This window comes from Kribbella sp. NPDC048928 (assembly GCF_043197975.1).
GTDB lineage: Bacteria > Actinomycetota > Actinomycetes > Propionibacteriales > Kribbellaceae > Kribbella.
In genome coordinates, this window is record NZ_JBICUC010000004.1 from 792553 (window position 1) to 850223 (window position 57671).

The window sequence follows — 57671 nt, forward strand, 5'->3', positions numbered from 1 at the left end:
GTGTCGAGTGCGGGCTCGGTGCGGACGGGAAGGTGACGTTCACATTCGACCGAGTGCCTGGCGCGAAGGCGTACCGGGCGTTCCGGAACGGCCAGGCGCTGCAGTGGATCAGTGACTGGGGTCAGCCGACACTGCAGGTCACCGATGCGAGCCCGTGCGACGGCGCGCACTACCAGGTGTACGCGATGTCGGCCGAGGACACGTCGGCGTCGTCGGTCGGTCAGATCAGTACGTCGTACCGGCTGGACTCCTCGAACCGGCTGGCGGCGTACCGGATGCCTGCGGGCACGACGCTGACCTACCGCGTGTCGGCGTACAACGACGTCGCGCAGACCGCACTCGGCTACAACGCGGGCACCGGGATCTGCGCCGTGGACGCGCGGATCATCCCGTGGGGTACGCGGCTGTACGTGCCGGGCTACGGGCACTGCTACGCCGCTGACATCGGCAGCTGGATCAAGGACGACATCGTGGACGTTTGGTTCCCGCCTGGCCCGGATGCGGACAACTGGGGCATCCAGCGACTCGCCCTCACCGTAGAGTGAGCGGGTGACCTGGGGGAAACGTGTAGCGATCAGTGCCCTGTTACTGACACTCGTAGCGTGCAGCGACACCAAGCCGCCGGCAGGAACTGCGTCGGCAGGTGTCGTGCCGCAGACGCGCGCCCCTGTGGTTCCGGCACGTACGACGCAGCCGCTCAGGCCGACGATGGCCCGCGTGCAGGTACGGCCTGGTACGTCGACCAACGCCAAGGCGATGCCCGTGCTCGACCATGGCCCGCGGGACAAGAAGCAGATCGCGTTGACGTTCGACGCGGATCTCACTGCGCTGATGCGGAAGCGGCTGGTCTCCGGGAAGGTCAAGTCGTACTACAACAAGCCGCTGATCGACGAGCTCCGGACACTGCACGTACCGGCCACCCTGTTCCTTACGGGCATGTGGATGGAGCAGTACCCCGAGGTGACGAAGGAGCTCGCCAAGGACCCGCTGTTCGAGCTGGGCACGCACACGTACGACCACCGCGGTTTCACCAAGCACTGCTACACCCTGGGGACAGTGCCTCGCGGCCAGATGCTGGCCGACGTACGGCGGGCCATCGTGCAGTTGGACCAGCTGGATCCGCATGCGACCAGGTGGTTCCGCTTCCCCGGTGGCTGTTACGACGCGACCGCACTGCACGAGCTGGCACCAGCAGGCGTCACGGCGGTCGGTCTGGACGTACCGGGCGCGGACGGGTTCGCCAAGGCGGCACAGCCGATCGTCAAGCAGGTCCTGGACCACGTACAGAACGGGTCGATCGTCGTACTGCACATGCACGGCGGCGACAACGCGCCGTACACCGCCCAGGCCGTCGGGCCGATCGTGCGCGAGCTCCGCGCCCGCGGTTACCAGCTCGTGACCGTGACGCAGCTCGTCAGTCGACGGTGACCGCGACGTACTTGACCTCCAAGTACTCGTCGATCCCCACCGAGCCGCCCTCACGCCCGAGGCCGGACTGCTTCACGCCGCCGAACGGTGCCGCCGGGTTGGACACGATGCCCTGGTTCAGCCCGATCATCCCGGCCTCGAGCCGCTCCGACACCCGCAGCGCGCGGCTCAGGTCGTTCGTGAACAGGTAGGACACCAGGCCGTACTCCGTGTCGTTGGCCAGCCGTACCGCCTCGTCCTCGGTCTCGAACGCGGTCAGCGGTGCGACCGGTCCGAAGATCTCCTCCTTCTGCAACCGCGCACTCTGCGGTACGTCGGCGAGCACGGTCGGCTGGAAGAAGTACCCGTTGCCGTCGGCAATCGCCCCGCCGGTGAGCGTACGCGCGCCCTGCGCGATCGCGTCCGCGACCAGATCGGCCACCTTGTCGCGCTGCTTGGCGTCGATCAGCGGCCCCACGTCGACGCCGTCCTCGGTGCCGCGGCCGACCTTCAGCGCGGCCATCCGCTCGGTCAGGCGGGACGCGAACTCGTCCATCACCGACGAGTGCACATAGATCCGGTTGGCGGCCGTACAGGCCTCGCCGCCGTTGCGCATCTTGGCCAGCATCGCGCCGTCGACCGCCTTGTCCAGGTCGGCGTCGGAGAAGACCAGCAGCGGCGCGTTGCCGCCGAGCTCCATGCTCGTCCGCAGCACCTGATCCGCGGCCTGCTCGAGCAGCTTGCGGCCGACGGGAGTGGATCCGGTGAAGGACAGCTTGCGGGCGCGGCCGTCCCGGATGAGCGGCTCCATGACGCCGCCGGCGTCCTGCGTGGTGACGACGTTCAGCACTCCGGCGGGGAGCCCGGCCTCGGCCATCAGCTCGGCGAGCTTGAGCATCGACAGCGGCGTCTGCGCAGCCGGCTTGATCACCATCGTGCAGCCGGCCGCGACCGCCGGGCCGATCTTGCGGGCACCCATCGCGGCCGGGAAGTTCCACGGGGTGATCAGCAGGCACGGCCCGACCGGCTGACGCATCACCAGGAACCGGCCGGCGCCGTTCGGCGCGATCTGGTAGCCGCCGTCGATCCGGACGGCCTCCTCGGCGAACCAGCGGAAGAACTCGGCCGCGTACGCGATCTCGCCCTTCGACTCGGCGACCGGCTTGCCCATCTCCAGCGTCATCAGCAGCGCGAGCTCGTCGGCCCGCTCGGTCATCAGCTCGTACGTACGGCGCAGGATCTCGCCACGCTCCCGCGGCGCCGTCGCGGCCCACTCCGCCTGCGCCGCGACGGCCGCATCCAGCGCGGCCAGGCCGTCCGCGGGACTCGCATCGGCCACGTCACACAGCGTCGTCCCGGTGGCCGGGTCCTCGACCGGGAGCGTCCTGCCGCCCGCGGCCGCGACCCACTTCCCGCCGATGAACAACTCGGTCGGACACGCCTCGACGACATCCTGCTCTCGGGACATAACCCTGCCTTTCACTGGTCGGCACTACCCAGATTAGGTCGCGCCCCGGAAGCGGCCGGACCGGGGACGTAGGACTAAACCGGCCCGATTCCGGGCAGAGATGCGTGTACTGGAGCATCGGGCACCCCCGGAGTGATAGTTGTCGACTCACGCACCGGTATCCGCCAGTCGGCGCGGCCATTGAACAGTATTTACGAACGCTCGCTCTCTATACTGTGCGAGTGGCAGGCAAGGGGTCGGACATGGGCAAGGGAACGGTCGGCGGCGGCGGTACGACGATGCTGCGGCGGATCAATGTCGCCTCGGTTCTGGATGCGGTCCGCAGGTCCGCGCCGGCACCGCTGCGCGTCGCTGAACTGGTCGAGCGCACCGGTCTGGCCAGGCCGACGGTCGCCCAGGCCGTTGACGAGCTGCTCGATGCCGGCTGGCTGCAGCAGCACGGGCCCGACTCCGCGGACCGCTCGCTCGGCCGCCCGGCGATCCGCGTCTCGCTGCGCGGACGCGCGGCGCCGGTGCTCGGGCTGGACGTCGGCCCGCACCGGGTGACCGTCGGCGTGTCCGACCTGGCCGGCCGCAAGCTGTCGCTGGTCCGCCGGTCGGGGCCGGGCTGGAGCGCCCAGGAGTTGCTCGGCGTGATCGGTGAGGTCATCAACGAGGCCCTGGCCGAGGCCGAGGTGCCGGCCGAGGACGTCGCTGCCGTGGTCGCCGCGAGCCCCGGCATCGTCGACGAGCACACCGGCCGGGTCCAGCTGGTCCCGAGCGTGCCGGGCTGGTCGGCGGTCGACCTGATCAAGCACGTGCGCGGTCTGCTCGACTGCCCGGTAATGCTGGACAACGACGCCAACCTGGCGGCCCTGGCGATCGCTGCCGCGCGCGGCGGCACCGGCACACTGCTGGCCGTCCAGTGGGGCGAGCGGCTCGGTGCGGGCATCGTCATCGACGGGCGGCTGCACCGCGGGACCGGAGCGGCCGGCGAGATCGGCTTCATCGCCACCGACACCGCCGACGTGATCAACCCTGAGGACAGCCGCGGCCCACTGGAGCGTGCGGTCGGCTCCGAGGCGATCGCGGCACTGGGACGCCAGGCGGCGCTGGACAACCCGAAGTCGCGGCTGGCCGAGCTGGGCGGCGAGCAGCTGGACACCGCAGACGTGTTCGCGGCCGCTGCGGAGCGTGACCCGGTCGCACAGGCCGTCGTACAGCAGGTGGCGCGGACGTTCGCCCGTGCGCTGGCTCCGTCCGTACTGGTGCTCGATCCGACTGCTGTTGTCATCGGTGGCGGTGTCGCGCGCGCCGGTGCCGTGCTACTCGACGCCATCTCGGATCAGCTGCGTCTACTCACCCTCAACCACCCGAAGCTCGAGCTCTCCGCACTAGCCGAGGACGCAGTGGTTACAGGCGCAATGCGCATGGCCCTGGACGAGGTGTGGCAACGCAAGCTCCCCACACCCGCCATGACGAGCACTACCTAGGTCCGGGCACCACCTTCGCACCAGGAGCACCACACCAGCAGGTGTAGGTGAGCTCGTAGAGCACCTGTCCCGCCAGGTCCAGCCGGCGGTCCAGACCCGTCACCATGCTCATCGGCAGCAACATGCGTCGATCACAGGCAGAGCAGGTGATGACGATCATCGCCTGCCCCAGCCGTACGTGCGGGTCGCGTAGAGGCGGTGGATCCGGCGCCAGTGGGCCCACAGGTCGTCCAGGAACCACTTGCACCGCAGGTCGATCGGAATGCGATCACTCATTGTGCACACCCACCACAGAGAACGACTGCCACGACTGTTTCAGTAGAAAGAGCGTACGACAGCCAGGGCCGTGCGCGGAAGGGAATTATGCGAGCGTTTGGGCGATCGCGTCTGGGCGGTCCAGGTGGACGAGGTGGGCTGAGTCCTTCAGGACCTCGACCGTCGCGCCTAGTACGTCGGCCAGCCTTTGCTGGCCGGCCAGCCAGCTCTTGGCGGTGAAGCGGGAGCTGCCGCCGGTTGCTACCAGGAGGGCTGTGGGGGCGATGGCGCCTACTGGGGTGGCTACTAGCTTGGCTACCTCGGCGGCTAGCTCCCAGCTGCCGGCCAGCTCGTCCCAGAACAGTAGCCACGACTCACGCCCGCCGTACCGCGCCTTGGCGGTTGCTCTCGACAACGGGTCGTGGTTGGCCGTACTGCCCAGCCGCACGATCAACTGCCGTACGCCAGGTCCGAGCAGCTGCGGTACGCCGATCCGCGCCAGGGCCTTCACCACCGAGCGCACTGCCCGGTCCCCACGCCGCCCCGGGTAGAACGGACGCCACCCGGTCTCCGACGTAAGGCTGCTGTCGACCAGTACCAGCCGGGTCACCTCATGCGGTCGGGTCAGCGCCCAACGCAGTACTGCGAGGCCACCGATCGAGTGACCGACCAGTGCGACCTCAGCATCGGGCGGTACGCCGGCGGCTGCGCGCAGGGCGTCCACGTCCGACGTGATCGGCGTACGCCACGGATCGATGACCCGGACGTCGAGGTCCGGCAGCAGCTCGACGACCCGGCCGAACTCCTCCGGAGTCTCAGCCAGGCCGGGTACCACGATCCAGGTCACTGTCATCGAGACAAAGCCTGCCTCAGACCTGGTAACAATGTCCCCAGCATTAAGCAAACGAGCAGCACCGAGACGCGCTGGAGGATGCCCGGTGCATCCAGGTCGTCACCCACGAGCACATCGTGTCCCGTCTGCAGCCCCAGCCACGTCTGTGTCGCAGCAACCGCAGCAGCCAGTACGGCAACCAGCCTGCTCCAGGCGCCGCCCCAGCCCGCCCTCCGGAGTACGAGCACCGCAAACACGCCCATAGCGATGCTGCCGAGACCTGCGACCGTCGAGGTCACTTCATGCAGTACCAGGTCCACACCTGTCTGTCCGTTCGCCTCAGCTGCCCGGCACGCAGCACTGGCTGACGGAGCACAGTCCATCGGCGACAACGAGTCGAACAGCGTTCCGAGCCCGAACGCCGCCGTACTGATCAGCAGCCCGGCCAGCTCGCGCCGCGCCCGCGCCGCCGGCCTCCCCAGCAGTACGGCGATCAGCAGCAACACGCCTGTCGCCAGGTCCATCGCCCGTGCCCAGAGACTCGTTGACTGGTCCAACGCACCCAGCTCGCTGAGGAACGAGTTGCCGACGTCCAGTGGGAAGCCGGCCGCCGCCTCCAGCAGCAGGCTGCAGTAGAGCACAGCGCCGGCCAGCATCAGGTTGCGGATCAGGCGGTACGGAACGGCGGCCATGCCGAACACCGTGCCATGTCAACCAAAGTATTGGCTGTGGCGTCAGCTGTACCGTCAAGGTAGTGCTAGGTCGACCGAAGTCTCAGCAAAGTAATGGGATGATCGGCGGGTGCCGTCGGAACAAACAGCAGTGATCCCGGCGTGGCAGCATCGTGCCGCGGTCTGGGTGGGCCGCGTTGTCGTGGTCGCCTCGGTGTGGTCGTTCATCGCGATTCCGCTGCATGTCGGTGCTCCGAGATTCGTCAAGCACGTCGACACCGCGTTCGACTTCGTCGGCATCCCGGCCGGGCACACGTTCTTCTCCGCCGTCTACCTCGCGGTCGTCGGCAGCGCGTTGCTGCGCGGCAAGCGCGCGGCCCTGCTCTGGGTGCTGTGGGTCTTCGAGGCGCTTTGGCTGCTCGCGCAGGTGGCGGGGATCGCCTTCACCAGCGTCCGGCTGGCGAATCCCACCGATACCGATCTGCTCCGCGACTTCGGTCCGGCGAGCGTTCAGGACCTGGAGTGGGGCATCGTCCAGGCCGTCGTGGTCGCCGCGATCGTCGTTCTGCTGTGGACGATCCGCGGCGCCTTCCCGGCCCGGCTCGCCCCTGGTAGCCGCCGGCTCGCGATCGCCGCGCTGGTCTCCGGCATGGTGATCTCGATCGCCGTCAGCATCACCCTCACCCAGTTGTTCCCGCGCACGCTCAGCGGCCAGCGGCAGAAGATCGGCTGGGCCGTGATCGCCGCGCTCGGCCAGTCCCGCAACAAGATGGGCGGTCACGAGGGCCACGGCTGGATCGGCCTCACCGTCGGCGCGATCTCGGCCGCCTCGCTGGTGGTCGCGTTCTGGATCTTCCTCCGCTCGGTGCAGCGCGTCCGGTACCTGACTCAGCCGGAGGAGCTCGAGGTACGCCGGTTGCTCCTGCTGCACGGCGAGCGCGACTCTCTCGGGTACTTCGCCACCCGCCGCGACAAGGCGGTCGTGTTCGCCCCGGGCAACGACGCCGCGATCGCGTACCGGGTGGTGAACGGCGTCAGCCTGGCCAGCGGCGATCCGCTCGGTGATCCGGTCGCGTGGCCGGCCGCGATCCAGCGCTGGCTGGCGGAAGCCCGCCGGTACGGGTGGTCGCCCGCGGTGCTGTCGGCGAGCGAGGAGGCGGCGCAGGCGTACGTCGACGCCGGGCTGCGCGCGCTGTCGATGGGCGACGAGGCGATCATCGACGTCGCTGACTTCACGCTCGAGGGCCGGACGATGCGGCCGGTACGCCAGGCGGTGACGCGGGTTCAGCGCGCCGGCTACCACGCCGAGGTGGTCCGGCACGGAGACCTGTCGCCACAGGCGATGGCGGAGTACACGAGGCTCGCGGAGAAGTGGCGGGGTGCGCGGACCGAGCGTGGTTTCTCGATGGCCCTGGGCCGGTTGGGTGATTCGGCCGACGCGCGGTGCGTGATGGTGATCGCGCGCGACGCCGACGGTCAGGTCCGCGGCCTGCTGTCGTTCGCTCCGTGGGGCGTACGGGGTGTCTCGCTGGACCTGATGCGGCGCGACCCCGAGTCCGTGAACGGGCTGATCGAGTTCATGGTGACGTCGCTGGTGGAGGCCTCCGGCGACCTCGGCGTGCACCGCATCTCGCTGAACTTCGCGGTGTTCCGGGAGATCTTCAGCGACGCCGAGCGGGTCGGCGCGGGACCGGTGCTGCGACTCACGAACGCCTTTCTCACCGCGGCCTCGCGGTTCTGGCAGTGGGAGAGTCTGTACCAGTCGAACGAGAAGTACCTGCCGCGCTGGTCGCCCCGCCTGATCTGCTACTCGCGTGGAGCATCGCTGGCACAGGTGCTGCTGGCGGTCGGTACCGCGGAGGGCTTCCTGCCGGCGCCGCGGCCGTGGACCCGCGTCGACAGCATCGGATCCGCGGAACGGCACGCGATCAAGGCCACGGACGGTCAGGCGTTCTCCACCGCCGTACGCGAACAGGAAACCGAGCTGCTGCGGCCGCCGCTGCCCGAGCGCAAGCTCACCGAGCAGGAACAGATCCGGCGTACGAAGCTGGCCCAACTCGTTGCTGCGGGCATCGATCCGTACCCGGTCAGCGTGCCGCGGACCGAGACGCTGGAGCGGGTCCGGGAGCTGTACCCGAACCTGCCGGCCGATCACCACACCGGCCACACCGTGTCCGTGACCGGCCGCGTCCTGCGGATGCGGGACCACGGCGGCCTCTCGTTCGCGCAGCTGCAGGACGGGCTCACGCAGCTGCAGGTGATGCTCACTGCCGAGTCGTGCGGCGACGTACCACTGGACCAGTGGCGGCGTCTCGTCGACATCGGCGACCACGTCAGCGTGACCGGCGAGATCGTCACCAGCCGCCGCGGTGAGCTGTCGCTCGCCGGCACCTCGTGGGCGATGGCCGCGAAGTGCCTGCATCCCTTGCCCGACAAGCGAAAGGGCTTCACCGACCCCGAGGCCCGCGTCCGGCAGCGGCACATCGACCTGGTGATGAACCCGGACTCGTTGCGGATGATGCAGCAGCGCAGCGCCGCCGTACGGGCGCTGCGCAACGGTTTCGAGACCCGCGGCTTCATCGAGGTGGAGACGCCGATGCTGCAGGCCGTACACGGTGGCGCGAACGCGCGGCCGTTCGTCACACACATCAACGCCTACGACACCGACCTGTTCCTGCGGATCGCGCCGGAGCTGTTCCTGAAGCGGCTCAGCGTCGGCGGGATGGGCAAGATCTACGAGCTGAACCGGAACTTCCGCAACGAGGGCGCGGACGCGACCCACAACCCGGAATTCACCTCGGTCGAGGCCTACCAGCCGTACGCCGACTACCACGTGATGCGCGAGCTCACCCGCGAGCTGCTGATCGAGGCGGCGACCGCGGTGTACGGCAAGCCCGTCGTCCGGCGGGACGGCGAGGAACTCGACATCTCCGGCGACTGGCCCGTGATCACCGTCCACGACGCGGTCGGCAACGCCGCCGGTACGGCGATCGACCCGGACACGCCCGCGGAGCGGCTCCGGGAGCTGTGCGCGGAGCACGGCGTCCACACGACGTTCGACATGTCTGCGGGCGAGCTGGTACTGGAGTTGTACGACGAGCTCGTGGAGCCGAACACCACGCTGCCGACGTTCTACACCGACTTCCCGCTCGAGACGTCGCCGCTGACCCGCACCCACCGCTCCGAACCACGGCTCGCCGAGCGCTGGGACCTGGTCGCGTTCGGTGCCGAGATCGGTACGGCCTACTCCGAGCTGGTCGACCCGGTCGAGCAGCGTCGACGGCTCACCGCGCAGTCGCTGAAGGCCGCCGCGGGCGATCCCGAGGCGATGTCGCTGGACGAGGACTTCCTGTCCGCCCTGGAGTACGCGATGCCGCCGTCGGGCGGTCTCGGGATCGGGGTGGACCGGGTGATGATGATGCTGACCGGGCAGAACATCCGGAGCACCCTGGCCTTCCCGTTCGTCCGCCCTGCACCACGGGACTAGGGCGTGGGGGGGGGGGGGCCCCCCCCCCCCCCCCCCCCCCCGCGGGGGGGGGGGGGGGGGCCGCCCCCCCCCCCCCCCCCCCCCCCGCCCCTGTTTCGTCCCGGCTTGGGCGACCGGACAGAATGGGTACGTGTCGGACCTTCCTCGTAAGGCGCTGAGCCGGACCGCGAAACTCGCCAGCCTGCCCCTCGGTGCCGCCGGCCGGGCCACGGTCGGCCTGGGCAAGCGCATCGGTGGCGCGCCCGCCGAGGCCGTGTTCGCCGAGTTCCAGCGGCGTACGGCGGACCAGCTGTTCGCCGTCCTGGGTGAGCTCAAGGGCGGCGCGATGAAGTTCGGGCAGATGCTCAGCCTGATGGAGTCGGCGATGCCCGAGGAGTTCGCGGCGCCGTACCGGGCGACCCTGACCAAGCTCCAGGACTCCGCTCCGCCGATGCCGATGTCGACGGTGGACACGATCCTGTCCCGGGAGCTCGGCAAGCGCTGGCGGGACAGGTTCGACGAGTTCGCCGACATCCCGGCCGCGGCCGCGTCGATCGGCCAGGTGCACCGCGGGCGGCTCAAGGACGGCCGCGAGGTCGCCGTCAAGCTCCAGTACCCGGGCGCCGCGGAGGCGCTGCGTGCGGACCTTCGCCAGCTCGGCCGGTTCGGGCGGACGATCGGCACACTGATCCCCGGCCTGGACGTGAAGCCGCTGGTGGCGGAGCTCCAGGAGCGGATCGGCGAGGAGCTCGACTACGACCGCGAGGCACAGGCGCAGCAGCAGTACGCCGACGCCTTCAAGGACCACCCGGAATTCGTCGTTCCGCGGGTCGTGAAGCACTCCCCCTCGGTGATCGTCTCGGAGTGGATCGAGGGCCGCCCGCTCTCGTCGTACATCGCCGACGGCAGCAGACAAGAGCGGGACGCGATCGGGCTGAAGTACGTGCGCTTCATGTTCAGCGGGCCGAAGTACGCAGGCCTGCTGCACTCGGACCCGCATCCGGGCAACTTCCGCGTGCTCGCGGACGGCCGGCTCGGCGTGGTCGACTTCGGTCTCTGCGCGCGGCTCCCGGACGGCCTGCCGCCGGCGATCGGGCGGCTGCTCCGGATCTCCCTGAACGGCGACGGGACGGCGGTTCGCGACGGGCTCAAGGCCGAGGGCTTCATCAAGCCGCGGATGGACATCGACCCGGAGCAGCTGATGGATTATCTGGCGCCGTTCGCGGAGCCGGCCCGGGAGGAGACCTTCCAGTTCAGCCGGGCCTGGATGCGGGCGCAGGCGAACCGGACCGGTGACTTCCGCTCGCCCAACGCCTCGCTGGCCCTGCGGCTGAACATGCCGCCGTCGTACCTGCTGATCCACCGGGTGTGGATCGGGGGTATGGCCGTACTGTCCCAACTCGAGGCGGAGGCGCCGTTCCGGGGTGTGCTCGAGGAGCTCCTGCCGGGCTTCACCGACGACTGAGCGCTATCGACGACCGAGAGGCGGCAGTGCGCGCAGCGTGACGGCCAGCAGGATCGCCATCCCGGCCAGCGCCACCGCAGTGACGCCGGCGGCAAGGTGCAGACCGGAGGTGAAGGCCTCGCGAGCCTGAGTCAGAACGTCACCGGAGGCGCCCTGGGCGATCGTCTCGCCGAGGGAGTTGCTGCCGGTCCGGCCTCGGTACACCGCGGTCACCACGCTGCCGAGTACGGCGATACCGAGCGAATAGCCGAACTCGTTCCCGGTCTGCGTCAATGCGCCCGCGGAACCGGCCTTCTCGGGCGGCACCGAGCCGATGACCAGGTTCGTACCCAACGTGACGAGCGCGCCCGGTCCGAAGGCCTGGAGCGCGAACGCGACCACCAGCACGGTCGTCGATGTCGTCTGACTGACGACGGCCATCCCCACAACCGTCAGAGCGACGCCGGCCGGGATCAGGACGGCCGGGCGGATCCGCTGCGCCAGCCGCGGCGCAAGCTGGAAGCTGATGGTCGAGGTGAGCATGCCCGGGACCAGCGCGAGCCCGGCCTCCAACGGGCTCATCCCCTTGACGAGCTGGAAGTACTGGGCGACGAACACCATGACGCCGCCGGACAGCATCGAGTACGCCGTCATGCTGCCGGGCGTGACGCTGAACGTCCGCCGGGCGAACAGCCGGACGTCGACCAGAGGGTCGCTCAGGTGCTGCTGCCGCCGTACGAAGATGCAGCCGAAGACGACGCCGACGGCGAGCGCACCGAGGGACTGAATGCCGGCGCCGTGCGCGGCCAGGTGCTTCAGGCCGTGGATCGCCGGCAGGATCGCCGCGAGCGAAAGCAGGACGCTCGGTACGTCGATCCGCCCGGCGTGCTCGTTGCGGTACTCGGGGAGCAGCACCGGCCCCACTGCCAGCAGCACGATCATCGCGGGGACACCGATCAGGAACGCCGAACCCCACCAGAAGTGGTTGAGCAGGATGCCGCCGACGATCGGGCCGACGATGGCGCCGACCGTGAAGCACCCGCCAAAGACACCCAGTGCCGTGGCCCGCTGCCGGGAATCGGGGAACAGGGTCGAGATCAGCGACAGTGTGCACGGCGTGATCGCGGCGCCGGCGATGCCCAGCACCGCACGGGCGCCGATCAGCATGCCGGGGTTCACCGAGTACGCCGCCACGATCGAGGCGACGCCGAACACGGCGGCGGCGATCAGCAGCAGCCGGCGGCGTCCGATGCGGTCGCCGAGGTTGCCCATCGTGATCATCAGGCCGGCCACCATGAAGCCGTACACGTCGAGGATCCAGAGCTGCTGGGCGCTGGTGGCCCCGAGTGCGTCCGTAACGGCCGGTACGGCCAGGAGCATCACGAACAGGTCCAGCGACACCAGCAGCGTCGCCAGGCACAGGACGCCGAGCGCAATCCACTGGCGCCGGCCGGTGGCCACAGCGTCCGCCTCGAGCGTGAGAGTCATGTTTCCGGTCCTTTCCGAGGAGTGTCTTCACCCAGGCGTCGAGTGGAGCCGCTCAGCATCGACATACCTAGGAGAGAAGTTCTTCCTCGAGAAGCGGAGACGGTGATGACGACGTTCGGAAACCTCCCTGAGGTCGTGTCGGCGGACGACTGGCTGGCGGCCCGTCGCGAGCTACTGAGGCTGGAGAAGGAGGTGACCAGGGCCAAGGACCGTCTGAACGCAGAGCGGCGGCGGCTGCCGATGGTTCGGATCACGAAGCCGTACACCTTCGAGGGCCCGGACGGGCCGGTCGGGCTGCTGGACCTGTTCGAGGGGCGGGACCAGCTCGTGATCCATCACTTCATGTACGGGCCGGACTGGGACGAGGCGTGCCCGAGCTGCTCGTCAGCCGCGGACGAGATCGGCAACCTGCGGCAGTTGCACGTCCGGAACACGACGCTGGCGGCGGTCTCACGGGCGCCGTACGGGAAGCTCGCCGCGTACCGCGAGCGGATGGGGTGGACGTTCCCGTGGTACTCGTCGTACCCCGGTGACTTCAACTACGACTTCCACGCCACTCTCGACGACCGGGTCGCGCCGGTCCTGTTGCACTTCCGTACGCAGGAGGAGCTGGCGACCGAGAAGGGGACGCCGTGGTCGAACGGTCCGTGGACCGCCGACCTGAACGGTGAGGAGATGCCGGGTATCAGTACGTTCCTGCGCGACGGCGACCAGGTGTTCCACACGTACTCGACCTTCGGCCGCGGGATCGAGGACTTCCACAACGGCTACCGGTACCTCGATCTCACCGTGCTCGGCCGGCAGGAGGCGTGGGAGGAACCGTCCGGACGCGCCGAACCGCTCGGGCTGCAGGTCGGCGGGCCGGCGATGCGGGTCCCGGACCGGTACTGACTCACCAGTAGACGGAGTCGAGCTTGCCCTCGATGTTGCGGACGTTCTCACGCGAGCAGCGGTCGCAATACACGAGCTTCCGGCCGTCTTCGAACGACGTCACCCAGGTCAGCGGCGCCTCCTCGGACTCAGCCCGCTGACCACACAACGCACAGGTAGCACTTGCCATGCCACTAGTCTGCACCGTGTGCGATGGACAGTTCACGGTGAGGGTGAGGTCTGGGGCAACCAGTGGATGAGCGTACGGCGGTTGGACGTCGAGCAACCTGACGGCAAGCGGTTCGACTATCACGCCGTGCGGCTGAAGGACATCGCGGCGGCGGTCGTCACCCGCGACGAGCACGTGCTGCTGATGTGGCGGCACCGGTTCCTGACCGACACCTGGGCGTGGGAGATCCCGATGGGGATCATCGAGCCCGGAGAGACTCCGGAGGCCGCGGCCGGGCGGGAGCTCCTGGAGGAGACCGGCTGGCGGGCGGACGGGCTGACCGAGCTCATCCGGTCGGAGCCGGCCGCCGGGATCATGGACTCCCGGCACTTCGTGTTCCGGGCGGCGAGCGCGACCCGGATCGGTGAACCGACCGAGCGGAACGAGTCGGACCGGATCGAGTGGGTCCCGATCGCCGACCTCCCGGGGATGATCGCCCGGCACGAGATCGTCAGCGGCCTGACGCTGATCGGGCTGCTGCAACTGCTCGTCCAAGGCTGAGGGGCGGCACCCCCTTTGGGTGCCGCCCCTCAGTAGTTCAGCTGGTCAGGCTGTGATTCTGGTGGATCAGACCAGGCGGGCGAGTGCGAGGCGCGCGCGTGCGCTGGCCCTCTCAGCTCGCCGGCCGGCCCGCTCGGCCTGCTTCTGCGCCTTCTCGATCTGGTGAGCGAGGCGGAAGCGCCGGTTCTGCTCTGCGGCCTTCAGTGAAGTACGACAATGAGCACGGGCGAGGTCTTCATGAAGTAAATGCATTTCGTTGCTCCTTGGCAAAGTCTGTGTGGTCATCGTTCGGACTCGTTTCGGATGGTTGGTAGTCGTTCAGGCAGCGGTAACGGTGTCGCTCTTGCGCGGGCGTCCGCGTGGCCGCTTGCGCGGAACCACCACACCCTGGACGAACAGCTGGCCGCCCCACACGCCCCACGGCTCGGAACGCTCGAGCGCTCCGGCCAGGCACTCGGCCTGCAGTGGGCAGGTCGTGCAGAGAGACTTCGCGTACTCGACGTCCGCCGGCGATTCGGCGAAGAAGAGTTCTGGCGCGTAGGACCGACAGGGCAGGTCCTGCGACGTTGCCACCTCGGTGAAGACATCGAGGAAGCTCACGCTCATTCCGGTCACCTCCCAGTGACTTTGGTGCTGATCTCTTGTCGTCGGTGAGGATTACCGGTTGGTAATCCCCAAATCTGTGGACAAACAAAAGGGCCGCGGGACCCTTGGTGGGTTCCGCGGCCTTGGAGGTGCCGGCTCTGACTCTCGTCAGACCGGTGGACTCCATGCTCGAGAACCCGAACCGCCGTACTTCGCATCGCCGACGGCTCCGCCCTTGAACTGGGCAGCGCCGGAAGCCAGCAGCACAACGGTCGCGACGTGCAGACGCGGCGAGGCACCCGGGATCTGGGCGCACGGCAGCGCTACAGCGTCGCTGAACGGCATCTTGACCGTGTTGGTAATCATTTCCAGGGCACCTCCTCTCGTTGTGGCGAACCGGGCGGTTAGCTCGATCGCTATGGTGTTTGAAGTTTTCGGCCAGGCTTCGACCGCAGAAAGAACAGTACGCCGCCGGAGTCGGGGCCTGCAAACTATTTATCGCCAGTTTGCGAAGTTGGCCGGAAGTTGCCGCTCCGACGGCCGGATCTCACGGTCGAACAGCGCTTCCGGCACGCTCCGGGGCGCAGTCCGCACGCTCCGGGATCGTTGCCTCTGTCATCTAACTGCCACGTCTGCCGGGAGCAGAACACGGCCTGTTCTCCCAGGATGCGACAGCACTCCGTGCCTCGGCAACAGCTTTGTCAGCGGGTGCAGAGATTCAGGATGTGTTCGCCGTACTTGGTGATCTTGGTGTGGCCGATGCCCGGGATCTGCCGCAGCGCCTGCGCGTCGGCGGGCCGGGTCTCGGCGATCGCGGTGAGCGTGGCGTCGGTGAGGATGACGAACGCGGGCATCTTCTCGGACTCCGCCTGCTCGGTCCGCCACTCGAGCAGCGCGTCGTACAGCTTCTGGTCGATCGTGGACGGGCAGTCCTCGCAGCGCCCGAGCTTGCGCGCACCGGGGTCGAGCAGGCCCTTGCCGCAGACCCGGCACTTCGGGATCGGCCGGCCGGAACGCTCGGAGCGCGCCGGCCGCTCGGGCCGCTCCCAGCCGACGGACGTCGACGGGGACCACTCGGACCGGGCCGTACGGACGCCGATCGGGTCCAGGAACCGCGTCGGCCCGCGGGTCCCCCGGCCGCCCGGCGAGCGGGACGTCGCCCAGCTGACGAACAGCTGCTGCTTCGCCCGCGTCACGCCTACATAGAACAGTCGCCGCTCCTCCTCCACCTGCGACGGCGTCTGGGCGTAGCTGATCGGCAGAATCCCCTCGTGCGCCCCGACGATGAAGACGCACTCCCATTCCAGGCCCTTCGCCGCGTGCAGGGTGGCGAGCGTGACGCCTTCGGCGAGCGGTGCGTGCTGGATCGTCGCACGCCGGTCCAGCTCCGCCATCAGCTCGGGCAGCCGCGCCGACGGATGCGCCGCCGCGAAGTCCGACGTCATCGTCACCAGCGCGCTCAGCGACTCCCACCGGTCCCGCACCGCGCCGGTCCCGGTCGGTGGCTCGGTCGTCCAGCCGGCGCCGGACAGCACTCCGGTCACCGTCGACAGCAGGTCGTCAGACGCCTCGCCGGCCTTCACCTGACCACGCAGCAGTACGGCGGCCTGACGGATCTCGGCCCGCTCGAAGAACCGCTCCGCACCCTTCAGTACGGTCGGGATCTTCCGCTCGGCGAGCGCCTGCTCGAAGTTCTCCGACTGGGCGTTGGTCCGGAACAGTACGGCGATGTCCCGCAGCGCCACGCCCTCGTCCTGCAGCCGGACGACGGCTCGTGCGACTGCGTCCGCCTCCGCGACCTCGTCGGAGTACTCGCGGTAGACCGGGACCGGGCCGGCCTCCTTCTGGGATCGCAGTGTCACTCGCCCCGGCAACCCGGTCGGGCCGGCCGCGTCGAGGATCTTGTTCGCCACGTCGACGATCTGGGGCGTCGAGCGGTAGTCGCGGACGAGCTTGATCAGGGTTGCGGACGGATGCCGGGCGGCGAAGCGCACCAGGTTCTCCGGCTCGGCGCCGGCCCACGAGTAGATGGTCTGCGCCGGGTCCCCAACCACACACACGTCCTCGCGGCCGCCCAGCCACAGGTCGAGCAGGCTCTGCTGCAGCGGCGAGACGTCCTGGTACTCGTCGACGACGAACGTCCGGTACTGCCGCCGGATCTCCGCGGCGACCCGCTCGTCCTCGGCGAGCAGCGCGACGGCGCAGAGCAGCACGTCCTCCAGGTCGATCCGGCCACGCTCCAGCTTCACGTCCTCGTACGCAGCGAAGATCCGGGCGATCGTCGGCGGGTCGAAGGCGGCCAGCGCACGACCGGAGCGCGGCGCCAGCTTCGCGTAGTCGTCCGGCCGGACGTTCGTCACCTTGGCCCACTCGACCTCACCGGCGAGGTCGCGCAGCGCCGGGGTGTCGACGCGGATCCGGCAGCGCGAGGCGGCCTCGGTCAGCAGTGGGAACTTCCGGTCCACGATCGGCGGCAGCTCCCCGCCGTACACCTTGGGCCAGAAGAAGCGCGCCTGCCGGAGCGCCGCGGAGTGGAACGTCCGGGCCTGCACGCCCTGGACGCCGAGCTGGGCGAGCCGCCCGCGCATCTCGCCGGCTGCCCGCTGCGTGAACGTCACCGCGAGCACCCGGACCGGGTCGAACGTCCCGGTGCGCACGCCGTACGCGATCCGATGGGTGATCGCGCGGGTCTTCCCGGTGCCCGCGCCGGCCATCACCACGACCGGGCCGTGCATGGCGGTCGCGACCGCCCGCTGCTCCGGGTCGAGCGCCTCCAGGAGGTCGTCGGCGGAGGCAGATCGTGTGAAGTCGCTCACGGGCTGGGACATGCGGGAACAGCACCACCTACTGCATGGTTCGGATACGTCGAAGGCAACCCTAGACGGGACGCCCGACAAAACCCCTCCCAGCTCCAACAAGGAGTCCGCCGATGTCGGCTTTCACCATGTACTCGACCCCGTGGTGCGGTTACTGCCACCGCCTGAAGGGCCAGCTCAAGCGCGCAGGCATCGAGTTCACCGAGGTCGACATCGAGCAGGTCCCGGAGGCCGCCAAGATCGTCGAGAAGGTCAACAACGGCAACCAGACGGTGCCGACGGTGGTCTTCCCGGACGGCACCGCGATGACCAACCCGTCGCTCGCCCAGGTCGCGGAGAAGCTCGCCGCGTAGGGCGTGTCTGGTAGCTCCGCGCCGTAGCGAGGAGGTGCTCGGTGCGGCGAGGTGCCGTGCCGAGTGCCCCGCAGTAGGCGGGGAGTTGCCAGACACGCCCTGCACTGACCGACTCAGGTCATATCGCCTGAGTTATGGACTTTACGGTCATGGCCGTTATACCTTGCGCTGAACTACGTCGCAGGGAGTCCGCCCATGTTCTCGCGCCGTCACATTCGCTGTGCCTTGATTACGGCCCTCGCCGCATTCGGTCTGCTCGCGCCCGGGGGTCTGCCCGCCACCGCCGCCCCGCCGGGCGACCTGCCTGATCCGTTCCCCTCGGAGAACTGGCCGCTCGGCCCGGCGGCCAGACCGCTGGCGCCGCAGCCCGAGGTCATCAAGGACCTCGGGTCGCCGATCAGCTCGCTGACGGTGATGGAGGGCGCGATCGGCCACACGCCGGACGGCCGCGACGTCGTGTACGCGGTCCCTGCCGGCGAGAACGCCCGGCTCAACGTCGTAGACCTGCATTCGCGCGAACTGCTCCGCACGGTCGCGCTGCCGGGAGCAGCCGGCGGCTGGGCGATCGTCGTGGTGCCGAACGGCGACGTCTACCTCGGTACGTACGCCAACGCGCACCTCTACCGCTACAGCCCGGCCACCGGTGAGGTGACCGACCTCGGCCAGCCGATCCCGGGTGAGTCCCAGATCTACGGCCTCACCGCCGACCAGGACGGCAACGTGTACGCCGGGACGTACCCGACCGCCCATGCGTTCAAGTACGACGCCACCACCGGGCAGGTCACCGACTACGGCTCGCTGGACCCCGTGCAGCAGTACGCGCGCTCCACGGTCTACGACCCCGACCACAACAAGCTGTTCGTCGGCGTCTCCACTCCGAACGCCAGGCTGCTGCGCATCGACGTGGCCACTAAGGCAGTCGAGGACATCACTCCCCCGGGTACGACAGCCAAGGACTTCATCGACCTGGACTACGCCGGCGGGAAGGTCTTCGCCAACGCGAGCAGCAGACTGGTCGTGGTGGATGCGGTGACCGGTGAACAGGTCAAGTACACCGACGCGACCACGGGCCAGCAGGTGATGGACTACCCGATCGCGGCCCGCGGTGTCTCCGCAGCCGGGCCAGGTGGCGTCTACTTCACCAACAACACCCTGGCGCTCACGCACTACGACCTGGACACCAACACCGTCGGTCCGGTCACACCGCCGCGGACACTAACCCGTGGAGCCTCCATCGGCTACGGCTGGGTGACAGAGAACGGCGTACCGGTGCTCTACGGCCTGGCCGGGAACTACTCCGGTGGGACGTTCCGCTACAACCCGGCCGACGGGACCCTCGCGCAGTGGAGCTCACCGTTCCAGTACGTGCCGTCGCCCCTCATGAACGAGCTGGCCGACCCCATCACGGGCAACGTGTTCGTCAACGTCTATCTGAACGGCTCGACGTCCTTCTACAACCCAGCGACCGGTAAGTCCACGGTGACCACTCGCCAGGGACAGGTGGAGGACTGGGCCTGGGACGGCAACGGCAAGATGTACGTCGGCATCTACCCGTACGGACGACTCTCGCTCTGGGATCCGACACAGCCGGCCGGGGACGCCAACCCGAAGGAGCTGTTCAGCCTCGTCGACAGCGACCACCAGAACAGGCCGGTCGCAGTCGTCCCTGACGGCGACAACGTGTATGTCGGGACCACACCGGCGTACGGGGAGTACGGCGGCGCGCTCACGGTGTACGACGTACCGACGGGCAACCACACCGTCTACCGGAACCTCGTGACCGACCAGACGATCGCCTCGATCGTCCCGAGCGGTAAGGACGTCTGGGTCGGCTCCAGCATCGAGGGTGGTCAAGGCACCGACCCCAAGGCCACAGAGGCGCACCTGGCGAAGGTGGACCCCGCAACGGGTGAGGTCCTCACAGACGTCGTACCCGTGCCAGGTGCGGCCAGCATCAACGAGCTCAAGACCGGTCCGGACGGCAACATCTGGGGTCTGGCCGACGGCATCGTGTTCGCCGTCGACCCGTCGACCGGTGCCGTGCAGCGGCTGCTGCCCGTGTTCAGCGGAGCCACCGGTTCGCAGGACGGTGCACTCTCCTGGCGCGACGGCTACCTCTACGGCGTGACAGGTGGGCGGCTGTTCGAGCTGGACATCCTGAGCGGCCGCGCGACGATCCTGCGCGACCGTGGTCTCAACCGGCTCACCGAGACGCCAGACGGCACGTACTACACGCTGCTCCGGCCGGACGGCTACATCAACCCGACCAACCTGGCGTCGTACACACCGCCCGCGGATGCCTGTCCGCAGTCGGACGTCCGGCCGACAGTGTGGACCGGCAACATCGACAGCCACGTGCAGAACCGCTTCCTGACGTACGGCTGCACGCTGACCGACGTACTGCCGAGCGCGAGATCCAGCTGGCCCAGCCACAGTGCGTACGTCGCTGCTGTCGGCCTGAAGGTCCGCGCGCTCGAAGCGGACGGCTCGATCGAACGCTGGGAGGGCACCCTGATCCTGGTCGCGGCAGCCCGCTCGAACGTCGGCCGGTGATCACCAGCTTCCGCTGAGGCTCTCGCCGTACCAGCCTTCGATGAGACGGCGGGAGATCGAGATCGCACCCGGGAGGGCCATCGTGCCGGCTTCGACCAGCACGCGGAGGTCCTCCCGGGTGAACCATTTCGCCTCGGCGATCTCGTCCTGGTCCACCTCGATGTCGAAACTGGTCGCCTTCGCGTAGAACCCGAGCATCAGGCTGGCGGGCAACGGCCACGGCTGGCTGCCCGCGTACGCGATCTCCTGGCCGACGACGATCCCGGTCTCCTCGAGCACCTCACGCCGTACGGTGGCCTCGAGCGACTCACCGGGCTCCACGAACCCCGCGAGCGTGGAGTAACGCCCCTCGGGCCAGGCGGCGTTCCGGCCGAGCAGTGCGCGGTCCTGGTCGTCGGTGACCAGCACGATGATCGCCGGGTCGCTGCGCGGGAAGTGGCTCCGGCCGCACACCGGGCAGTGCCGGACGTGACCGGCCTCCACGACCTCGGTGTGCGCGCCGCAGTTGGCGCAGTGCGTGTGGACGGCGTGCCAGTGGGACAGTCCGATGAGGTGGACGGCGATCCCCGCCTCACGGTCGCCCAGCACGGCGCCCAGCTCGCGGAGCCCGCCGTACGACTCGTCGGGCTCGCCGTCGACCAGTACGCCGAACACCGCGCGCCCCTCGGCGGTCATACCGGCCCCAGACTCCCGGTCGATGCCCAGGAAGATCCGGATCCCCTCTGGCGCCTCGGACGGCGGCACGAACCGCAGGGCGGTCCGGTCGTCGACCACCTGGATCTGGTCGCCGGCTACGACCACCACCTGGGTGTCCGGCGCGGCCCAGGCCTTCTCCAGCCAGTCGTCGTCACGGCGGCGGTCGGCGGCGCGGTCCAGTACGGACTGGGAGAAGGCTAGCGAACCGAGATCAATGGAGTAGGCCACATGCCTCAACATATCCCGCACCCGTGAGAGCATCCCCGCATGAGTATTCACATCGCCGCCGAGAAGGGGCAGATCGCACCGCGGGTGCTGTTCCCCGGAGACCCGCTGCGGGCCAAGTGGATCGCGGAGACCTACCTGTCGGACGTGACCTGCTACACCGAGATCCGCAACATGTTCGGGTTCACCGGCACCTACAAGGGTGAGCGCATCTCGGTCCAGGGCTCCGGCATGGGCCAGCCGTCCGCCTCCATCTACGCGAACGAGCTGTTCGCGGAGTACGACGTCCAGACGCTGATCCGGGTCGGTACCTGTGGCGCGCTGACCGAGGCGGTCCGGGTCCGCGACGTGATCGTGGCGATGTCCGCGAGCACCGACTCGCAGATGAACCGGCTGCGCTTCCACGGCATCGACTACGCACCGACCGCGGACTACCAGCTGCTCCGCGCGGCCGTGGATGCGGCCGAGGCCGCCGGGCTGAACGTGCACGTCGGCCAAGTGTTCTCCGGCGACCTGTTCTACAACGACCGCCCGGACCTGGTGTCGCGGACCGCGGAGTACGGCGTGCTCGGCATCGAGATGGAGGCCTCGGCGCTCTACACACTGGCGGCGAAGTTCGGGCGCCGCGCGCTCGGCATCATGACCGTGTCGGACCACCTGATCACCAAGGAGGAGACGTCCGCGGAGGAGCGCCAGACGACGTTCTCCGAGATGATCACGATCGCCCTCGACGCGGCGATCGAGGTGCCGGTCTGAGCCCCCGGTACGGCGCAGCCGCGGTGGCCTGCGCCGCGTTGCTGGTCAGTACGACGGCCTGCTCCGGTAAGTCGGACGACGGGGCTGCCGAGCCGGCCACGTCAACGAGCAGCAGTGCATCCACCAGTACGTCAGCCACACCCACGGCGAGCAGCAGCAGCACGCCGCAGTCAAGTCCGGCCGAGACCCTGCCTGACCTGACGGCGGCACAGGTCGTTGCGGCCTTCACTGCGCAGCAGTACCGGTGCAGTACCGACGAGGCGTACCAGACCTGCAGCAAGGGCTCCACGTCCGTGCAGGTGCTGATCGGTACGCACCCGCGCCCGGCTGTGCTGTCGCTGCAGGCGTCTGGCGCACCCGCTGAGGCCGCGACTGCGCTGAGCGAGTTCGTACCGCAGGCGCTGGAGGTGGCCCATGTGAACCCGCGCGCCACGATCGCCGACTGGCTGAAACAGCAGCAGGGCAAGGCCGGGACGACCACGGCCGGCAACTGGGCAGTGGAGTTCTCGACCGAGTCCGGCACCGAGCGGCCCGGCGCGATCCTCACTCTGACCGACAAGCTCTGCAAGGCGAACTGCGGAGCCGAGTAGACACGCCCTACGCCGTGACCAGTCTGGGGAGCACCTGCAGGAGGCGGTCGGTCAGCAGTGCGGGTGTCTTCTCCGGGTCCGCGGCGTAGCCCATCACGGCCTGCTCGAACAGGCCGTCGATCAGCGCGTACGCCGTCGGTGAGTCGACCGTCGGCTTCGTCGCGGTGAGCTCGGCGTACCGGGAGAGGATCCGCCAGATCATCTCCTCGAGCAGCTTGTCGATCGCCTCGACGTCCGGCCGCAGCTTCTGTTCGAACATGCTCTGGGCGCGCAGGTCGTACCAGAGCCGGTGCATCGGGGTCTCCTCGACGAGCGTCTGGGTCATCTTGCCCAGGAACCCGGTCGCGAGCTGCTCGGGCGAGTGCGCGGTCTCGACCACTTCGTCGTAGCGCCGGGCGCACATCGTCTTGTAGTGCCGCACGCAGTAGCTGATCAGGTCGATCTTGTCGCGGAAGTAATAGTGCACGACGCCGTGTGTGAACTCGGAGTTGTTCGCGATCTCGCGCAGGCTGGTGCGCGCGTACCCCAACTCGCCGAGGGTCTTCAGCGCGGACTCCGCCAGCGCGACCCGGCGACGCTCGACCTTGTCGGGCCCGGAGACGCGCGCGGGCCGTTCCTCGGCGGTCGACGCCACGGCGATCACCCACTCTCCGGCTCGAGCCTTGATCGGGTCGTTGCGTCAGAGTACCCCGCTCGAGGCACCCCGCTCCGGGCCAGGCGCGTCCTGGAGCGGGATGCTCGCTTGACAAGTGTCAAACAAAGTCTTGACGCGTGTCAAAGAAATCTGCACAGTGTGAACACCCGTGCGAGCAAAGGAGCTGCAGAATGGGTTCACTCGATCTCTCCGGCCGCAAGGCCCTGGTCACCGGTGGCGCGCAAGGGCTCGGTGAGGGCATGGCGAGAGCCCTCGCGGCGGCCGGCGCCAAAGTGGTGATCAGCGACATCCAGAAGGACGCCGGCGAGGCTACCGCCGACGCGCTCGACCAGGAGTACGGCGGCGGTCACGGCTTCGTCGCGCACGACATCACCGACGACGGCGACTGGGAGAACGCGGTGGTCGCCGCCAACGACATCCTCGGCGGCCTGGACATCCTGGTGAACAACGCCGGGGTGGAGATCACCAGCCTGCTCACCGAGGTCACGGCGGACCAGATCCGCAAGATGCTCGAGGTCAACGTGCTCGGCACCACGCTCGGCGTCAAGTGGGGCCTGCGCACGATGCGTCCGGAGGGCCTGGCCGGTCAGGGCGGCACGATCATCAACGTCGCGTCGGTCGCGGCCACGATCGCCTTCCCGGGCATCGCGGTGTACTCCGCGACCAAGTCCGCGGTCGACCGGCTCACCCGGGTCGCCGCGATGGAGTCCGGCAAGCTCGGGTACGGCGTCCGCGTCAACTGCATCTACCCCGGTCTCGTGCCGACCGCGATGGGTGCCGGCCTGGCGAACGACGTCGCGCAGCTCGGGCTGTTCGAGTCGCCGGAGGCTGCGGTCGCCGCGGTGGTCGGTCTGACTCCGGCCGGAAGGCTCGGCGAGGTTGCGGACATGGCCGACGCGGTCGTCTTCCTGGCGTCGGACGAAGCCCGCTTCATCACCGGCATCGGCCTGCCCGTCGACGGCGGAATGGGGATGTGATGGGGACCAAACCGGTTGTTGTGTACGGCGCCTCCGGCTACACCGGTCGGCTGGTCTGCGAGTACTTGCGCCACTACCACCTGCCGTTCGTCGCGGCCGGGCGTAGTGAGGAGAAGCTCAAGGCGTCGATGGACTCCAACGTCCCCGGCATCGAGACAGCGGACTACGACATCGCTGCTGTCGACCATGACGTCGCTGCGCTCACGGAACTGTTCTCGGGCGCGTCCGTGGTCCTCAACACGGTCGGCCCGTTCAGTGAGCTCGGCCCTGCCGCGGTAGAAGCCGCTCTGGCAGCAGGTGCGCACTACACGGACACGTCCGGCGAGCAGGACTGGCTGATCACCTGCGACGAGAAGTACGGCGCGCAGTTCGCAGCGGCCGGCCTGCTGCTCGCACCCGGTGTTGCGCAGATGTACACCACTGGCGAGATCGCTGCGCAGCTCTGCCTGGAAGAGCCCGGTCTGGACACGCTGGACATCGCAGTGTTCTGGGGTGGTAGTCCAACGATCGCCTCGACCCGCACGATCCTGGTGAACGCTGCGATGTCGAAGGCGCACTACCTCGAGCAGAACGGGTACGTGGAGTTCCCGGAGCAGGGGCTCGTACCACTCGTCGTACCGGGGCAGCACGAGCTGGCGCTGTCGCTGCCCTGGGGTGGTACGTCGCACCCGGTGTGGTTCAAACGGGATCCACGGGTCGCGAACTGCAAGGCACAGGGTGGTGTGTTCAACGCGGCGCTGATGAACGGCGTACCGCAGATCGTTGCGGCCGCATTGGAAGCCACGAAGGACATGGCTCCCGACGAGCGCAACGTGGCGCTCACCGAGACGGCCCGTCAGGTGATGAGCCAGATGCCGCCACGGGAGAACCCGCGCGTCAACAAGTCGCTGGACTCGGTGCACGCGTCCGGGCCGCTCGGCCGGGCGCACTGTGTCATCCACGGCAACAGCAACTACCAGCAGACCGGTCTGCTCCAGGCGTACGCGGCGTACTCGCTGCTGCAGACGCCACCGAAGCGGGTCGGTTTCGCCAGCGGCTGCCAGGCGTTCGGGCACCGCGAGCTGCTCGGCGTACTGCGGAGCTTCGGGCTGGTGTCCGAACCGCAGCTCACGGTGCAGCGGTAGGAGCTCGCCGTGCGACTGGTCGACTACCTGGACAAGGGCGCATCGCTAGCGCCGGACGCCGCCTGTCTCACCACGGACGGCGAGACGCTGACGTACGCCGAGGTACAGCAGCTCTCGTACGTCATCGCGGGTGCACTGGCGGCGACCGGCGTCCGGCCTGGTGGGAAGGTCGCGATCCTGTCCGCGAACGACCCGGTGGCGTTCAGTTGCGTGTTCGGGATCAGCCGGGCCGGTGCGGTCTGGTGCCCGATCAACCCGCGCAACGAGGCCGCTGAGAACCGGGAACTGCTCGACCAGTTCGACTGCGAGGTACTGATCTACCAGGCAGCATTCGCGCCGCTGGTAGACGGCATACGGGACTCACTGCCGAAGGTGCACACGTTCGTGTGCCTCGACGGGGAGCCCAGCTCCGGCCCAGACCCCCACCCCAGTGGCCGGAGCACTGTCGGCTGGGACGCGTTCAGCGGGGGCGCGTCTCAGCCGGCACCCGATCTGACGGCACCCGACGACCTGGCGATGATCGTCGGCACGGGTGGGACGACGGGACGTCCGAAAGGGGTGATGCTTGCCAACAGCAACCTCGAGACGATGACCGCGCTGACGCTGATGGGCTACCCGTTCGGCGAGCGGCCGGTCTATCTGGCGCTGGCGCCGCTGACGCACGCCGCGGGCGTGCTGTGCTTCCCAGTGCTGGCGTCCGGCGGCGAGATCGTGATCATGCGCGCTCCCGACGTCCACGCCTTCCTGGAACTGATACCGCGACACGGGGTGACGCACACGTTCTTGCCGCCGACGCTGATCTACATGGCGCTGGCGGCACCGGAGCTCGACTCCACGGACCTGTCGTCGTTGCGGTGTTTCTGGTACGGCGCCGCGCCGATGTCGGTCGCCCGGCTGGAGGAGGCGCTGCGGCGGATCGGGCCGGTGATGGCCCAGCTCTTCGGGCAGACCGAGGCGCCGATGATGATCTCGATGCTCCCGCCGGCCGCGCATTTCGATGCCTCCGGCAACCTTGCCAGGGGACGGCTGTCATCCGCGGGACGGCCGTCCCCGCTGGTCACGGTGGCGATCATGGGCGCCGACGGCAAGCTGCTGCCGCACGGCGAACGCGGTGAGATCGTGGTCCGCGGATCGCTGGTGATGAAGGGCTACTACCGGGACCCGGACGCGACGGCGGCCGCGTCGGCGTACGGCTGGCACCACACCGGCGACATCGGGTACCTGGACGACGACAACTACCTGTACATCGTCGACCGGGCGAAGGACATGATCATCACCGGCGGTTTCAACGTGTACTCCACCGAGGTCGAGCAGGCGCTGATGGCGCACGCCGACGTCCGGGACTGTGCGGTGATCGGGCTGCCCGACGAGAAGTGGGGCGAGCGGGTGGTTGCCGTCGTCCAGCTTCAGGAGGGCAGTACGGTCGAGCCGGACGAGCTGATCGCGTTCGCGAAGACGCGGATCGGCAGGGTGAAGGCGCCGAAGCAAGTACTCGTCTGGCCCGACCTGCCACGTTCCAAGGTCGGCAAGGTGGTGAAACCGGACATCAAGGCGCGATTAGCTCGATGATGCTGCCGCCGAGGACGCCACCACGATCGATGCGGTGATCGCGGCCTGCATCTCGCTGACCGCCTTCTTGACCGCGTCGGCGGCCCAGTCCGAGTCGGCGATCTCCTTTGCGCGCCGCTTCAGCGCCCGCTTGTCCACCGCATCCGTGATCACCTTCGGTACCACGTTCAGCGCGCTCAGCAGCGCGATCAGCGCAGCGGTCAACTGGTCCGGCATCAGCCCTTGGTTCAGCACACCCTCCAGCTTGGTGCGCACCTCCAGCTCGTGCCGGGCGTCCTTGGCCGGCCAGCGGGTCACGGGGAACAGGCCGAGCACCTTGCCCTGGTCCGCCTCCAGCACGCCGCGCTCCGCAAGCCGCGCCAGCAGCTGGTCGCGCAACCGCTTCGACAGCGCGCCGATCTGGTTCTTCGGCTTCTTGCCCGGCTTGCCGACCACGTATGCGAGCCGCTCGTCCAGAATCGGATCCCCGGTCGGCGTCCCGTCCAGCACCTGCAGACGACCCTTCCCGTCGGTCGTGATGTCGAGCTTCCCGGCGAGCGTCAACTCGATCAGCACCGCACCGGCGAGCGCATAGTCCAGCCCCGGCGACCCGGCGATCGGCTTGCCGGTCGCGTCGTCGTACAGGAGCAACAGCAGGTCCTCGGCGATCAACATGACTCCAACCTAGGCAACCCCCGCCGCCGGGCACATCCGCCGCGCGGCCTATCTCACAGGTCCACCCCGATGCGGATCGAGTAAGGTAAGCCTTAGCTAACTCCGCCCGCCTGAAAGCAGATCCGCCATGACCAGAGCACTGCCCGAGCCGACGTACCGGCGATTCGTCCCCGGCCTCGGCACCCTCAGCCTCCGGCCTTTCGACCTCGGTACGGATGTCAGCACCCTGCACAGCTGGGTCACCCAGCCGTACGCGCAGTACTGGGGTCTCCTGGACTCGACGCTCGCCGACGTGCTCACCGAGTACCAGCGGATCGCGTCGACGGCGCATCACCGCGCGTTCCTCGGTGAGCACGACGGGCGGCCGGCATTTCTGATGGAACGGTACGAGCCGGCAGGCGACGTGGTCGGGCAGGTGTACGACGTGACGCCGGGCGATGTCGGGATGCACGTCCTGGTCGGGCCGCCGGTCGCGCCGCTGCCCGGGTTCACGGGTGCGGTGTTCGAGACGATCATGGACAGCCTGTTCGCCGATCCGCTGGTGGACCGGGTCGTGGTCGAGCCTGACGTACGGAACCTCAAGATCCAGGCGCTCAACGCGCGGATGGGATTCCGCAAGCACAGCATCGTGACACTGCCGGACAAGCAGGCGTGGCTGAGTTTCTGCACTCGCGATCAGTACGCCGACGCGCTGCGGATGAACGAGGCAGGCTGATGGAGACCTGGGCAGTGGTCAACGAGGCGCTGGTTCGCAAGGCGCTGGCGGAGTTCACCCATGAGCGCATTCTCGATCCTGTTGCCGATGGCAATGAGTACTCTGTCGGGCGGTATCGCTTCACGGCGCGGCAGTATCCCTTGAATCATTGGGACATCTCATCGGTGGTACGGGACGATGGCCGTCCGGTCGACGCGTTGGACTTCATCACCGAGTTCCACGAGCAGCTCGGGATCGGGCGCGAGATGCTGCCCGTCTACCTGGAGGAGATCAGCAGCACACTGGCGTCGGCGGCGTACAAGCTGTCGAAACCGGACCTGACCGCGGCGGAGCTGGTCGACGCGGACTTCCAGACGATCGAGGCCGCGATGACCGAGGGGCATCCGTGTTTCGTCGCGAACAACGGACGGCTCGGGTTCGGGCTCACGGACTATCTGGCCTATGCGCCGGAGACCGGTGCGGGCGTGCAGCTGACCTGGATCGCGACGCGGCGGGACCGGACGGCCGTGTCGTGCAGTTCGTCGCTGACCTTCGATGCGTTGCAGCGGTCGGAGCTGGGCGAGGACGTGCTGGAGCGGTTCGCTGCGCTGGCCGATCCGGGTGAATACGTATACATGCCTGTACATCCGTGGCAGTGGGACAACAAGACCTCGGTCACCTTTGCGGCGGACATCGCGCAGCGGCACATCGTGCACCTCGGGTCGACGGACGACATCTACCAGCCACAGCAGTCGATCCGGACGTTCTTCAACCGTTCCGCGCCGGCCAGGTGTTACGTGAAGACGGCGTTGTCGGTGCTGAACATGGGGTTCATGCGGGGGCTGTCGCCGTCGTACATGGCCGCGACTCCGGCGATCAACGACTGGGTGCATTCGGTCGTCGCGAACGACGTTGTCCTCAAGCGGTACGGGTTCACCGTCCTCCGGGAGATCGCTGCAGTCGGCTATCACAACCGGTACTACGAGAACGCGACGGACAAGACATCGCCGTACCGAAAGATGCTGTCCGCACTCTGGCGCGAAAGCCCGGTGCCGGCCCTCGAACCGGGCGAGCGGCTCGCGACGATGGCGTCCCTGCTGCACGTCGACCGGCACGGCGCCTCGCTGGCGGCTGCCCTGGTCCGCGCATCCGGGCTGGCGCCGGCAGACTGGGTCCGTGCGTACGTCGACGCCTACCTGATCCCGTTGCTGCACAGCTTCTACGCGTACGAGCTGGTCTTCATGCCGCACGGCGAGAACCTCATCCTCGTACTCCGCGACGCGATCCCGATCCGGGTCATCATGAAGGACATCGCGGAGGAGATCGCCGTACTGAGCCCGTCGACGCCCGTACCGGTCGAGGCGGAGCGGGTGCGGGCCGACGTACCGGACGACGAGAAACTGCTGTCGATCTTCACGGACGTCTTCGACTGCATCTTCCGGTTCCTCGCCCCGCTGCTGGATCGGGAGGAACTGCTGAGCGTCGACGACTTCTGGTCGGTGGTGGCGTCGTCGATCCGCGACTACCAGTCCGCGACTCCAGAACTGGCGGAGGCGTTCGCGAAGTACGACGTCTTCGCCCCGTCCTTCGCACTCTCCTGCCTGAACCGCCTCCAACTCCGCAACAACCGGCAAATGGTCGACCTCACCGACGTATCCGGCTCTCTCCAATACGCCGGCACCCTGGAAAACCCGCTCGCCCCGCACCCCAGAGGCGGAACCGGGGGCTTAAGACAGGAAATGGGGTCCCCGGACAGGAAATAACAGATCCACACCCACCACTTCCTGTCCAACGCCCCCACTCCCAGCCCACTAGCCGGTGGCACACGGCCAGCCATGCAGGTGGGTGCCGCACGGCGGCCGGTGGCGCACGGCGGCCGTGGTGGGTGGCTTGGTCCGCGGGAGGGATGGGCTGTGGATAACTTCGGCGGGGGTTGGGGCGGTTAGGGCACGCTGGTGGGGTGTCGATTGCTGAGGCTGCGCAGGATGGGCGGCGGTACGAGATTGTTGATGGCCGGCTGCTGATCACAGGTCCCCAGCCGCCTGCTCATCATGCGGCGGTGATCGCGCTGATGGTGCAACTGAAGCACGCCTGCCCACCAGACCTGATGGTTGCCGTCGGCTCCGTCCCGTTCCGCCCGACCCCGAGCACCACCCTCCGCCCCGACCTCCTCGTCTGCCGCCGCACCGCCCCCGTCACCGAACCACCCCTGCTGGCAGTCGAGGTGCTCTCCCCCACCACCCGCACCACGGACGTTGTCCTCAAACGCGCCCTGTACGAGCAACACCACGTCCCGCACTACTGGCTCCTCGACCCCACCACGCAAGAGCTCACCATCCTCGACCTCACCCCCACCGGCTACACCTGCCAAGCCGTCCTGCAAGCCGAAGAAACCTACAAAACTACCCACCCCTTCCCCCTGACCCTCACCCCCAACTCCCTCACCAGCTAACAAATCCAGGGCATCCCGGGGTATCCAGGGGCAGATCGGCGAAACGGTACAAACTGCTCGGCGGCGACCGGCATGCTGGTCGGGTGACCGAGAAGGAGGCACCATTGTGTCCGTGGAACCGATCGAGCAGCGGAAGCTCACCCTCGCCGAGTTCGACGCGCTGCCCGACGACGGGGAGCGACGCGAACTGCTGGATGGCGGGGTGCTGGTGACGCCCTCCCCGCCCGCGATCCACCAGCGGGCGGCGTACCAGTTCGCGATCAGGCTCCAGCCCGTCTGCCCGGAGGCGTTCGAGGTCTTCTTCGCGCCCTTCGACTATCGTCCGGACGACCGGACCTCGTTGCAGCCAGACCTGTTGGTCTGCCGCGCGGAGGACGTCGAGGCGGATGGAATTCGGCGTGCTCTGTTACTCGCGGTCGAGATTCTGTCGCCATCCACTCGAGCCAAGGATCTGCTGAAGAAGCGGCGGCTGTACGAAGCGGGTGGCGTCGGCTCGTACTGGATCTTTGAGCCGGAAGAGGCGGTCTTGACCGTCCTCGAAGTGGAGAACGGGCGGTACGTCGAGGAGACGTACCAGGGCGACGAGGTGTTCGAGGCGCGGCGGCCGTTTCCGGTGCGGGTTGTGCCGGCTGAGCTGGTGCGGCGGGCCAACCGGTCGGCTGTTTGATCAGCCCCTCAGGAGAGCAACCAGTTCTGGTTTGTCGGGGAGGTTTTGGGGGCGGATGATGTCGGCGGTGCGGACGTAGTAGAAGGCGGCGGTTACCTGGTCCAGGGGGATGTTCATGAGCTCGGACCAGGCGACGCGGTAGATGGCTAGCTGGAGCGGGTCGGCGGTTTCGCCGCGGGTGGTCTTCCAGTCGATGACGTCGTAGCCGCGGGAGCCGTCCTCGCGGACGTACTGGTAGACGGCGTCGATGCGGCCGCGGACGACGCGGCCGTCGAGCGCCAGGGCGAACGGGGCCTCGATCTCGTACGGAGTGGTGTCGCCGAAGGGTCCGTCGCGGAACGCGTCCATCAGGTCGGTGAGGTCGGTGTCGTCGACGATGTCCTCGTCCGCGGCGCCCGGCAGGTCGTCGGGGTCGAGCAGTAGCTGCTGCCCGAAGTAGCTCTCCACCCAGGCGTGGAAGCGGGTGCCGAAACGCGCCGCCCGGTTGGGTTTGCGTGGCATCGGGCGGGCGAGCTCCGCGGCCAGGCCGTCCGGGTCCTTGGCCAGCCGCATCAGCTGGGTCGCGGACAGTGCGGCCGGCAGCGTCACGTCGTACGCCTTCCGGCTGCGGCTTTCCTTTGCCTCGGACAACAATCGTTCGATCTCGGAGTCCCAGCGCGCGACCGTCGCCTGCTCGTCGAGGAGCAGCGACTCCTCCGCGTCGGCGGACGGACCTTCGGCTCGGGACAACGAGACCAGAGCAGCCGCATCCAGCCGGCGCTGGAACGAGTCGCGGTCGTACGGCGCCGGCCAGGGGGCTTGGGTCTGCTCGGCGAGCTCCGGGTTCTCCTCGGTGAGCTCCGGCTGCTCGGCCCACGCGATCACCCGCTCGCCCGCATGCTTCTTCAGCGTCTCGAGGTACGTCGACGGACCGCGCGGGCGCTTCTGCGTCGGACCCCACCAGTGGCCGGTCGCGACGAGCAGATCCTTCGCGCGAGTGAAGGCGACGTACCCGAGGCGGCGTTCCTCGAGTGCGTTCACCTCCTTGCACTCGTCGGCGAACGCCTTCAGCCCGGCGTTCGTCAGGTCGTGGATGTCCGGCAGCGTGTCGGCGTCACCGCGCAGCGGCCACGGCAGGACCTTCGCGTTCGTGGTCCATTTGTCCCGGCCGCGGTCGGACGGGAACACCTTCGACACCAGCGTCGGCACGAACACGACCGGCCATTCGAGGCCCTTCGACCGGTGCGTGGTGAGCAGCTTGACCGAGTCCGCCTCGCTCGGTACGGCGAGGTCGAGGCCGGCGGCGTACTCCTCCTCGGCGGCCAGGTACGCGAGCAGGCCGTCCAGCGACCCGTCGGACTCGGTCGACACGAAGTTGCCCACGGCATCGAGGAACGCGGCGAGGTGATCGCGACGGCCGGAGTCGACGTGGTCGGGAGTCGCGGTGAGCTCGACGTCGAGACCGATCGTGCTGATCACGCGGCGAACCAGATCCAGCAACGGCTCCCCCGCGTGCGCACGCAACTCGCGGAGCTCGGACGAGAGTTCCTTGAAGCGGACCAGGGCTTCCGGCGCGTACTCGAGCCGGCCGGGATCGTCGACCGCTTCGGCGAGCGAGGTCACCTCGGTCGAGTCCATCCCGGCGACGGCCGCGTCAAGGGCAGACACCAGGTCGTCGGCCTGGTGCGAGCCCGCGTCGGCGAGCATGCGGGCGCGGTTGGCGAGCAGAGCCAGGTCGCGATGGCCGATCCGGTACCGCGGGCCGGTCAGGATGCGGAGCATCGCGGCGTTCGCAGTCAGATCGTTGACGGCCTGCAGGGTCGCGACCACGTCGACGACCTCCGGCAGCGCGAGGAGCCCGCCGAGGCCGACGACCTCGACCGGGACCTTGCGCGCGATCAAAGCCTCGTGCACCGCGCTGAGGTCGACGTTCGTCCGCATCAGGATGCCGATGTCCTTCCAGCGGCGGTTCCGGGTGCGGTGCGCGGAGACGATCGCGTCGGCGACCCACTCGATCTCCTGCGAGCGCGTCTCGAACAGCCCGACGGTGATCGCACCCGCCGGGGCGTCCGGCGGCGCCTCGAGCGGGATCACGCCGGGGTGCTGCTCGTACAGCTCGGCGGCGTGCTGGTTGGCGGCGGCGAGGATGCGGCTGCCGCAGCGCCGGTTGACGCTCAGCACGTACCGCTCGGCCGGCGACCCGTCGGCCTGCGGGAAATGCTCCGGGAAGTCGTCGAGGTTCGCCACGGAGGCACCGCGCCAGCCGTAGATCGCCTGGCACGGATCGCCGACCGCGGTGACGGGATGACCGCGCCCGTCGCCGGCTGCGAAGAGCGCCGTCAGCATCCGCCGCTGCGACACGGACGTGTCCTGGTACTCGTCCAGCAGAACGACCTTGTACCGCGCGCGTTCGGCAGCCGCGACCTCCGGGCACTCCTCGGCGAGCCGCGCGCCGAGCGCCATCTGGTCGGCGAAGTCGACGACGCCGCGCTCCCCCTTGTACGCCTGGTACTCCTCGACCAACTGCAGGATCTCGCCCCGCTTCAGCGCGGTCTCCGCGAGCTTGCGGACCTCGACGGTCTGCTTGCGGGCGGCCGCGACCTCCTGCCGTACGGCGTCGTCGTGGTCGCGGATGTCGTCGGTACGGAGCAGGTGGTCGGCGAGCTCACCGTCCAGCGCGAGCAGACTGTTGACGAGTGTCGGCACGTGATGCGACGCGAACCGGATCGGCCCGGCGGACCGCCGGACGACCCGGCCGGCGAGCTGGAACCGGGTGGCGTCCGCGAGCACCCGCGAATCCGGCTCCAGGCCGAGGCGCAGGCCGTGCTCCGCGATCAGCGTGCCGGCGAAGGCGTGGTACGTCGAGACGACCGGCTCGCCGGGCTCCTCGGGCTCCCAGTTCGGGATGTTGCTGCGCAGGTGGGCGGCGAGGATCGGGGGCTGGTCCTTGGGCAGTGTCGAGCCGAGCACCCCGGCCTTGGTCAGGTCGTCACGGATCCGGACGTCGAGCTCGTTCGCCGCCTTCTTGGTGAACGTCAGCCCGAGCACCTCCTCCGGCTTGACCTGCCCCGTACAGATCAGCCAGACCACCCGAGCGGCCATCGCGGTCGTCTTGCCCGACCCGGCCCCGGCGACAATCACCCCAGGCGCAAGCGGCGCCGTGATCGCGGCCAACTGCTGATCCGAGAACGGAATCCCCAGCAGATCACACAGCTCCGCGGTGGTCCGCAGTTCGCGAGCGGGCATCAGACGATCTCCCGGCCCTCGGGCTGGATCGGGCAGAGGGCCCGCGCCTCGCAGCGGTTGCAGCCGTCGTTGCGCGTGGCAACGAAACCTTCGGTACGGATCAGCTTCTCCGCGTCGTCGATGGCCTCGTCCAGCCAGGTGTTCCCGTCCTCGTCGGTCTCCAGCGGGCCCTGGTGCTGGACCTTGGGGAAGCCGCCGTTGTCGTCGTGCCGGAGCTGGACGAGCTCGGCTCCGCCGGCCTCCGCGTCCTCGCCGAGCTTCTTCAGCTGGCGCGAGTTGATTGCCCGCTGGTAGATCGCCAACTGCACGTGCCGCGCGAGGGCGGGCTTGGTCGGGATGTTTCGCCCGGTCTTCAGGTCGACGACCCGAACCGTTCCCTCCGGGTCCGTCTCGATCCGGTCCATCCGGCCCTTCACCCGGACCGCCGGGTGCTCCGCGTCGGGCAGCAGCACGTCGAAGTCCACCTCGGAGCCCACCAACGTACGATCCGGGCGGCCCTGGTGCCAGGCGACGAACCGGCGCAGCGCCTGCTCCGCCTCGACGCGCTCCCGGTCCGAGATCCACGCCGACTCGAACTCGAGCTGCGTCCACACCTTGTCCAGCCAGCCGTTCAGCTCGTCGACCGACGGCGGGAGCGTCCCGGTCGCGACCGCGTCGGCCAGCGTGTGCAGCACCATGCCGAACCCGATCGCCGACGTACTGGGCGTCTCGCCACCGGCCCGCCGGGTCAGGAACCACCGCAGCGGGCAGTCCACGATCGTGGTCAGCGCACTCCCCGACAGCGGCACGGGCAGCTCCGGATCCGCGATCGGCCGCACCGATTCGGTCCGCTCCCGAACGCCCCACCAGCGCGCCGGGTCGGCCGTCGGCACCAACGCGTACTCCCGGTCGTCCACGGCGTCGGCCAGTGACGCCAACCGATCGGCGGCGACCCGTTTCATCGCCGGCGACGATGCCGGATCCGCCAGCACACAACGCAGGTCCGCAACTAGCCCGGGCAACGACAGTGGACGCCGCGGCCGGCCCGCGACCAGCTTCAAAGGAATGTCGAGCTCGGCAAGGAATCTGGACGGTTGATCGCCATCGGCCTCAGGAGCCTGTACGGCGGTCACGATCAGCCGCTCGCGGGCCCTGGTGATCGCGACGTAGAACAACCGTCTCTCCTCGGCGAGCAACGCGCCGGCCGACAACGGATCGATCAGCCCGTCGGTCCCGAGCCGGTCCGGCTCGAGCAGCGACCCGCGCCGCCGCAGGTCCGGCCACTGTCCCTCCTGCACGGACGCGACCACGACCAGCCGCCACTGCAGGCCCTTCGACCGGTGGGCCGTCATCAGCTGCACGCCGGCCTCGCGGTACGTCCCGTCGAACCGGTTGTCGCCCGCGATGTCCAGCGACTCCAACTCCGCCAGGAACGCCGAAACGCCCTTGAACCCGACCTGTTCCTCGGCTCGGCCGGCAGCGTCGAACAACGCGCACAACGAGTCCAGATCCCGGTTCGCGGTGCGCGCGGTCTCGCCGCCCGACGACGCCTGGCCGCGCAGCCGCCGCAACCACGGCGAGTCCGTCCACAGCGACCACATCACCTCGTCCGGCGCGGCGCCCGCGGTCACGATGTTCCTTGCCTTGAGCAGCCGCTCTCCAAGCGCCGCGAACCGCGCCTCGGCCGGTGACGCCTCCTCGTCGAGGAGCAACGGGTTCAGCATCGCCTCGCGCAGCAGCTCGTCCGACGACCGTGGCAGCCGCTGGCCACCGGCAGCCTCCCGGTCCCGCCTGCGCAGAACCCGGGCCAGGCGCCGTAACTGCCCCGCATCCATCGCGCCCAGCGGCGACAGCGCGAGCGCCCGCACGACGTCGACGGTCAGCGTCTCGGGATCCGCGACCGCTCGCAACGCCAGCAACATCGGCCGTACGGCAGGCTCGCGCGACAGCGGCAACTCGTCGCCCGCGACGTCGACCGGAATGCCGGCCGCCGACAACGCCCGCCGCAGCGGTGGGATCGAACGGCTGCCGGACCGGACGAGCACGGCCATCTCGTGCCACCCGACGCCGTCCTGGACGTGTGCACGGCGCAGCAGGTCCGCGATGTGTTCGAGCTCGGCGCCGCTCGTCGAGTACAGGTTCGCCTCGACTTTGCCCGGGCCATACACACATGACGACGCGTCGGGATTGCGGAACCGCTCGAACGTGTCGCGATCCAGCGATCCCGGCACGCCGAGCCGGTGCACGACGTTCCGCGAGACGCGTTGCAGGGTGGTCCCGAAGCGTCGCGTCGTACCAAGAGCGATCTGGTCCGCCTCGGCGCCGTCACGGGTCCGGAACTCGTCGGTGAACCGGAGCAGCCCGCGCACGTCCGCCCCGCGGAACGTGTAGATCGATTGGTCCGGATCGCCGACCACGACCAGGTCGCGGCCGTCGCCCGCGACCGCCTGCAGCAGCTTGGTCTGACCGGGATCGGTGTCCTGGTACTCGTCCACGAAGACGGCCTTGAACTCGGTCCGCAGCTTGGCCTGCACCGACGGCTGCTGGGCGAGGATCACCGCCCGATGGATCAGCTCGGAGTAGTCCAGCACCTGCTCGGCGTCGAGAACCTGCAGGTACTCCTCGAAGAAGTCGCCGACCGCGACCCACTCGGCCCGCTCCGCCGAGCGTCCGATCGCGGACAGGTCCTCCGGGTCGAGCCCCAACTGCCGCGCCTTGCCGATCACGGCCTGCACCTCGTCGGTGAATCCGCGCGTCTTCAGCGCCGGATGCAGACTGCCCGGCCAGTGCACCGCACCGACCTCACGACTGCCCGACAGCGCCTCGCTCAACCGCAACGACTGCTCCGGCCCGGACGGCAACCGGAGCGGTACGTCGAACGCGTCGGCCGGCGTGAACCGGCGCAGCAACGCGTAGCAGAACGAGTGGAACGTCATCGACGGCATCACCCGCGTCGTCCGGCCCAGCCGGCCGGTGATGCGGTCGCGGAGCTCGGTCGCGGCCTTCCGGCCGAACGTCAGCACGAGCACCTCGTCCGGGCTCAGGCCGCGGTTGCGGACCCGATCGACGACAGCCTCCACCAAGGTCGTCGTCTTCCCGGTCCCCGGCCCCGCGAGCACGAGCAACGGCCCGCCCGGGTGCTCCACCACGGCCTGCTGGTCGGCATCCAGGACAGGGGCCTCCGCCGTCCGCCCCGATGCCCGGACCAACCGGTACCGGGACCCCTGCCTGCCAACCATCGCACCATCCCAGCAGACGCCACCGACAATTGCCGACGGCACACCCCGCGGACCCTTGAGCTCTCCGCATTGCGGACCTGCAGGCCATCACAATCGGCACCGCCGAGACCGTCGCCCGCTCAGGACCACGCGACCGGCTCAGTTGTGATGGCCTGGCGATCCGGCCAACGGATTCCACCGCACGTCGCGCAGATTCACCCTGTCGTTGGTGATCCGCACACCGTCGGACCGCAGCCGGTGCAGTTGCTCGTCGCCGACCTCGTCGGCCGGTACTCCGGACGCGCGGATCACCCGCCACCACGGCACACTCGCGCCGTACTCGCGCATGATCGCGCCGACCTGCCGCGGTCCACCCTGGCCGACGTACTCCGCGATGTCGCCGTACGTCGCGACGCTGCCCTCCGGGATCGACTCCACGGCCTGCAGTACCGCCTCGACGTACTCCTCCCTGTCCACAGGGCAAATCTAGGCGAGTGGGGCGAGGGCCTTCGCGAGTGGTTCCAGGACGGACGGCGGCGCGTCCACCGGGAGGTTCATGATCACCAGGTCGACACCTGCCTCGCCGTACGCCGCGGCATCGGCGACGGCCTGGTCGAGCGGGCGCTCCGGGTCGATCCGGACGTTCACCGAGCAGGTGATCTCGCCGACGTCGCGGCCGACCTCTTCACAGCGCTGGACCAGGACGTCCTTGAGGGCCTTCCACTCCTGCGGGTCCGCGACGATCACGTTCCACTGCTGGGCCCACTTGGCGACCGCGCGGAGCGTACGCTTCGGGCCCTTGCCGCCGATCGTGATCGGCGGGTGCGGCGTCTGCACCGCCTTCGGGTTGCAGTACGCGTCGGTGAGCTTGATGTACTTGCCGTCGAAGTTCGCGACCTTCTCGGTGAGCAGCGCGATGATCGCCTGGGTGCCCTCGTCGAAGCGGTCGAAGCGCTCCTTCAGCCCGTACAGCTCGATGCCGTACGCGGCGGTCTCCATCTCGTTCCAGCCGGCGCCGATGCCGAGCTCGAGGCGGCCGCCGGAGATGATGTCCGTGGTCGCGGCCATGTTCGCCAGCACGGCCGGGTGCCGGTAGATCATCCCGGTCACCTGGCAGCCGAGCCGGATCCGCGAGGTCGCCTGCGCGAGCGCGGCGAGCGTCGTCCAGGCCTCCAGGTTCGGGCCCTGCATGTCACCGGTGAGCGGATAGAAATGATCCCAGTGCCAGGCGGACTCGAAGATCTCGAACTCGTCCGCCGCGACCCACACGTCCCGCAGTTGCTGCCAGCTGGTGTGTTCCGGCCTGGTCTTGATCGCGAACCGCATCCCGCGCCTCCTCAGCCCCGAACAGGGGCAGCCGTTTCCCGGAGGCAGACATTACTCCGCGGAGATGATCAGTCGAGGCCGAGCCGCGCGCGGACCTCGGGGCGGCGGAGTGGGGGGACGGTCGTCGGTGGGTTGCGGCGGGCCGGCATCTCGTCGAGGAGCTGTTCGGTGATCCGGGCGACCTCGGTGGCGGCACGTTCGATCGGGCCGCGAGTGGTCGCGCTCAGCGAACCGACACCGGTGACCTTTCGGACGTACTGCAACGCAGCCGCGTAGACCTCCTCGGAGGTCGCGGACGGCTCGAGTCCCCGGAGCACTGTGATGTTTCTGCACATGTCAGAAAACAGTACGCCGCCCCGGGGACACCTATGAGGTGTTGACATCCCTAATGGCATTAGGTTTTCCTTATGGCATGAGCATCGCGTCGGACCGCCGGACCCGCCGTCGCCAGGAGACGATCGGGGAGATCCTCGACATGGCCATCGAGTTGATGGACGCCGAGGGCGTCGCGGCGCTGAGCCTGTCCGCGGTGGCGCGACGGCTCGGTATGCAGCCGCCGTCGCTGTACCAGTACTTCCCGTCCAAGATGGCGATCTACGACGCGTTGTTCCAGCGCGGCAGTGAGCTGCAGCGGGATGCGTACCGGACGGCGCTGGCGAGCGCGACGACCGAGAACCCGCTCAAGCACAACCTGATCGCCGCCACGGCGTTCTCCCGGTGGTGCCTGGACAACCCGGTCTACACACAGCTCCTGTTCTGGCGGACGATTCCCGGCTTCGAGCCGAGCCCGGAGGCGTACGCGCCCGCGCAAGAGACGCTCGAGGATCTGCGCAACCACCTGCAGGCGACCGCCGACGCCGGCTACCTGCACCCGGACGCCGCCAGCGACGAGGGCATCGCGCTGTTCACGTCGCTGACAGCCGGGCTGTTGTCGCAGCAGATGGCGAACGAGCCGGACGCCTCCTTCGAGGACGGGCGGTTCGTACGGATGCTGCCGACGGTGCTCGACATGTTCCATCAGCACTACGCACCAGGGGGATGAGATGACCGCAGTACTGGCGGACCAGATCGAACGGGCGGACCGGTCACGGTGCCGGCTGCACCGGGACGCCGAGCTCCAGGTTTGGCACGAGCTGCTCGCGTCGATCGACGGGGACGAGTGGCAGCGGCGTACGGTCTGCGACGAGTGGGATGTCGCTGACGTCGCCGGCCACCTGATCGGGCAGGCGGAGGACGTGAACAAGCTGTCGTCGTTCCCCCGCCGGTACCGGAAGGCGAAGCGGGTCTATCCGGACGTACTGCGGATCGACGCGCACATGATGATCCAGGCCGACGAGCACCGCGGCACGGCGCCCGCGGAGCTGCGGGAGACGTTCGACCGGGAGTGGGCGACGGCGACACGGAAGATCTCCACCGAGCCAGGGCTGATGCGGCGGATGTCCATGACGTTCAACGGCGTCCGGATGAGTCTCGGGTACGTCCACGACATCCTGCTCGCGCGGGACCTGTGGATGCATCGCGACGACGTCTGCCAGGCGCTGGGACGACCGTTCGAGGCGGGGCCGTACGCCGGAGAGCTCGTCGCACAGGTGATGTACGACGTCATCGACGGGCCGTGGTGGGGCGACCGGCCGGCGGTCGAGGTGGAGCTGACCGGCCCGGGAGGTGGGACCTACCAGCTCGGGAGGGGTGAGCCAGTAGGTCACGCCGCCGTGGACGCGGTCGGCTATATGCGCGCACTGTCGGGCCGCGACGACCACCCGTTGGCCACTGGGGACCCGCGCGCAGTCGAAGCGGTCGCGAGCTGCCGCATGCCGTTCTGAGGTGACGCTCCCGTACGCGAGGATCGGCGCGTGCGATCACAACCCCGGCGCCGAACCGTCTCGTCACCGAAAGGGCACAAACTGCTCGCCGTCCTGTACGTGGCCCTGATCGTTGCGAGCGTCGCCACCGCGAGATGGGTCTTGCGACCCGACAACGCCGAGGTCACGCACCGGCTGTCCGAGCTCTACGGGGTCGAGGTCGTGTGGCACCCGCACGGCAAGTACCGGCGCGACGTGATCCTCCTCGACGGCCGGAACGTCGGCGAACACTGCCTGGTCAAGGGCGAGTGGTTCGGCCTGGACGACGTTCGCATCGATTGCGACGACCCGGCCTACCAGCCTGCTCCGGTGAAATAGCAGACGGAGGGACCCCGAGCGGGATCCCTCCGTCGCACCTGCTCAGTACGAAGGCTGGCTCGGGTCGATCTGATCGACCCAGGCGACGACGCCGCCACCGACGTGGACCGCGTCGGAGAAGCCTGCGCCCTTGGCGATCGCAAGCACCTCGGCTGAGCGGACGCCGGACTTGCAGTGGAAGACCAGCTGCTTGTCCTGCGGCAGCTTCTCCAGCGCGACACCGGTCTGGAAGTCGGCCTTCGGGATCAGCACCGAGCCCGGGATCTTGTTGATCTCGTACTCGTTCGGCTCCCGGACGTCGATCAGCACGAAGTCCTTCTCGCCGTTCTCCTTGAGCTTGATCCACTCGCTGAGCTGCTTCACCGAGATCGTCGAGCCGGCGGCCGCGTCGGCCGCCTCCTCGGTGATCGCGCCGCAGAAGCTCTCGTAGTCGATCAGCTCGGTGACGGTCGGGTTCTCGCCGCAGATGGCGCAGTTCGGGTCCTTGCGGACCTTCAGGGCACGCCAGTTCAGGTCGAGGGCCTCGTAGATGTTCAGCCGGCCGAGCGACGGGTCGCCGATGCCGGTGAGCAGCTTGATCGCCTCGGTGACCTGCGCGGCACCGACCGATGCGCAGAGCACGCCGAGCACGCCGCCCTCGGCGCAGGACGGGACCATGCCGGGCGGCGGGGGCTCCGGGTACAGGCAGCGGTAGCACGGGCCGTTGTCGGCCCAGAACACGCTGACCTGGCCGTCGAAGCGGAAGATCGAACCCCACACGTACGGCTTGTGCAGCAGCACGGCGGCGTCGTTCACCAGGTACCGGGTGGCGAAGTTGTCGGTGCCGTCGACGATCAGGTCGTACGGCTCGAAGATCTCGAACACGTTGTCGTTGTCCAGCCGGGTCTCGTGCAGGACGACGTTCGTGTACGGGTTGACCTCGAGGATGGACTCCTTGGCGGACTGCGCCTTGGACTTGCCCACGTCGGACTGGCCGTGGATGACCTGGCGCTGCAGGTTGGACTCGTCGACGGTGTCGAACTCGACGATGCCGAGCGTGCCGACCCCGGCGGCGGCCAGGTAGAGCAGCGCGGGGCTGCCGAGACCGCCGGCGCCGATCACCAGCACCTTGGCGTTCTTCAGCCGCTTCTGCCCGGCCATCCCGACCTCGGGGATGATCAGGTGCCGCGAATACCGCCGCACCTCGTCAATCGTCAGCTCGTCGGCCGGTTCGACCAGCGGTGGCAGTGACACGTGTCGGCTCCTCAGGAAGACGTTGGACGGGATCTCCGGTTTTCAACCATCTGTCCCTCCTCCATGTTCCCGCACTATGCCAACCGCCCCCGACAGAGTCCACATCCCGGTACCTGCGTCTCAGTCGTTGTCGGTGATTGTGACGGTCGCGGTCGCGGGGAGCTTCAGGTTCGCCCCTTCGAGCTGGGTGATCACCGCGCTGAACGTCTCGGCCGGCTCCTTGACCTTGTCGTCGAGGATCTTCACCTGGAGCTGACCGGTGGTCTTGCCCGGTTCGATGTACCCATCGATGGACCGGTCCGCCGGGCCGGTCCCGTCGTCGTTGACGCCGGCGTAGTCCTTGCGGATCACCGCCGTACCGTCCTTGAGGACACCGGAGAAGCTGACGTACTTGTCGCTCGGCGCGGACAGCTTCGCGCCCAGGTCGACCACCGCGGTCTTCTCCACCGTCTGCACGTTCCCGAGGGTGAGGGTCGGCGTCGGATCGTCGTCGAGGACCAGGCCGTGCCCGAACGACTCGTCCAGCAGGGCGTCGTGTGGCGCAGACAGCACCAGACTGAACGGGAGGTCGTAGCTGTCCCGGGTGTTCCCGGTGATCGGCACAGTCACCTTCTGGCGCACCTGCCCTGGTTTGAACACCAGACGCCGTGACACCGCACCGATCGACTCGCCGAGGTCCCCGTTCGTCTCGACGTACACACTGACGGGGCGGATGCTCGGCCGCGACACGCGTACCCAGAAGTCCACGGTGTGCGTGCCCTTGTCCCCCTCCTTCACTGTGACGTTCGACGCGGACAGCTTCGGCAGCAGGACCGCAGGTGCCGAGAGCCCGAGTGCGGGGGTCGAGAAGGCCAGATCACTCACGTACACCGAGCCTGAAGCGACCCGGTCCGTCCGGAGTTCCACGGTGCGTACGTCACGGAGGTCCACGCCCTTCAGCGACGCAACAGGGATCCGTACGGTCCGCAGCAGGTTCTTGGGGAGACCGTTCTCGTTGCTGCCCGGCATTCGCACCAGTGCATCGCTGACAGCTGACACCGGTACGGCGGCGGCTCGTCCGTGGCCGTCGATCACATGGACGGTCAGGTCGGTCTTCGGCGTACCAGCGGGGTCCGGTGCGGCGCGGAACGTGAGTGCAGCGAACCGCCGTACGTCACGCTGTCCTGCCGGCACCTTGACGCGCACTACTCCGTCGCTGCCGGTCCACTTCAGCTTGGTGACCGCCGTGGTCGGTGTCTTCGACGCGAACCAGGCAGCGGTCCAGTGCGGTGCGTTGGCCCAGTCGTCAGTCGCCATGCAGGTTGGTAGGACAGCATCCTTGGCAGCCGTGCTCGTCACACCGGCGCACAGTGTCGCTGTTGCCTTCCCAGTGACCGCACCGGCCGACAACGGCTTGTCGAAGTGGTCCAGGTCCCGGCGGTGCGCGGCCTGCGACGTCACCCGTACGACTGCCTTACCAGCAGACGCGGCTCGGGCGTCGGAGCCGTCGAACTGCGGCAGGAACTGCGTCTCGTGCCCCAGTTGCAAGCGGAAGAAGCCTGCTACGTACGCCGTACCGACCGCCTGCTGCTGCTTCGCGGTCAACCGGCCCTGGTACTTCGCCCCGCACGGTGAGGCCTTCTCGTCGCCGAACCAGTCGTCGCTCGAAGGGGCGACGGACTGACCGGGGGTCCACTCGGTGTTGAAGAAGTTGTGGTTGGCACCCAGCACTGTGACGGTCGACCGCGGCGCGGTGTCCCCGTCCACGGAGTACCTGGTGTCGTCGTAGAACTGTTGGCCTTCCAGGTCGGACACGTCGCCGTCGCAGTACGGCAGTACGACGCTCATGGCGACCCCCGGCACGGTGGAACGCGCGAAGTCCGTGGGAGCGAGCGGAAGGACAGCACGGATGCCGTACTGGCCACCGCGGCCCGCGTTCAGCACGGCTGCCCGTGCGACGCCCTCACCACCGCGGGAGTGGCCCATCAGGCCGACGTTCTGCAGGTTGACCTTGCCGACGAACCGCGTACCGAACGGGCCGCCGCCGACGGTCGACCACTTGCGCCACAGCGCCAGGTGGTCCAGGACCAACTCGGCGCGGGCCTGGGCGCCGGCGTCGTACGCCTCACCGTCCCAGGCATTGATGGCGTTCGCACTGATCGAGACAACCTGGTAGCCGTTGCTGGCCAGCGCGGTGGCCGCACCGTCGTACCCGCGGTAGCTGGGGATCGGCTTCGTGCCCGGTGGGCACGGCCACGGCTTTTCGTCGGCGCGGGTGCTGCTCGGCTCGCCGTAGCAGACCTCGTGCCGGCCGTGCAGGAACACGACGAGCGGCCGCGGACCGATCGCACCACGCGGCGAGTACACCTTGCCGCGCAGCTCGGAGCGGTGCGCAAGACCTGGCAGGTAGACGGCCTCGTCACCCAGGTTGTACTCGGCCGTGTCGACCTTGTACTTGCCCAGTGCGCCGGGGTCCGAAGGCAGCAGCGGACCACGCCGCGCCTTGAGCCAGTCAGCGTCGGTCGGGCCGGCCGCAGTGATGTTGCGGCCCTTGCCGTCCTCCTTGCCGAGATCACCGGACCACACCAGTTGCACGTCACGTGCTGAGACGACAGCTGGGTCTGTGGTGACCAGGGTCAGGGTCTTGCGGTCAGGGGACTGTTTCGCGACACCGAGTGGTGCGCCGTCCACCTCCAGCAGCGGAAGGGACGAGCGCATCGGTGCGGGCGCGTCCAGGTGCAGGGTCAGTCGGTAGCCGTCTGCGAGCGGTCGCACGTCCCAGTTGTTGCTTCGAGCAACGACTGACGGGACGGCCGGAGGCGCGGCGGTCGCCGGAAGCGACCCGATCCCCAGCAGTACAGCGATCCCCAACGACAGATTTCGGGCGGTTCTGCCAATCACGCGCCCAAGTTGACCCGACCCGCCCTTCAGTCGTGTCTCAGCCGCACGTCGGAATCGACTCGATCAGGAGATCAGCTGACGGAACGCGCGGGCCACCTCTTCGGGGTGTTCCATCTGGGCGACGTGGCCGGACCGGGGCAGGTACAGCAGGTGAGCGTTCGGGAAGGTGCGGTGCGCCTTGGTACGGATCCGCGCGTCGACCAGCCGGTCCTTGCCGCCGTAGATCAGCAGCACCGGGCACTGCACCGTGGCAGCGTCCGCCCACAACGAGCGGCGCGGCCGGGCCAGTGACGAGCGCAGGATGCTGCGTGCACCTTCCACAGTCGCCTGCCGGCCCCACGGGTCGGTGTCACGCCGGTGCAGCTCCTGCTCGTACGCCGCGCGTACCTCAGGCGCCAGAGCCCGCGGATCACCGAACACCATCGCCAACGAAGCCTCGAACCGCTGGTCGAACGGCAGCCGCGCCGTCCGTTCCAGCACTGCTGGGCCGAGCCGCGGGGTCGCAAGGGCGGTGAACCACAGGGCGCTTGCCGATACGCGCGGGTGCGGCAGTGCCGGCGAGACGAGGGTGAGTGACGCGACCAGATCGGGACGCTGTGCAGCCAGCGCCACCGACGCGGCACCACCCATCGAGTTCCCGAACACGTGCACCGGCTGGTCGTACTCCTGCTCGAGGAGCTGGACCAGCAGTGCGGCCTGCTCTGCGATCCCGGTCACACCGGACAAGGGCGTACGTCCAAAACCGGGCAGGTCGGGCGCGATGCCGCGGATGGTGTCGTTGAGGAGCAGCCCGAGGGCAGTCCAGTTCAGTGAGGACCCGCCGAGGCCATGGACGAACAACGCCGGCGGCAGGTCCTCCGCAGCGCCAGGCACGTCCCTGACCGACAACTCCACCCCGGCAACCGGCACCCGCCGCTCCGGCCACTCTTGCAACTCCACGGGTACGGCACCCCCGGTTACTGGCCCGTAACTATCCACGGGACCATGGTAGAACCCACCGCACGGAAGACTGCGGACCATGACGCGGTACCAGCACCCTCAGCCGCCTCAGCCTCGAAAGCACACCACTCGCAACACCGTCATCGTGGTGCTCGCAGCCGTGCTCCTCGCGTACCCCGCCTTCCAACTGGTCCTGCTCGGCTACACCGGTGCACGTCTCCTCCACTCCAGACCAAAGGCAGCAGTCAGGTCCTCGGGGTGCACGCGCCCCAACGGAACGGGGAGACCGGCACACTGCGCTGTGAGATCTGGGTGGACGGGAAGCTGGTGGAGAGCGACGCGCCTGCGACGACGTACCTGAGTGCGAGTTGCACGAACCTTCCCTGACCGGGGTGTCGTCGGTCCGGTTGATGGAGACTGGGAGGCATGGCGGGTTCGCAGCAGCAGCTGACGACCGAGGTGGACGGGCAGACGATGAAGCTCACCAACCTCGGCAAGGTGCTGTATCCACAGTCCGGCTTCACCAAGGCCGAGGTGATCGACTACTACCACCAGGTGGCCGCTCTGCTGCTGCCACACCTGTCCGACCGGCCGCTGACCCGCAAGCGGTGGCCGGACGGCACGGAGGCGGCGTTCTTCTTCGAGAAGAACGCTCCACGCGGCACGCCGTCCTGGGTACGCACGGAGACGCTGCCCACTCCCGGTAGCTCCACGGGCCGGGACGAGATGAGCTTCGTGGTGTGTGACGACGTACAGACCGTGGTGTGGCTGGCGAACCTGGCCGCGCTCGAGCTGCACGTCCCGCAGTGGCGCATCGGGCTGTCCGACCAGGGCAAGAACCCGCAGGCCGACCTGATCGTGTTCGACCTGGACCCGGGACCCGGCGCGACCATCGTGGAGTGCTGCGACGTCGCACTGGCGCTCCGGCAGCTGCTCGGCCACTACGGCATGGAGGGCTGGCCGAAGACCTCCGGGAACAAGGGCATGCACCTGTACGTACCGATCGAGCCCGCGTCGTCCAGAGACACCAGTGCCTTCGCGAAGCAGCTCGCCGAGCAGCTCGCCGAGGCCCTGCCGGAGAACGTCACCGCCAACATGACCAAGGCGCTCCGGCCCGGCAAGGTGTTCATCGACTGGAGCCAGAACGCCAGCGCCAAGACCACGCTCGCGCCGTACTCGCTCCGAGGCTCGGACGAACCACGGGTGTCCACCCCGATCGACTGGGACGAGGTGGCGTCGGCCACGTCGCCCCAGGACCTGCGGTTCCTGCCACACGACGTACTCGCCAGGATCGAGGAGTACGGCGACGTACTGGACGGGCTGTACGACGACCCGCAGCCCCTACCGTCGTAACTTTCGCAGCTGGAAGGAGAGCGATCCGCATGACCAGCGAGACCGAGTACGAGGACACCGGCGACCAGGACGTGCCGGACGACGCGCCTGAGGCGGACGTCCTCGAGCAGCGCCTGACCTCCACCGTGGTGGACGACCGGCCCGAGGACGACGAGCTCCCGAACGAGGCGGATCCGGCCGATGTCGAGGAGCAGCGCCGCCCCGTCGGGGGCACCGAGGATGACGACGACTACCGCTGATTCCGAACCGGTCGGCGGGGAAGCTACTGACCGGGAGGACTGCTGGGTAGGATTCGTTGGACGACCTGGCGGACGAGGACAGCCGCCGGAGCGCACCACCGAAGGAGCCCGACGTGTCGACGCCACCGGAGACCGCACCCAAGCGTGGGAGCCGCCTGCCCCGGCTCGCGCGACGCGCGCAACTGCTCGAGGCGGCACAGGAAGTGTTCGTCGCGAACGGCTACCACGCCGCCGCGATGGACGACATCGCGGACCGGGCCGGCGTCTCCAAGCCGGTCCTGTACCAGCACTTCCCCGGCAAACTGGAGCTGTACCTGGCGCTCCTGGACAGCTCCTGCGAGGCGATCGTCGCCTCCGTGCAGGACGCGCTGAAGTCCACCGAGGACAACAAACTCCGGGTCGCGGCGACGATGCACGCCTTCTACGACTACGTGGCGAACGCCCAGGGCGCGTTCCGGCTGGTCTTCGAGTCCGACCTGACCAACGAGCCGGCCGTCCGGGAGCGGGTCGACCGGGTGACCCACGCCTGCGCCGAGGCGGTCTCCGAGGTGATCAGCGCCGACGCCGGCCTGAGCCAGGAGCAGTCGATGGTGCTCGCGGTCAGCCTGGTCGGCATGGCGCAGGTCAGCGCGCGGTACTGGCTGGGCTCCGGCAACCCGGACCTCCCCCAGGAAGACGCCGCGGACCTGGTCGCTTCCCTTGCCTGGCGAGGCATCCGGGGCTTCCCCCGCACCGATGGCTGACCCGCTGGCCGACCGCTCAAGGTTCTGCTCTGGGCGGACGGGTGCGGACCGGGGACAAGCAGCGGATAGGCTCGAAGCGTCACCGGCGAGAGCCGCCGGTCGGAGCGCGTCCGGAGGGTTTCGTGGAGGTCAAGATCGGCGTACAGCACGCCAATCGTGAGTTGGTTCTGGAGAGCGACCAGAGCCCGGAAGAGGTCCAGCAGCTGGTCGCGGACGCACTCAGCGGGAAGACGGGTCTGCTCGAGCTGACCGACGACAAGGGCCGCCGGGTGCTGGTGCCGGCCGATCGGCTCGCGTACGTCGAGATCGGCGAGGTTTCGGCGCGCAAGGTCGGCTTCGGCGCGATCTGATCGCATTCCGGACACAGTCGCGCGTGTCCGGGTTGCAGCGGGGCGCTCAGGGGGCACGATTGCGGTGAGACCTGCGTCAGTACTGGTCTGGTTGTCACGGGGCACCTGACCAGGCGCAGGCCACCACCCCTTTCGAGGAGGAACCGTGGGTTACTGGATCTGGATGATCATCGTCAGCCTCATCGCGGGCATCATCTTCGGGCCACTGGCCCGGCTGGTGCTCCCCGGCAAGCAGAACATCAGCCTCGGGTGGACCATCCTGGGCGGCGGCATCGGCGCCTTCATCGGTGGCCTGATCGCGAAACTGCTCGGTGTCAAGGACACGTCCGGCCCGGACTGGATCCAGTACCTGATCCAGATCATCTGCGCCGCGATCGTCGTCGCGATCATCGCCTCCCGCAACAACAGCAAGACCAAAGCCGCCTGACCCGAGGCACAACCAAACGGCCGCCACCCCACCCGGGGCAGGCGGCCGTTGCCATCTCCGCGGCCGCGGGAGGGGTCAGGCTTGCAGGCCGAGGGCGGTCATGCGGGCGGTGTGGGCCTCGGTGAGACGGGTGAACATCCGGCCGATCGCGGCCAGGTCCAGGCCGGGGCGGTCGACACTGCCGGCGAGCAGCGCGGCCAGCGAGTCACGGTCGGCGGCGATGCGCTGCGCCTGGCTCAGCGCCTCGCCGACCAGGCGGCGGCCCCACAGCGCGAGCCGGCCGCCGAGCTTCGGGTCCTCGTCGATCGCGGCCCGGACCCGGTCCACCACGAACTCCGCCTGCCCGGAGTCCGCGAACACCTCCAGCACCAGCGCCCGAGTCTCCGCGTCCACGAACGACGCGATCTCCCGGTAGAAGTCGTTGGCCAGCCCGTCCCCGACGTACGCCTTGACCAGGCCCTCGAGCCAGTCCGACGGAGCGGTGTGGTCGTGGAACGCGTCCAGCGGCGTGACGAACGGCTCCATCGCGTCCATCGGGTCCACCCCGAGCTGCACCAGGCGGTCCCGGAGCTGCCGGAAGTGCCCGAACTCGGTGGTCGCCAGCGCCGCCAGCTCCGCCTTGTCGTTCAGCGTCGGCGCCAGCTTGGCGTCCTCCGCCATCCGCTCGAACGCGGTCAGCTCGCCGTACGCGAGCACACCCAGCAGATCCACCGCCGCGGCCCGGTAGGCGGGATCATCAAAGGCCGTCTGCTCCATGCCCGGCACCCTATCGGGCTACGCCCGGCAGGGAGTGGAAATGCACCGAAGAGAAAGCTGGTCGGGAGAGGTGCCCGGCACCCTGCCGAACGCGCGGAACCGTGGCGCAGGCCACACGAAGCGGCGTTGACAGCTGCTGCGGTTACACTGGTGAGCGATTCGCCGGTGACGCGCCCAGATGGGCAAGCTGGTGCGAGGTGCTTGCACAGTGTCCCCGCGCCTCACGATCGGGGCTTTCTGCCCCAGGCGCCCGGCCACTGAGCATCTGTCCGCACAAGCATGTGAGAGGCGATCAGCCTGACCACCTTCCGAGAGCTCGGGGTGCTCCCCGAGATCTGTGACGCGCTCGACAGCGTCAACATCGTCGAACCCTTCCCGATCCAGGAGATGACCCTCCCGGTGGCCCTGATGGGCACCGATCTGATCGGCCAGGCCCGTACCGGCACCGGCAAGACGCTCGGCTTCGGCATCCCGTTGCTGCAGCGCACGATCGCGCCGCACGAGGCCGACTACGCCGAGCTGGTCGCGCCCGGCAAGCCGCAGGCCCTGGTCGTCACTCCCACCCGGGAGCTGACCATCCAGGTCGCCAAGGACCTCCAGACCGCGTCGACCGTGCGCGCCGTACGGATCCTGACCATCTACGGCGGGGTCGCGTACGAGCCGCAGCTGGACGCGCTGAAGACCGGCGTCGACGTCGTCGTCGGTACGCCCGGACGCCTGCTCGACCTGGCCAACCGCGGCGTCCTCGACCTCGGCCACATCAAGGTCCTGGTCCTCGACGAGGCCGACGAGATGCTCGACCTGGGCTTCCTGCCCGACGTCGAGCGGATCCTCCGCAAGACGCCCGAGCTGCGCCAGACCATGTTGTTCTCGGCAACCATGCCGTCCGCGGTGATCGGGCTCGCCCGCACCCACATGCGGCACCCGCTGAACATCCGCGCGGAGTCCCACGAGGACACCGAGATGGTGCCGACCACGGCCCAGTTCGTCTACCGCGCGCACGACCTGGACAAGCCCGAGGTGGTCGCCCGGATCCTGCAGGCCGAGGACCGCGGCCGGGTGATGATCTTCTGCAGGACAAAGCGCGAGGCGTCCCGGCTGACCGACGACCTGCAGGACCGTGGGTTCAAGGCCGCCGCGATCCACGGTGACCTGAACCAGCAGGCCCGGGAGCGGGCGCTGACCCGGTTCCGCGGCGACAAGGTCGACGTACTGGTCTGCACCGACGTGGCCGCCCGGGGAATCGATGTCGAGGGCGTCACGCACGTCATCAACAACACCTGCCCCGAGGACGAGAAGACCTACATCCACCGGATCGGCCGGACCGGACGCGCGGGGGCGAGCGGTATCGCCGTCACCTTCGTCGACTGGCCCGACGTGACCCGGTGGAAGGTGATCAACAAGGCGCTCGACCTGCCGTACGAAGACCCGCAGGAGATCTACTCGACGTCGCCGGAGCTGTACCACGACCTCGGCATCCCGAGCGGCGCGAAGGGCCGGATCCGGGGAGCCCGCGACCCGAAGGACACCCGCGAGGCACGCGAGCCCCGCGACTCCCGCGGCCGCCGCGACCGGACGGATCGTTCGGAGCGGTCCGAGCGTTCGGATCGTGGTGAGCGGTCAGCGCGATCGGATCGTACTGAGCGGAGCGATCGTTCGGAGCGGTCGGATCGTTCGGCGAGGACGGATCGGCCGGAGCGTACTGAGAGGTCGGAGCGTTCTGAGCGGCCGGTGGGTGACGGCGAGCGGTCGGGGCGGAGCCGGAAGCGGAACCGGTCCCGGAAGCGTACGCGGGCGGGACAGCCGGTCGAGGAGTTCGCCGACGTCACCACCAAGACCGAGGTGCCGGTCGCGACCGAGGTCGCCGAGCAGGCTCCCGAGCGGAAGCCGCGTAAGCGCAACCGCGGACGCGGTACCCGCGACCAGCAGGCCGCAACAACGTCAACCACCGCAGCCGAGGCACCCCAGGCCACGGCACCTCAGGCCACGGCGCCTCAGGCCACAGCACCCCACTTCACAGCACCCCAGTCCGAGGCACCCGCCGCTAAGGCAGCTGTTGCCGAGGCGCCGGTTGCTGAGGCGCCGGTTGCTGAGGCTGCTGTTGTTGAGGGGCCGGTCGCCAAGGCGGCTGCTGCTGAGGTGACGGCTGAGAAGCCGGCCAAGCGCACCCGGACCCGCAAGACCGCCGCCACGAAGGCGGAGCCGACCGCCGAGGCGGCCCCGGTTGCTGCTGAGGCGCCGGTGAAGAAGGCGGCCAAGCGGGCGCAGAAGGTAGCGCAACCGCAGGCGTCGCAGCCGGAGGTGGTTGCTGCACCTGAGGTGAAGGCGGCTGCGCCCAAGAAGGCTGCACCGAAGAAGGCCGCGGCCAAGAAGGCTCCTGCCAAGAAGGCTGTGGCTGAGAAGGCTGTCGCGAAGAAGGCTCCCGCGAAGAAGGCTCCTGCCAAGAAGGCGGTGGCCGAGAAGGCCGTCGCCAAGAAGGCTCCCGCCAAGAAAGCCGTAGCCGAGAAGGCCGTCGCCAAGAAGGCTCCCGCCAAGAAAGCCGTAGCCGAGAAGGCCGTGGCCAAGAAGGCTCCCGCCAAGAAAGCCGTAGCCGAGAAGGCGGTGGCCGAGAAGGCGGTGGCCGAGAAGGCGGTGGCCGAGAAGGCCGTCACCAAGAAGGCGCCCGCCAAGAAAGCCGTAGCCGAGAAGGCTGTCGCCAAGAAGGCTCCCGCGAAGAAGGCCGTGGCGAAGAAGGCTCCGGTCAAGAAGGCTCCTGCTAAGAAGGCTGCGGCTAAGAAGGCTGCGCCGTTGTTCAGTGCGCCGGAGTGAACGTTTCCTAATGGTGATCTGACGCTGCAACACCCAGCCCCACGTGGGCCGTCCTAGGACGAAACCACGAGAGAGGGGCTGGGTGATGGGGCGGATCAGAGGGGTAACAGCCGTCGCGGCCGTGCTGGGGGTCATGGTGCTGGCCGGCTGCGGAGCGTCCGGCAACGATCACGCGAGCAGCGGGGACGCGCGGGCCGCGAAGCAGGACTCGGGTGAGTCGGCGGCGAACGCGAAGCCGCAGGCACCGGCGCAGGGCAAGTCCGCCGGGACCGGCCAGGTCCAGCCGGAGATCACGCGAGCGATCATCAAGACCGGCTCACTGTCCGTCGAGGGCGACGACGTGTCGGGCATGCGCCAGAAGGCCGTCACCGCGATTGCCGCCCTGGACGGTCAGGTCGCCTCCGAGGACACCGGCAGCGACTCCGACGGCAGGATCACCCGGTCGAACCTCGTTCTGAAGGTCCCGACCAAGTCTTTCGAGGACGCGATCCAGCGGCTCTCGGACCTCGGCAAACGCCTGCAGATCCACCAGGAGTCGACCGACGTCAGCGAACAGGTCGTGGACGTCGCGAGCCGGATCGAGTCGCAGCGAGCCAGCCTGGACCGGATGCGCGCGCTGATGGCCAAGGCGAACTCGATCGGCGACATCGTCTCGGTGGAGAGCGAACTGACCCGCCGCGAGGCGGACCTCGAGTCCCTGCTGGCCAAGCAGAAGAACCTCGCGCAGCAGACCGAACTCGCGACGCTCACCCTGACGCTGAGCGAGACGGGAAAGCCGCCCGTACAGACGGAAACCCATCAGGACAAGGGCTTCCTGGCGGGCCTGAAGGGCGGCTGGCATGCGTTCAGCGCGACCTTCTCCGCCATCGCTACCGCGGTCGGCGCACTGCTGCCGTTCCTCGTGCTGCTCGCGATCATCGGCGTACCGCTGTGGCGCTTCCGGCACAAGCTCCGCCGTCAGCCGGTGCAGCTTCCGCCGACCGCCCCGAGCAGCGGTCAGTGACGGAGGGCGCCGGCCAACGCCCGGTACGCCTTCGCACCGGGCGAGGCCGGCGCCGTACTGAGCACGGTCTCGCCGATCGCCGGCGCCTCCGCGAACCGGATCGACTTCGGAATCGCCGGCTGCAGTACGTCCAGTGAGTAGGTTTCCGCGATCGTTTCCAGGACGGCGCGGGCATGCGTCGTACGTCCGTCGTACAGCGTCGGAAGCACGCCCAGTACTTGCAGACCGGGGTTCGCCAGCTGCTGTACGTCGTGCACCGTGTCGAGTAGTTGCCCTACGCCACGATGCGCCAACGTCTCGCACTGCAAGGGAATCAGGACGTCGGAGGCCGCGGACAGCCCGTTGACGGTGAGCAGGCCAAGCGTCGGCGGGCAGTCCACGATGATCCAGTCGTACGACGCGTTCAGCGGCCGCAGCGCGGTGCGCAGTACCTGCTCCGGGCCGCTCTCCCGGGCCAACTGCACCTCCGCGGTCGCCAGCGCGATCGTCGCGGGCAGCAGGTCCGGGGCGTCGTCGAACTCGATCAGTACGTCGCGTGCGCGGACCCCGCCGAGCAGGACGTGGTGGACAGACTTGTCCAGCTCCTCGGGGTCGATGCCGACGGAGAACGTCAGGCAGGCCTGTGGGTCCAGGTCGACGAGCAGCACCCGTTCACCGAGCTCGGCGAGGGCTGCGCCGAGGGTGGCGACGGTGGTCGTCTTGGCCACGCCGCCCTTCTGATTGGCGACCGCGAGAGTGCGAGGCACCCGGCCATTGTGCCGCACCACGGAACGCCCCGCGCACCGCGTACCGAAGGACGGGTAGTGGTCCCGGCGCCCGGCGCCGGATCCGCGTGGCTCGACGCGCGACGCGGGTCTGCGGGCAACCAGTACCCGTTCGTCGGTACGCTCTACCTGTGAGTACGCCGCGTACGTTGACGCTGCCCGACGGGGTCCGCCTGGAGACCCTCGAGACCGAGCGGGGCCCGTTCGCCACGCTGACCGCAGTACCGTCGATCGGTACGCCGCTGGGCACGGTGCTGCTGGTGCCGGGCTGGACGGGCAGCAAGGAGGACTTCACTCCCCTGGTCGACCACCTCTGCCGCTACGGGTGGCGGACGGTGGCCGTCGACCAGCGCGGGCAGTACGAGACCGCGGGCCCGTCCGACAAGTCGGCGTACTCGCTGGCGGAGTTGGGCGCGGACGTGGTCGCGATGAGCAAGGCGCTCGGCGGCTACAGCCAGCTGGTCGGGCACTCGTTCGGTGGGCTCGTGGCGCGTGAGGCCGTACTGACGGATCCGTCCGTGTTCTCCACGATCAGCCTGCTCTGCTCGGGTCCGGCTGCGTTCACGGACGAGGCGACGCTGCAGAGCCTGCAGATGCTCGCGTTCGGCCTGGAGAACCTGCCGATCGAGCAGGTGTACGACCTGAAGCTCGAGCACGACCGCAAGGCTCCCGGGTACGCCGCTCCGGCCGAGGACGTTGCCGCCTTCCTGCGTAAGCGGTTCACCAGCAACGTACCCACCAGCCTGGCTGAGATCACCCGCCGGCTGACGGATGCCGAGGACCGTACGGACGAGCTGGCCAAGGCCGGCGTACGGACGCAGGTGCTGCACGGAGCCACCGACGACGGCTGGCCGCTCCCCGTGCAGCGGGCGATGGCCGCAGGGCTGGGCGTCGAGGCAGAGGTCATCCCGGACGCCGGTCACTCCCCCGCGATCGACCAGCCCGCGAAGACGGCTCGTCTGCTCGTCGACTTCTTCCACGACCGTTCGAGCTTCGTCGACCTGGTTTGATGCCGGGGTGACTTCCGTCGACGTACCGGACATGCCAGGCACGGCCCGTTACGCGGAGCTGCCGCTGGGCGCGATCGAACCGCGCGGCTGGCTGGAGCGGCAGCTGCGGCTGCAGGCCGACAACATCACTGGGCGGCTCCCCGAGCTCTGGGAGGACGTCAGCGCACGGAGCGGCTGGCTGGGAGGCCAGGGCGAGTCGTGGGAACGCGGGCCGTATTACCTCGACGGGCTCGTCCCACTGGGCCACGTGCTGCACGACGCCGGCCTGATCAAGCAGGCCGAGCCGTGGATCGAGTGGATGCTCGCGTCGCAGCGCCCGGACGGGATGTTCGGACCCGCCGGCAACAACGACTGGTGGCCGCGGATGGTCGCGCTCAAGGTGCTCACCCAGCACGCCGACGCGACCGGCGACGAGCGCGTGGCGGACCTCATCAGCCGGTACGCCGAGCACCAGTTGCGCGAGCTGCACCAACGACCGCTCCGCGACTGGGGCCAGGCACGGGGCGCCGAGAACGCTCTGTCGATCTGGTGGCTGTACGACCGGCGGCCTGACCCGCGACTGCGCGAACTGGCCGCCGTACTGCAGCAACAAACGACGGACTGGCGGCACTTCCTCGGTGCGGGCTTGCCGAAGGGCAAGGTGACCCGCTTCTCGCACCCGGCGCACGGGCCGAACGTCGCCATGGCCCTGCGCTCCGAGGCGGTCTGGTACCTGAACGACGCGCAGGCCGATCGTGCTGAGCGCGCCCGCGAGCAGCTCGACCAGGTGCTCGCGCTGCACGGGCAGGCGCACGGCTGGTTCTCGGGGGATGAGTGGCTGGGTGGCCGCGCCGCGACCCAAGGTCTCGAGACCTGTCAGGTGGTCGAGTCGATGTTCACCGCGTCGACCAACCTGCGAGTGTTCGGCGACACGGCGTGGGGCGACGACCTGGAGTTGCTCGCGTTCAACCACCTGCCGGCGAGCTCGGACCCGGAGCTGCGTGCACATCAGTACCTCCAGCAGGCGAACCAGATCGCCGCGTCGGTCGATCGCCGCGCATGGTCGTACTCGACCGACGACGCCAACATCTTCGGGCTGGAGCCGCACTTCGGCTGCTGCACCGCGAACCTGCATCAGGGCTGGCCGAAGTACGTCCGCTCGTTGTGGCTGGCCGACGACGCCGGACTCGTCGCGATGTCGTACGCACCGTGTCACGTGCGGGCCGAACTCGGCGGTGTACCGGTCATGCTCGACGTCGAGACGGGTTATCCGTTCGAGGAGACCGCGCGGATCAGCGTCGGTGTGGCGGGCAGCGGGGTCGCGTCCGGAACGCTGGCGTTCCGGATCCCGCGCTGGTGCGTGGCGCCTGACATCTCCGTTAACGGTACGGCGGTGCCGGGCGCGCCGGAGTACGTCAGGATCGACCGGAGCTGGCAGGACGGCGACGTTGTGACGGTGCGGTTGCCGCAGGAAGTACGGACGTCTTCGCGGGAGAACGGTGCGGTGTCGATCGGCGTGGGGCCGCTGGTGATGGTCAGTACGCCCGGTGAGAACTGGTTCCCGATTCCAGAGGCGCCCGGTCTGGGCGAATGGCACGTTCATCCGCGCAACAACTGGAACATCGGCGTGGTGGTCGACGGTCCGCGCGGGCGGTCGAGCTGGCAGGTGCATCGCGGGGCGGTACCGGACGTCCCGTTCCATCGCAGCTCCACCGCGGTCGGGGTCGAGGTGACCGGCGGGCAGATCCCTGGCTGGAACCGCGACGGTGCTGACTCGGCTCCTCCGCCGG

At 68.7% G+C, this 57671-nt stretch carries 52 protein-coding genes (2 of these 52 only partly in view); 30 read left to right on the forward strand and 22 right to left on the reverse strand.

The window, feature by feature from the left end; all coding sequences use genetic code 11:
• Together ACGFI6_RS21720 and ACGFI6_RS21725 are read left to right on the forward strand one after the other, a co-directional pair.
• Window positions 1-545: the 3' portion of a 3D domain-containing protein gene (locus tag ACGFI6_RS21720; protein WP_393121121.1), read on the forward strand. Its footprint begins 193 nt before the window's first position; only the last 545 of its 738 coding nucleotides appear in the window; the start codon falls outside the window, past its left edge; it ends in the stop codon at window positions 543-545.
• 172 nt (window positions 546-717) lie between these two features.
• Window positions 718-1428, forward strand: a complete 711-nt coding sequence (locus tag ACGFI6_RS21725) for a polysaccharide deacetylase family protein (RefSeq protein WP_393121123.1) — start codon at window positions 718-720, stop codon at window positions 1426-1428.
• Here the strand turns inward: ACGFI6_RS21725 and ACGFI6_RS21730 are convergent.
• Window positions 1415-2875, reverse strand: a complete 1461-nt coding sequence (locus tag ACGFI6_RS21730) for an NAD-dependent succinate-semialdehyde dehydrogenase (protein WP_393121125.1) — start codon at window positions 2873-2875, stop codon at window positions 1415-1417. The genes ACGFI6_RS21725 and ACGFI6_RS21730 overlap by 14 nt on opposite strands.
• 221 nt (window positions 2876-3096) lie before the next feature.
• Between ACGFI6_RS21730 and ACGFI6_RS21735 the strand changes: the two genes are divergently transcribed.
• Window positions 3097-4347 carry an ROK family protein gene (locus tag ACGFI6_RS21735; RefSeq protein ID WP_393121127.1) on the forward strand — a complete coding sequence of 417 codons (1251 nt, stop codon included), beginning with the start codon at window positions 3097-3099 and terminating at the stop codon, window positions 4345-4347.
• 361 nt (window positions 4348-4708) lie between these two features.
• Here the strand turns inward: ACGFI6_RS21735 and ACGFI6_RS21740 are convergent, their stop codons facing one another.
• Window positions 4709-5455, reverse strand: a complete 747-nt coding sequence (locus tag ACGFI6_RS21740; protein ID WP_393121129.1) for an alpha/beta fold hydrolase — start codon at window positions 5453-5455, stop codon at window positions 4709-4711.
• Window positions 5452-6126, reverse strand: coding sequence for a DUF998 domain-containing protein (locus tag ACGFI6_RS21745; RefSeq protein ID WP_393121131.1), 675 nt, complete (start codon window positions 6124-6126; stop codon window positions 5452-5454). The genes ACGFI6_RS21740 and ACGFI6_RS21745 overlap by 4 nt, the downstream gene beginning before the upstream one ends.
• Window positions 6127-6235: 109 nt before the next feature.
• On the opposite strand from ACGFI6_RS21745, the gene lysX reads away from it, so the two are divergent.
• Both lysX and ACGFI6_RS21755 read left to right on the forward strand, forming a co-directional pair.
• The gene (lysX, locus tag ACGFI6_RS21750; protein WP_393121132.1) at window positions 6236-9592 is read left to right on the forward strand and encodes a bifunctional lysylphosphatidylglycerol synthetase/lysine--tRNA ligase LysX; all 3357 of its coding nucleotides are present in this window, start codon (window positions 6236-6238) and stop codon (window positions 9590-9592) included.
• A 130-nt stretch (window positions 9593-9722) separates the two neighbouring features.
• On the forward strand, window positions 9723-11036 hold the full coding sequence (locus ACGFI6_RS21755) for an ABC1 kinase family protein (RefSeq protein WP_393121134.1): 1314 nt from the start codon (window positions 9723-9725) through the stop codon (window positions 11034-11036).
• A 3-nt stretch (window positions 11037-11039) separates the two neighbouring features.
• Here the strand turns inward: ACGFI6_RS21755 and ACGFI6_RS21760 are convergent, their stop codons facing one another.
• Complete coding sequence (locus ACGFI6_RS21760; protein WP_393121136.1) at window positions 11040-12503, reverse strand: MFS transporter; 1464 nt, start codon at window positions 12501-12503, stop codon at window positions 11040-11042.
• 105 nt (window positions 12504-12608) lie between these two features.
• Here ACGFI6_RS21760 and ACGFI6_RS21765 point away from each other — a divergent pair, with 105 nt between their 5' ends.
• Complete coding sequence (locus ACGFI6_RS21765) at window positions 12609-13394, forward strand: DUF899 domain-containing protein (protein ID WP_393121138.1); 786 nt, start codon at window positions 12609-12611, stop codon at window positions 13392-13394.
• 1 nt (window position 13395) lies between these two features.
• Here ACGFI6_RS21765 and ACGFI6_RS21770 read toward each other — a convergent pair whose 3' ends face one another.
• The gene (locus ACGFI6_RS21770; protein ID WP_393121139.1) at window positions 13396-13563 is read right to left on the reverse strand and encodes a hypothetical protein; all 168 of its coding nucleotides are present in this window, start codon (window positions 13561-13563) and stop codon (window positions 13396-13398) included.
• Window positions 13564-13581: 18 nt separating this feature from the next.
• On the opposite strand from ACGFI6_RS21770, the gene ACGFI6_RS21775 reads away from it, so the two are divergent.
• A complete protein-coding gene (locus ACGFI6_RS21775) occupies window positions 13582-14103 on the forward strand; it encodes an NUDIX hydrolase (protein WP_393121141.1) in 522 nt (173 codons plus the stop codon).
• Window positions 14104-14169: 66 nt separating this feature from the next.
• On the opposite strand, the gene ACGFI6_RS21780 is transcribed toward ACGFI6_RS21775, so the two are convergent.
• From ACGFI6_RS21780 to ACGFI6_RS21795, 4 genes are all read right to left on the reverse strand, one after another.
• Window positions 14170-14355, reverse strand: a complete 186-nt coding sequence (locus ACGFI6_RS21780) for a hypothetical protein (RefSeq protein WP_393121143.1) — start codon at window positions 14353-14355, stop codon at window positions 14170-14172.
• A gap of 66 nt (window positions 14356-14421) precedes the next feature.
• Window positions 14422-14709 carry a WhiB family transcriptional regulator gene (locus tag ACGFI6_RS21785; protein ID WP_130383944.1) on the reverse strand — a complete coding sequence of 96 codons (288 nt, stop codon included), beginning with the start codon at window positions 14707-14709 and terminating at the stop codon, window positions 14422-14424.
• Between the two features lie 147 nt (window positions 14710-14856).
• Window positions 14857-15054, reverse strand: coding sequence for a hypothetical protein (locus tag ACGFI6_RS21790; RefSeq protein WP_393121145.1), 198 nt, complete (start codon window positions 15052-15054; stop codon window positions 14857-14859).
• Window positions 15055-15389: 335 nt separating this feature from the next.
• Window positions 15390-17516: an ATP-dependent DNA helicase UvrD2 gene (locus ACGFI6_RS21795; protein ID WP_393121147.1), complete on the reverse strand. Its 2127-nt coding sequence runs from the start codon at window positions 17514-17516 to the stop codon at window positions 15390-15392.
• 101 nt (window positions 17517-17617) lie between these two features.
• On the opposite strand from ACGFI6_RS21795, the gene ACGFI6_RS21800 reads away from it, so the two are divergent.
• Together ACGFI6_RS21800 and ACGFI6_RS21805 are read left to right on the forward strand one after the other, a co-directional pair.
• Window positions 17618-17857: a mycoredoxin gene (locus tag ACGFI6_RS21800; protein WP_393121149.1), complete on the forward strand. Its 240-nt coding sequence runs from the start codon at window positions 17618-17620 to the stop codon at window positions 17855-17857.
• 195 nt (window positions 17858-18052) lie between these two features.
• On the forward strand, window positions 18053-20410 hold the full coding sequence (locus ACGFI6_RS21805; protein WP_393121151.1) for a hypothetical protein: 2358 nt from the start codon (window positions 18053-18055) through the stop codon (window positions 20408-20410).
• Here the strand turns inward: ACGFI6_RS21805 and nudC are convergent, their stop codons facing one another.
• Window positions 20411-21334 (reverse strand): NAD(+) diphosphatase, encoded by a 924-nt coding sequence (gene nudC, locus ACGFI6_RS21810; protein WP_393121153.1) that lies wholly within the window; start codon window positions 21332-21334, stop codon window positions 20411-20413.
• Window positions 21335-21373: 39 nt separating this feature from the next.
• On the opposite strand from nudC, the gene deoD reads away from it, so the two are divergent.
• Window positions 21374-22087: a purine-nucleoside phosphorylase gene (gene deoD / locus ACGFI6_RS21815; protein WP_393121155.1), complete on the forward strand. Its 714-nt coding sequence runs from the start codon at window positions 21374-21376 to the stop codon at window positions 22085-22087.
• A gap of 23 nt (window positions 22088-22110) precedes the next feature.
• Complete coding sequence (locus tag ACGFI6_RS21820) at window positions 22111-22677, forward strand: hypothetical protein (protein ID WP_393121157.1); 567 nt, start codon at window positions 22111-22113, stop codon at window positions 22675-22677.
• Window positions 22678-22684: 7 nt separating this feature from the next.
• On the opposite strand, the gene ACGFI6_RS21825 is transcribed toward ACGFI6_RS21820, so the two are convergent.
• A complete protein-coding gene (locus ACGFI6_RS21825; protein ID WP_393121159.1) occupies window positions 22685-23320 on the reverse strand; it encodes a TetR/AcrR family transcriptional regulator in 636 nt (211 codons plus the stop codon).
• Between the two features lie 182 nt (window positions 23321-23502).
• On the opposite strand from ACGFI6_RS21825, the gene ACGFI6_RS21830 reads away from it, so the two are divergent.
• The 3 genes from ACGFI6_RS21830 to ACGFI6_RS21840 are packed head-to-tail and all read left to right on the forward strand — an operon-like array spanning window position 23503 to window position 27002.
• Window positions 23503-24309 carry an SDR family NAD(P)-dependent oxidoreductase gene (locus ACGFI6_RS21830; RefSeq protein ID WP_393121161.1) on the forward strand — a complete coding sequence of 269 codons (807 nt, stop codon included), beginning with the start codon at window positions 23503-23505 and terminating at the stop codon, window positions 24307-24309.
• Window positions 24309-25433 carry a DUF5938 domain-containing protein gene (locus ACGFI6_RS21835; RefSeq protein ID WP_393121163.1) on the forward strand — a complete coding sequence of 375 codons (1125 nt, stop codon included), beginning with the start codon at window positions 24309-24311 and terminating at the stop codon, window positions 25431-25433. The genes ACGFI6_RS21830 and ACGFI6_RS21835 overlap by 1 nt, the downstream gene beginning before the upstream one ends.
• A 9-nt stretch (window positions 25434-25442) precedes the next feature.
• On the forward strand, window positions 25443-27002 hold the full coding sequence (locus tag ACGFI6_RS21840) for a long-chain fatty acid--CoA ligase (protein ID WP_393121165.1): 1560 nt from the start codon (window positions 25443-25445) through the stop codon (window positions 27000-27002).
• On the opposite strand, the gene ACGFI6_RS21845 is transcribed toward ACGFI6_RS21840, so the two are convergent.
• Window positions 26991-27656 (reverse strand): GPP34 family phosphoprotein, encoded by a 666-nt coding sequence (locus tag ACGFI6_RS21845; protein ID WP_393121167.1) that lies wholly within the window; start codon window positions 27654-27656, stop codon window positions 26991-26993. The two genes, ACGFI6_RS21840 and ACGFI6_RS21845, sit on opposite strands and share 12 nt — an antisense overlap.
• Before the next feature lie 127 nt (window positions 27657-27783).
• Here ACGFI6_RS21845 and ACGFI6_RS21850 point away from each other — a divergent pair, with 127 nt between their 5' ends.
• From ACGFI6_RS21850 to ACGFI6_RS21865, 4 genes are all read left to right on the forward strand, one after another.
• The gene (locus ACGFI6_RS21850; RefSeq protein WP_393121169.1) at window positions 27784-28371 is read left to right on the forward strand and encodes a GNAT family N-acetyltransferase; all 588 of its coding nucleotides are present in this window, start codon (window positions 27784-27786) and stop codon (window positions 28369-28371) included.
• Window positions 28371-30113 carry an IucA/IucC family protein gene (locus ACGFI6_RS21855; RefSeq protein WP_393121171.1) on the forward strand — a complete coding sequence of 581 codons (1743 nt, stop codon included), beginning with the start codon at window positions 28371-28373 and terminating at the stop codon, window positions 30111-30113. Before ACGFI6_RS21850 ends, ACGFI6_RS21855 begins: the two co-directional genes overlap by 1 nt.
• A gap of 197 nt (window positions 30114-30310) precedes the next feature.
• Complete coding sequence (locus tag ACGFI6_RS21860) at window positions 30311-30802, forward strand: Uma2 family endonuclease (protein ID WP_393121173.1); 492 nt, start codon at window positions 30311-30313, stop codon at window positions 30800-30802.
• Window positions 30803-30908: 106 nt separating this feature from the next.
• The gene (locus tag ACGFI6_RS21865; protein WP_393121175.1) at window positions 30909-31469 is read left to right on the forward strand and encodes a Uma2 family endonuclease; all 561 of its coding nucleotides are present in this window, start codon (window positions 30909-30911) and stop codon (window positions 31467-31469) included.
• Here ACGFI6_RS21865 and ACGFI6_RS21870 read toward each other — a convergent pair whose 3' ends face one another.
• The 5 genes from ACGFI6_RS21870 to ACGFI6_RS21890 all read right to left on the reverse strand — a co-directional run bounded on the left by ACGFI6_RS21870 (window position 31470) and on the right by ACGFI6_RS21890 (window position 39552).
• The gene (locus ACGFI6_RS21870) at window positions 31470-34694 is read right to left on the reverse strand and encodes a UvrD-helicase domain-containing protein (protein ID WP_393121177.1); all 3225 of its coding nucleotides are present in this window, start codon (window positions 34692-34694) and stop codon (window positions 31470-31472) included. It lies immediately after the preceding gene.
• Window positions 34694-37912 (reverse strand): ATP-dependent helicase, encoded by a 3219-nt coding sequence (locus tag ACGFI6_RS21875; protein ID WP_393121179.1) that lies wholly within the window; start codon window positions 37910-37912, stop codon window positions 34694-34696. Before ACGFI6_RS21875 ends, ACGFI6_RS21870 begins: the two co-directional genes overlap by 1 nt.
• Window positions 37913-38050: 138 nt before the next feature.
• Complete coding sequence (locus ACGFI6_RS21880) at window positions 38051-38368, reverse strand: MGMT family protein (protein ID WP_393121181.1); 318 nt, start codon at window positions 38366-38368, stop codon at window positions 38051-38053.
• Window positions 38369-38377: 9 nt separating this feature from the next.
• A complete protein-coding gene (locus ACGFI6_RS21885; protein ID WP_393121183.1) occupies window positions 38378-39217 on the reverse strand; it encodes a TIGR03560 family F420-dependent LLM class oxidoreductase in 840 nt (279 codons plus the stop codon).
• 68 nt (window positions 39218-39285) lie between these two features.
• A complete protein-coding gene (locus ACGFI6_RS21890; protein WP_393121185.1) occupies window positions 39286-39552 on the reverse strand; it encodes a DUF2277 domain-containing protein in 267 nt (88 codons plus the stop codon).
• Between the two features lie 77 nt (window positions 39553-39629).
• Here ACGFI6_RS21890 and ACGFI6_RS21895 point away from each other — a divergent pair, with 77 nt between their 5' ends.
• The 3 genes from ACGFI6_RS21895 to ACGFI6_RS21905 are packed head-to-tail and all read left to right on the forward strand — an operon-like array spanning window position 39630 to window position 41397.
• Window positions 39630-40259, forward strand: coding sequence for a TetR/AcrR family transcriptional regulator (locus ACGFI6_RS21895; protein ID WP_393121187.1), 630 nt, complete (start codon window positions 39630-39632; stop codon window positions 40257-40259).
• Between the two features lies 1 nt (window position 40260).
• Window positions 40261-41040 (forward strand): maleylpyruvate isomerase family mycothiol-dependent enzyme, encoded by a 780-nt coding sequence (locus ACGFI6_RS21900; protein ID WP_393121190.1) that lies wholly within the window; start codon window positions 40261-40263, stop codon window positions 41038-41040.
• A gap of 30 nt (window positions 41041-41070) precedes the next feature.
• Window positions 41071-41397: a hypothetical protein gene (locus ACGFI6_RS21905; protein WP_393121192.1), complete on the forward strand. Its 327-nt coding sequence runs from the start codon at window positions 41071-41073 to the stop codon at window positions 41395-41397.
• A gap of 42 nt (window positions 41398-41439) precedes the next feature.
• On the opposite strand, the gene moeZ is transcribed toward ACGFI6_RS21905, so the two are convergent.
• The 3 genes from moeZ to ACGFI6_RS21920 form a co-directional block, all read right to left on the reverse strand.
• On the reverse strand, window positions 41440-42630 hold the full coding sequence (gene moeZ, locus ACGFI6_RS21910) for an adenylyltransferase/sulfurtransferase MoeZ (protein ID WP_393121194.1): 1191 nt from the start codon (window positions 42628-42630) through the stop codon (window positions 41440-41442).
• Between the two features lie 120 nt (window positions 42631-42750).
• The gene (locus ACGFI6_RS21915; protein ID WP_393121196.1) at window positions 42751-45384 is read right to left on the reverse strand and encodes a Calx-beta domain-containing protein; all 2634 of its coding nucleotides are present in this window, start codon (window positions 45382-45384) and stop codon (window positions 42751-42753) included.
• Window positions 45385-45573: 189 nt separating this feature from the next.
• Window positions 45574-46449 (reverse strand): alpha/beta fold hydrolase, encoded by an 876-nt coding sequence (locus tag ACGFI6_RS21920; protein ID WP_393121198.1) that lies wholly within the window; start codon window positions 46447-46449, stop codon window positions 45574-45576.
• A gap of 426 nt (window positions 46450-46875) precedes the next feature.
• Here ACGFI6_RS21920 and ligD point away from each other — a divergent pair, with 426 nt between their 5' ends.
• The 5 genes from ligD to ACGFI6_RS21945 all read left to right on the forward strand — a co-directional run bounded on the left by ligD (window position 46876) and on the right by ACGFI6_RS21945 (window position 49561).
• Window positions 46876-47802 (forward strand): non-homologous end-joining DNA ligase, encoded by a 927-nt coding sequence (ligD, locus tag ACGFI6_RS21925; RefSeq protein ID WP_393121200.1) that lies wholly within the window; start codon window positions 46876-46878, stop codon window positions 47800-47802.
• Window positions 47803-47831: 29 nt separating this feature from the next.
• Window positions 47832-48041: a hypothetical protein gene (locus ACGFI6_RS21930; RefSeq protein WP_393121202.1), complete on the forward strand. Its 210-nt coding sequence runs from the start codon at window positions 47832-47834 to the stop codon at window positions 48039-48041.
• A gap of 113 nt (window positions 48042-48154) precedes the next feature.
• Complete coding sequence (locus ACGFI6_RS21935; protein ID WP_393121204.1) at window positions 48155-48784, forward strand: TetR/AcrR family transcriptional regulator; 630 nt, start codon at window positions 48155-48157, stop codon at window positions 48782-48784.
• Window positions 48785-48906: 122 nt separating this feature from the next.
• On the forward strand, window positions 48907-49134 hold the full coding sequence (locus tag ACGFI6_RS21940) for a DUF3107 domain-containing protein (protein ID WP_393121206.1): 228 nt from the start codon (window positions 48907-48909) through the stop codon (window positions 49132-49134).
• 145 nt (window positions 49135-49279) lie between these two features.
• Complete coding sequence (locus ACGFI6_RS21945; protein WP_393121207.1) at window positions 49280-49561, forward strand: GlsB/YeaQ/YmgE family stress response membrane protein; 282 nt, start codon at window positions 49280-49282, stop codon at window positions 49559-49561.
• Window positions 49562-49636: 75 nt separating this feature from the next.
• On the opposite strand, the gene ACGFI6_RS21950 is transcribed toward ACGFI6_RS21945, so the two are convergent.
• Window positions 49637-50317, reverse strand: coding sequence for a ferritin-like fold-containing protein (locus ACGFI6_RS21950; protein WP_393121209.1), 681 nt, complete (start codon window positions 50315-50317; stop codon window positions 49637-49639).
• Window positions 50318-50638: 321 nt separating this feature from the next.
• Here ACGFI6_RS21950 and ACGFI6_RS21955 point away from each other — a divergent pair, with 321 nt between their 5' ends.
• Both ACGFI6_RS21955 and ACGFI6_RS21960 read left to right on the forward strand, forming a co-directional pair.
• Complete coding sequence (locus ACGFI6_RS21955) at window positions 50639-53125, forward strand: DEAD/DEAH box helicase (protein ID WP_393121211.1); 2487 nt, start codon at window positions 50639-50641, stop codon at window positions 53123-53125.
• 85 nt (window positions 53126-53210) lie between these two features.
• Window positions 53211-54128 (forward strand): DUF4349 domain-containing protein, encoded by a 918-nt coding sequence (locus ACGFI6_RS21960; RefSeq protein ID WP_393121213.1) that lies wholly within the window; start codon window positions 53211-53213, stop codon window positions 54126-54128.
• On the opposite strand, the gene ACGFI6_RS21965 is transcribed toward ACGFI6_RS21960, so the two are convergent.
• Entirely contained in the window at window positions 54122-54874 is a 753-nt protein-coding gene (locus ACGFI6_RS21965; RefSeq protein ID WP_393121215.1) for a ParA family protein, read from the reverse strand. The two genes, ACGFI6_RS21960 and ACGFI6_RS21965, sit on opposite strands and share 7 nt — an antisense overlap.
• Before the next feature lie 149 nt (window positions 54875-55023).
• Here ACGFI6_RS21965 and ACGFI6_RS21970 point away from each other — a divergent pair, with 149 nt between their 5' ends.
• Entirely contained in the window at window positions 55024-55902 is an 879-nt protein-coding gene (locus ACGFI6_RS21970; RefSeq protein WP_393121217.1) for an alpha/beta fold hydrolase, read from the forward strand.
• Between the two features lie 7 nt (window positions 55903-55909).
• Window positions 55910-57671, forward strand: the 5' portion of a protein-coding gene (locus tag ACGFI6_RS21975; RefSeq protein WP_393121219.1) for a beta-L-arabinofuranosidase domain-containing protein. The gene runs 119 nt beyond the window's last position; the window shows 1762 of its 1881 coding nt (coding positions 1-1762); its start codon is at window positions 55910-55912; its stop codon lies off the right edge, out of view.

Coding starts and splice junctions, on each gene's coding strand:
- ACGFI6_RS21765 (WP_393121138.1), top strand. CDS start 12,609: ATGACGACGTTCGGAAACCTCCCTGAGGTCGTGTCGGCGGACGACTGG.
- ACGFI6_RS21895 (WP_393121187.1), top strand. CDS start 39,630: ATGAGCATCGCGTCGGACCGCCGGACCCGCCGTCGCCAGGAGACGATC.
- ACGFI6_RS21740 (WP_393121129.1), bottom strand. CDS start 5,455: ATGACAGTGACCTGGATCGTGGTACCCGGCCTGGCTGAGACTCCGGAG.
- ACGFI6_RS21800 (WP_393121149.1), top strand. CDS start 17,618: ATGTCGGCTTTCACCATGTACTCGACCCCGTGGTGCGGTTACTGCCAC.
- ACGFI6_RS21780 (WP_393121143.1), bottom strand. CDS start 14,355: ATGCATTTACTTCATGAAGACCTCGCCCGTGCTCATTGTCGTACTTCA.
- ACGFI6_RS21855 (WP_393121171.1), top strand. CDS start 28,371: ATGGAGACCTGGGCAGTGGTCAACGAGGCGCTGGTTCGCAAGGCGCTG.
- ACGFI6_RS21730 (WP_393121125.1), bottom strand. CDS start 2,875: ATGTCCCGAGAGCAGGATGTCGTCGAGGCGTGTCCGACCGAGTTGTTC.
- ACGFI6_RS21885 (WP_393121183.1), bottom strand. CDS start 39,217: ATGCGGTTCGCGATCAAGACCAGGCCGGAACACACCAGCTGGCAGCAA.
- ACGFI6_RS21805 (WP_393121151.1), top strand. CDS start 18,053: ATGTTCTCGCGCCGTCACATTCGCTGTGCCTTGATTACGGCCCTCGCC.
- ACGFI6_RS21960 (WP_393121213.1), top strand. CDS start 53,211: ATGGGGCGGATCAGAGGGGTAACAGCCGTCGCGGCCGTGCTGGGGGTC.
- ACGFI6_RS21950 (WP_393121209.1), bottom strand. CDS start 50,317: ATGGAGCAGACGGCCTTTGATGATCCCGCCTACCGGGCCGCGGCGGTG.
- deoD (WP_393121155.1), top strand. CDS start 21,374: ATGAGTATTCACATCGCCGCCGAGAAGGGGCAGATCGCACCGCGGGTG.
- ACGFI6_RS21875 (WP_393121179.1), bottom strand. CDS start 37,912: ATGGTTGGCAGGCAGGGGTCCCGGTACCGGTTGGTCCGGGCATCGGGG.
- ACGFI6_RS21785 (WP_130383944.1), bottom strand. CDS start 14,709: ATGAGCGTGAGCTTCCTCGATGTCTTCACCGAGGTGGCAACGTCGCAG.
- ACGFI6_RS21760 (WP_393121136.1), bottom strand. CDS start 12,503: ATGACTCTCACGCTCGAGGCGGACGCTGTGGCCACCGGCCGGCGCCAG.
- ACGFI6_RS21900 (WP_393121190.1), top strand. CDS start 40,261: ATGACCGCAGTACTGGCGGACCAGATCGAACGGGCGGACCGGTCACGG.
- ACGFI6_RS21830 (WP_393121161.1), top strand. CDS start 23,503: ATGGGTTCACTCGATCTCTCCGGCCGCAAGGCCCTGGTCACCGGTGGC.
- ACGFI6_RS21795 (WP_393121147.1), bottom strand. CDS start 17,516: ATGTCCCAGCCCGTGAGCGACTTCACACGATCTGCCTCCGCCGACGAC.
- ACGFI6_RS21790 (WP_393121145.1), bottom strand. CDS start 15,054: ATGATTACCAACACGGTCAAGATGCCGTTCAGCGACGCTGTAGCGCTG.
- ACGFI6_RS21770 (WP_393121139.1), bottom strand. CDS start 13,563: ATGGCAAGTGCTACCTGTGCGTTGTGTGGTCAGCGGGCTGAGTCCGAG.
- ACGFI6_RS21870 (WP_393121177.1), bottom strand. CDS start 34,694: ATGCCCGCTCGCGAACTGCGGACCACCGCGGAGCTGTGTGATCTGCTG.
- ACGFI6_RS21930 (WP_393121202.1), top strand. CDS start 47,832: ATGACCAGCGAGACCGAGTACGAGGACACCGGCGACCAGGACGTGCCG.
- ligD (WP_393121200.1), top strand. CDS start 46,876: ATGGCGGGTTCGCAGCAGCAGCTGACGACCGAGGTGGACGGGCAGACG.
- ACGFI6_RS21745 (WP_393121131.1), bottom strand. CDS start 6,126: ATGGCCGCCGTTCCGTACCGCCTGATCCGCAACCTGATGCTGGCCGGC.
- ACGFI6_RS21850 (WP_393121169.1), top strand. CDS start 27,784: ATGACCAGAGCACTGCCCGAGCCGACGTACCGGCGATTCGTCCCCGGC.
- ACGFI6_RS21890 (WP_393121185.1), bottom strand. CDS start 39,552: ATGTGCAGAAACATCACAGTGCTCCGGGGACTCGAGCCGTCCGCGACC.
- ACGFI6_RS21835 (WP_393121163.1), top strand. CDS start 24,309: ATGGGGACCAAACCGGTTGTTGTGTACGGCGCCTCCGGCTACACCGGT.
- ACGFI6_RS21845 (WP_393121167.1), bottom strand. CDS start 27,656: ATGTTGATCGCCGAGGACCTGCTGTTGCTCCTGTACGACGACGCGACC.